Source organism: Ensifer adhaerens (assembly GCF_001270265.1).
Lineage (GTDB): Bacteria > Pseudomonadota > Alphaproteobacteria > Rhizobiales > Rhizobiaceae > Ensifer > Ensifer adhaerens_B.
In genome coordinates, this window is record NZ_LGAP01000040.1 from 1 (window position 1) to 53,013 (window position 53,013).

The following is a 53,013-nucleotide window of genomic DNA, read 5'->3' on the forward strand; positions in this document are numbered from 1 at the left end:
ATCGGATTTGCGTTACCGCGATAAACCGGATAGCGGTTTACGCTTGGCGCGGGGTGGAGCAGCCCGGTAGCTCGTCAGGCTCATAACCTGAAGGCCGCAGGTTCAAATCCTGCCCCCGCAACCAAATTAAAAAGCCCGCACGGTAAAACCGGCGGGCTTTTTTTGTTGTCCAGCCCTCAAACCCGCGCACCCCTAAGCTCACCCAAAGCAAAGTCCTGATGCTGAGCGTAGTGCCGCAAGTCCGGCGGGTCCAAGAAAGTCTTCACTGCGTGTGGAGCGGCGAAAGTTGTCGAAGTAGAGCGTCCATTCGCCTTGGGCTGCCGAGCGGTACGGGCCGAACTTGAAATACTGTCGAGAGCCAAGCCCATGTTCGTCATGCCCGATATGGCCTCGGACCGTCACAATCCAGCGGTCGTTGGCGAAGAGTTCGATATGCCCTGTGCCATCCGGTCCCGGCTGGGTCATCACTGCAAAGTCAATCCATCCACTATGCGGCGCCGGCAGCTCACTACCCCTGTGGACGACGGTGATGCGATCCGTGTGGGTCGTGAACAGGCGCCCGTCCTGTGGCTTCCAGCCAGGGTCGGTGGCAACCAGCGCACGCATCTGCCGCTTTTCCGGCCGCAGAAAAACCGGCGTGAGGGACGATGTGTCGGTCGACAAAGAAGAGCGCCGAGGGATCACCGGAAAAGTGGTCTCAACGGTCGCAAAGAGTCGGCCGCGAACGAGACGAAGCGCCAGGAACGGGCTGTAGTCACCCCTCGCCTCCGGACCGATCTCGCGCTTCCATTGGGCGATCAGATGGCGGTGGTCCCCTTGCGGGATGGGATCGGCAAACCTGACGGAAAAGCCGTACCAGACCGCCTTGTCATATGGTACGCGTAGAGTCGTGCGTTCCCACACCTCCGCTCGCTCGCTTCGATCGTCTTCGCCCTCCCAGAGCGGTCGGACGCTTAGCTTCAACGCGCCAGCACTACCAAAGGTGACGTCGCGCTGAAATTCGACCGAGCCTGCACGTTGCTCGACATTGTCGCGGTAATAGAGCCCACCCATAGGCGAGAAGCTGTCGTCTTCGAAGCCGTCAACAAGGTTGGCTTCCCAGGACAACGGCGTCGTAGCGTCGCCGTTCCCGTCAGGTGCGTTGCCAGCGGTATCCAATTCCGTCTCCTCCATATCATCCATACTCGCAACGTATTTTGTGCTTAAAGCGCCCTTCCTATCTTGCGGCAGTCCATTGCGAGCCTCCGGTCGGCGATGTGGTCGTTGCACCGGGTTAGGTAGCAGCCGTTGTTCGATTTCAATCGACCGGTCCCACCGCAGACGTCACAAGTGTGGTAGGATCGCTCCGCAATCTCGCGGTAGATCACACCAAGCGCGGCGGCTACTTCTGCCGACGGCCGATAGCCATTCGTCGGACTGAGATAGCAGCGGAGACCGCCCCATTTTTCCTCTATTTGCCGAATGTAGACCTTGGAAAGCAGCCCGTGGTTGGCGAGGAAGACTTCGACGCGCCGCAAATACTCTTCGATCAATTCGTTCCAGCCCGTGTTCGCTGTCAGGAAAAGGGACCAAGCCTCCTCGCTCGTGTTTGGATCGAAGAGGCCAGCATAAGTTTGGCGAATGTGCACGACGAACTCCGCATGTGTCATGCAGAGGCTCCTTTCGTATGAACCCGGGTTGGCAAGAACAGTCAGTTGCTGAGAGATGATAGCCCCGACGGCCGACCTGGCTGCCAGTGCGGTTATGTTTTAGCAAAGTGTCCTGCACGCCAGTGACATCAGACAAAATCAATCTGCTTGATCGTTGGATCGGGTAACTTCAGGCTGCTTCAAGTCATATTCTTGCGGACGACTGCTTTCCAAATAGCCTTCAAAAGAAGTTCTATACTTCTATAGTGTGGTAACTTAGTCTTGCCATTTCACGCCAAGCTCGCTCAAACGGGGACAAAATTCCGTTGGCCTCAGCACGCGGACATCTCCCGCGTCCGGGCGACGAACAACGGCCAGAACCGCGCACCCTAACGAAGACGGAAAAAACGTCGCCGGATCGTGCAATTTTGCCTTGCAGCTCTAGTCGCTAGAGGTGGTAGCTTGGTGTCAAGATATGCAAGGAGGAGATCATGCAGGCAATATTCGCGAAAACCGCTATCGGCTTGAGGGCATGGATTGTGCCTCCTGCGGCTCGAAGATCGACACCGCCGTTAGGCGCATGTCGGGCGTCGAGGATGTCTCGGTTTCCGTTGCCGCAGGCAACGATGTCGGTGCAGCCGAGACGAGCGAACCCCGTATTGTAGTCGTGTTCGACGGCGGCGGCCTTGCCGAGAGGCAGGCCGCCTATGACAAGCGGGTAGTGGGTTGTTTCCGGCGGTTGGTTTAACTCACGAACGGTTCCGATTCCGATAAGCCTTGCGAGGTCTGCTGATCGTATCGGTCCCACGGCCCGGCGAGTAAGGCCGGGGCGACAAGATAGAGGATGGTGGCGATCGTCACGACGCCAGTGAAGCCGACATGCATTGCAAGCAGTGCGGCGAGGATCGCGCTCAGCACCGACGCACAGCCATTGATCCCCCACGCCCAGGGAAGAAATTCCTCGGAGCGTGCGGCGGTGTGGCCGAGGCCGAGGGGGAACGGCATGCCCATGAAGACGGCGAGCGGCGCTATGAGGAGGAGTGCGATTGCGATCTTCGCAGCATCCGGGAGTGCCAGCAGGCGTTCGAATATCAAGGGCAGCGCAAGCAGGTAGGTACCAGCCAGGAATGCGATCACCACGACAGCGAGGGTGATGCCGCGCACGGCCGATCCGCGTCCGACCGTCGCCACCCAGCGTGCAGCCAGGGCGCTACCGAGACCTGCGAAGGCAAGGAAACCCGCAAGCACGACAGCGACAGCGTAGAGCGGATGGCCGAGGAACAGCACGAAGCGCTGGATGAAGGCGATCTCGATGAAGAGGAAGGCCAGGCCCAAGGCAAGGAAATAGAGCCCCAAGCGCAGCCGAGGTACGGCTCTCCCGAGCGCGCGCCGGCAAAGCCGGAGCGGCAGCAGGATCAGGACGACACTGAGGATCGCGGCCTGGATGAGCGTCGCCACCAGGATCAGGTAGCCCCAGTCGAGCATCGCTGCCCCACCTTGGGTGCGCAGCGTCAGGAGTTCGGGCAAGGCGCGCCAACGGAAAAAGTCGAAGAAATAGGGCCGATCGTCAGTGGCCGGTGCAATATCGAACTTGTAGCGCTCGATGAAGTCGGCTCGCTCAGGGCCGAGGAGAGCAAGGGCTCCCTCGTAGAGATATTCCTGGTCGAGTTGATTGTAGCGGTTCACATCGCTCGCAGAGATGCCCGGCACCCACGAGATGTCAAAGAAATTCTCGCCCGCGAAGCCGCGGATGGCTGCAATGTCTTCGCCCGTGAACGGCGACTTGGCGAGGAGCAAGGTTGCGGTATTCCAGCTCCGGATCAGCGCCAGGTGCCAGCCGGGCTGGGACACGCCATCCGCTTCAAGCGCTGCGGTTGCAGTGGCGAACAGCTTGAGGATGTCGCGCGGCGGCACCCGCAGCCATCGCGTGATGGCGACGACGCCATCTGGTTTCAGTACCGCCAGATAATCCCGCAGTGCCTCCACGGTGTAGGTGTAGTTCTCATGCATGCTTTGCACCCCGGCCGCGGCTGCGCTGAAGGAGTCAAGGAGCGGCATCTGGATCAGGTCGTAACGCTCGCCAGCGGTCGCAGCGAAGGCGCGCGCCTCGGCTAGATGCAGATGCACGTTCGGTCGGCTGAAGATGCCGCCGACGAAGTTCGCGAAGCGATTGCGAGCCAGGTCGATCATCTGCGGGTTGACCTCTACAGCGTCCACGATATCGGCTCCGGCACGCAGCGCCAGCAGGACCTGCTCGCCGCCACCAGCACCGAGGACCAGCATTCGCGGCCGCGCGAGCATGCGGTACGGGAGCGCCGCCGTCGTCCGGTCGAGATAAGCGACCGTCGCCGGATCGCCGCTATAGGCGGTCATCGCCGTAATACTATCGCCATCGCTGAAGACGGCGAGTTGCGCGGGCGGCTCTTGGGTGTTGGCGAGGCTGAGGCCCGGCGCGTGCCGGAAAGGGACGCTCGGGCTCTCCACGACTGTCAGTAGTCCGAGCGGGCTTGATCGCTCCTCGACCACCCGCGCATTCGGGACGTCGAGAGCCATGCTTAGGCCCTTGTACTGCGACATGTGCGGGCCGGTGGCCGTAAAGGACGGTGGCAGCCACACCGCGATGACCGCTGCTGCAAGCCCGAGGCTGCCCGCGGCGAGCCGCCGATGGCGAGCCATGCCCGTCGCGGCGAGGGCAGCCGCCGCAAATCCCAACGCCGCGATGAAGCGCAGTGCCGCAGAGGGAAAGACTAGGAACAGGAGTCCGACGGTGCCCAGTGCACCGACCCCAGCGCCGACCAGGTCGAAGGCATAGACGCGTCCGATCTGGCCAGGATGGCGGCTGAAGGCAAGGCCGATACAGGTTGCACCAAAGAAGAACGGCAGGACCAGGAGAGCATAGCTGGCCGCGAGCCAACCGAGCTGGCCCGGATTCCAGACGACCTCGAGCGCGTTGAACGGCAGGCGTTCGGCGCCGGCGAAGCTTGCAACCGCAGTGATGCCGAACAGCGCTGCCGACGCTGCGAAGGCGGCCGGGTACCGTTTCAGCAGAGGGCGGCGGGCCAAGGCAACGAACGTACCGCTCGCGCCGAAGCCCAGGAGTGCGATGCTTATGATCATATAGGCAAATTGATGCCACTGAATGATCGAAAAGAGCCGCATCAGCAGCACTTCGTGAGCAAGGGTTGCCGCCGATATGAGACCAACCGGCAGTAGGCGCCCCGCTCTCATTGGGCCCTACCTCCCCTCAGCGGCACAAAGGCCACCGGCAGCAGCTGCCGGGTCGTGATGCTTCCGTCCCGTCGCTTCTCGACCAGCATGAGAAACTGGGTCGCGAAGGGGCCTCCCACGGGGACGACCATCCGGCCCCCCTTGGCAAGCTGCTCGACCAGCGGCGGCGGGATGTGACTGGCAGCGGCAGTCACCACGATACCGTCGAAAGGCGCGTGCGCAGGCCAACCATAGTAACCGTCGCCCACCTTCACCTCGACATTGTCGAAGCGGAGCTCCGCCAATCGGGCGGCCGCCCTTTCGCCCAGTTCGGGTATGATCTCAATCGAGTAAACCTTCGCTGCGAGCGGCGACAAGACGGCTGCCTGATAACCCGAGCCAGTGCCGATCTCGAGGACAACGTCGCCAGGCCCGACGTTGATCAGGTCGGTCATCAGCGCGACGATGAAGGGCTGCGAGATGGTCTGGCCGTATCCGATCGGCAGTGGCCGATCTCGATAGGCCGCGCCGCGCTGCTCCTCGGGCACAAAAAAGTGGCGCGGCACCTTTCCCATCGTCTGCAGCACAGCCGGATCGATGCCCTGGCCCTCGACGGCTGACGGCGCCGAGCGGGCGTGCCATTTGATCGTCTCGATCATCGCTGCACGCTCGGCGAGACGATCCTGAGCGGGCGCGGATGTCGAAACCATGGCGGCAGCGCTCGCGAGAACCGCCGCCAGTAACGCTTTGCACAGGGCTAGTGGACGCATGAGCTCTCTCCCGGCTCTGACGCCGAGTATAGTGGCCGCGGAGGCAATTTTGAAGAAACCTCGCTCGGTTCTCTGCCACTCTCCAGCTTGAGACTTCACAACAAAGCGATGGCGCTGACGGAAGTGGTCGCGCCTACTATAACCGTTCACTCTCGATGATTGCAGAACCTTCAAGAGTTGCTGTACTTAACACGATTGGGGAGGGAGTTGGCAGGTGAGAAAGGAGCGCTGTTGAAAGGCTTACTGGCCGCTTCCTGCCGTTCTTGTGGCCGGTTCAGGGCATTCGTGGTGAATGCCCGGCCGTAGGATCATGCGCGCCCTAGATGCCCGCGTCCTTGTAGGTTCCGACAATCTTCCACTTCTCACGCGTCGCCTGTTCGCGGCAGATGCGGAACTGGTCCTCAATGGAAGCTTCGCGCTGATTGTCTGAGGAGTAGCGCGCATAAAGGGCAACACGAGTCATCGGGCCATTCTTCCTATGCAACCTTGTCGAGTCGGCTTGGCCGTATCAGAACCTCGGCCGAGATACCGAGACGGGCATGCAATTGGCGGATCGATGTCGATCGACAGGCTACGCTTGCGATTAAGCATCCGCCACCCGATTGCGCGGGCCGATCATCGGTTCGAGATCCTTGCGGTCGTCCCTTGCTGTTCCATGCGGAAGCGGATCGCCTCCACCGGATCGGGCGGGTCCATCGGATAGTGCTTCGCCTCATAGACGTCGATGAGCGTCGCCAGCACGTCAAGCCGATCGCCTTCCGGCGTTCCGCTCTTCGCGCCCCATAGCCGCTCGACTTCGGCCAGCGCTTCCTCGTAATCCGCTTCTGTGCGGATCGGGTTCAGGTCATTCGCCATGCTCGATCTCCTTTACGTCGATTTTGTCGCAAGTCTTGTGCGTGCCGACCCACTTGATCCAGACGATGCCCTGCTCAAAAATCCGTTTGCGGTCGAGGGCGGCAATACCTCGATGCTTATCCTGTCCCGTTTGAGTGCCATGGTCTCCAACAATCCCTTGCCGATAACTGGCTGAGACAATCGAAGAACCGTTTTGCGGAGAAAGAATAGTGCTTCGGCGGAAGTGTGCGGCAGTTAGGATGCTGTAGCGTACAAAAGGGATGGTCTGAAACTGCGGAAGATCGCCAATGAAGATCGAAACGAGGTAGTCGTTCGAATCTGTCACGCTCCGCCGCGCAGGAATATAGGTTTTGGTCGAGAACTTCCGAGCAGAAGTCCGCCGTGCCGTGCCAGGAAATCAACGACGGACATAATCCTTGAGGAAACGGAGCCAGGCCCGGATTTTCTGCGGGACCATCTGCATGGGCAGGTGCATAGCGTAAATCTGGTGATCGGGGAAGCGATAGGACGGCAGGGCGTCGGCCAACGTGCCCTTGGCGAGTTCTGGCGCCACGAACCAGTCAGGCAGAAGCGCAACGCCTGCGCCGGCAACCGCCAGCGCCTTGACTACCGATGCGTTGTTGGCAAGTAGCCGGGACTGACGAGGCACCTCGAACGCGCATTCGCGCCCTTCTTCGTCGAACATTGTCCAGCTTTTCACATGGTCGACGGTGGCATTGCTGATGTGCGGCAGCGCGCTCAGCATCTCGGGCGTACCAACGACAGTTCCCTCAACGCGGGCGATGATGTCCGGCGACGCGACTGGCCTGAGCTGATACGTCCCCAGGTGCACACCGGCATATGGCGAGGTCTGGAATTGCTCGTTACGCCCCAGCCGGATGGCGACGTCAAAGCGGTCGCGCAGGAGGTCGACATTCGTCGGATAGGCTTCGAACTGGACGTCGAGGTCTGGATGCAGCGCGGTGAATTTCTGAAGCGCCGGAGCGATCACCGCGACGCCATATTCAACAGTCGATGTCAGGCGTAAGCTGCCGCTCAGCACCGTTTGCTCCGTGCGCGCTTCGGCAATCGCCTCATCGGCTTCCGTGAGAATGCGTAGGCAGCGCGCATAGAACCGTTCGCCGGCATCGGTCAGAGCAAGGCTGCGCGTGGTGCGATGAAGGAGCGTGACGCCCAATTCGCTTTCGAGCTGCTTGACGTTGAAACTGACGGCGGCTCTGGCCTGATTGAGTTGCTTGGCAGCCGCTGTGAACGATCCTGTTTCGACGACTGCTCGGAAAACAGTCAGGCGATCAAGACTCACCGCCATGCACGCACTCCAATTGGTAAATAAATACGACAAGTGATGTAGAATTGTATCGTCTTATTCGACGATTTGAAAGGGAATATCCCTGCGGGCGTCATTCCTATCGAAGGTTTTCCCGTTGTCCGCCCGCTCCCGAATCGCCACCCTCTATCTTCTCGGCTTTGCCGTCGATCTCGCGAATATGTTCATCTTCAATGCCGCCCTGCCGGCGTTGCAGCGGGAGCTGAGCGCATCGGTGGTGCAGCTCGCCTGGGTCGGCACGATCTACATGCTCGGCCTGACTGTCGCCATTCCGCTGGGGAGCTGGCTTGCGCGCCGGATCGGCGAACGCCGCGTGTTCATTGCCTCCCTGCTCATTGTGGCGGTGGGCGGCATCGGCGGGGGCATGGCCACTGGGATTGCGACGCTTCTCGCCTGGCGGCTCGTTCAGGGTCTCGGCGGAGGACTGCTCGTGCCGGTCGGCCAGAGCATGGCCTATCGCGCCTATCCGCCGGAAGACCGCGCCCATCTGACGGCCGTGATCATGACGGTTGCGCTGCTGGTGCCGGCACTTTCACCCGCCATCGGCGGGATCGCGGCCGATTATGTGTCCTGGCGCTGGGTGTTTATCGGCGTTGCGCCACTGGCAGCGGCGATAGCAGCATTGGCCCTTGCCTGGGCGCCGGTCGATCGGTTGGCGGAAGCGAAGCCGGCGCTCGACATTCCCGGCTTCCTGCTGAGCGCCATCACCCTGTTTTGCCTTCCCCTTGGCCTGACGCTCATTAGTCAGACGGGAAGCGGCGTTCATGCCGCGATTGTCCTTGCCTTGGCGATTGTCGCGGGCGTTGCCTATGTCCGCCATGCGCTGCGTTCGCGCGAGCCGCTGCTTGATCTACGTCTGCTCTCCGATCCGATGCTCAAGACTGGCAGTATCATCTACCTGTGTGTGCCGGGCGTTTTCACGGGCGTAAACCTGATCGCCTCCCTGTACTTGCAGGACCGCCTTGGTCTGACGGCCACACAGACGGGAATGCTTATGCTCCCATGGGCAGCCGCATCCTTCGTCGCCATCATGTCCACGCGGCGGCTGTTCGCGTCCCGAGGCCCGCGCCCGCTCTTTCTTGTCGGCATGACCGTCACCTGCGCCGGCGTGCTGCTGTTGGCCACACCATTCGCCGGATTGTTCACCGTCAGGATCGCGTCCTTTGTTGCAATGGGCTTCGGAGCGAGCCTTTGCACTTCCACGGCCCAGACGGCAACCTTTACGTCGGTTCGGACGGAACGGATGGCAGAGGCAAGTGCGCTGTGGAACATCAACCGTCAGCTCAGTTTCTCGCTCGGTGCGAGTGTGCTGGGAGGCTTGCTGGGGCTTTTCCTCGCGACCAGCGGCGGCGCGGCCGATGTCCTGCCCTACCGCTACTGTTTTGTGATCGCTGCCGTTCTGATCGTGTTTCCGCTGCCCTTCGTTCTGCGTCTGCGGCGAGCCGATTAGCGCGCGTAGCCCATTCTTTCACAATGTCCGACAAGGAGCCGAACATGACCGATACTGAAAAATTCTTCCGTGAGATTGTCGATATCCACGTTGCGATCGAACGCTGGTTCACCGGGGCGGCCCGCCCCGCCGATCTGCCACAACTGCTCGAACGCTTCTCGCCTAAGTTTCGCATGATCTCCATGCAAGGGACCGCTCTCGGCAAACAGGGTGTGAGTGAATTGTTCGGCCGCCTGCATGGGAAACGCCCGGAGCTGCGGATCACGGTCGACGAGATGCAGATCAGTCATGAATGGACGGGCGGAGCCTGTGTCACCTATCGCGAGACGCACGCGGATGCGAGTGGGGTTCAAACCGCAAGGCGCTCGACCGTCGTGTTGGAAGTCTCCGCAGATGGTTCCCTCCAGTGGCGGCATCTGCATGAAACGCCGATTACGGCTTAGGCAATTCTGCGATGCCCCTTGCGCACTATCCTCTCCGTAGCTTTCCTTAATAAAAATCGAAAAACCATTAAATCGACCGTTCTGGACACTTTTTACAACGACTACACACCGCAACGAGAGCCTCTCCAAACTCGAACACGACGCACTTCGCCGCAGCGAGTTGTCAGCCAAAAGCAAACAGCGACTTGCAGAGAGTGTTGGTTTGGGTGGTTGCGTGCCCCCGCCACCAAACCAAAAAAGGCCGCCCCGAAAGGACGGCTTTTTGTTTGGCTTGCGAGCCGCATGGAGAGGGTCGCCCCTCTAGCCGCTTCCGGTGGAGTTTTGTGACTTTCGCGCCCGGCGTTTGCATAAAGCCCTCGAGAGCTGTCGCGCCACGATCGGACCAGCGCAGCCCGCTCAGCCACCGACAATAATCTTGTGAAAAATCCGATACTAGGGCACAATTTATGAACGCATCTGAAGTGCGGCGCTATTTCCAATCCGGCCGTCTCGCCGAGTGACAGTTCGCGCCGGAGGGGCGGCGTCGATGGATCAGGGGTTCTTTCTTCTGTTCGCTACGGTGGCCGTGGTCGCGGCCCTGATGGTCGTCGTGGCGCGGAATCCGGTTCACAGCGCATTGGCGTTGATGGCTTGTTTTCTGCAGATCTCCGCAATCTTCATCATGCTCGAGGCGCCGTTGCTCGCCGTCATCCAGATCTTCGTCTATGTCGGCGCGATCATGGTGCTGTTCCTATTCGTGATCATGATGATCGATGTGCGGGAAGCCGTCTTGCAGCGGTTCGTGCCGGGCGGTAGCCTTCCAACTCTCGTGCTGCTCGTCCTGCTTGGGATCGAGATGCTCGTGCTGGTGCTCCGGAGCGACCGTTTTTCCGTCACCGAGCCTGTCGCGACGCGCGGCGGCGATGCGATCAGACAGCTCAGCACGACGCTTTTTGCCGACTATCTCCTGCCGTTTGAAGCCGCCTCCGTGATCCTGCTGGCGGCCCTGGTCGGCGCCATCGTGCTGGCGCGGAAGGGGTCGGGGTGATGGTTCCGCTCTGGTGGTATATTTTGCTCGGAGTGGCCCTATTCGTGATTGGAGCGGCGGGGGTTTTTCTCTGACGCAAAATTTTTGTTTTGTTGTTGTCGCTGGAGGTGGTGCTCCACTCGGGCAACATCAACTTCATCGCTTTCGGCCGTCAGTACGACGATTTCCGCGGGCGATTTTTTTGATCTTCGTCATCGCAATCACTGCGGCGGAGGGTGCCGTCGCCCTCGGTATCTTGGTCGCCCTTGTGAGGAACAAATCCACCCTCAAGGTCGACGATGTGACCATGATGAAAGGATAGCGGCTTGGACCCGGAGTCAACGATCCGGCCGCTGCTTGCCGTCGCCGTTCCGGCTCTGGCGGCCCTGGCGGTTGTCCTTCTGAACAACCGCGAGGAACTCCGCGACGTCGTCTCGCCGTTGGCCGCGATCGCCCTGTTTGCGGTTGTCGCCTCGATGGCGCCCCCAGTGCTGGCGGGCGGGACCGTCGCTTTGCGCCTTTTCGAGATACTGCCGGGGATCGACTTCGCTTTCCGCGTTGATGCGCTCGGCATGGTCTTTGCCACAGTCTCGTCACTTCTATGGATCGTGGCCGCGATCTATTCCATCGGCTACATGCGGCACCTGAACGAGCATGCGCAGACCCGGTTCTTCGCCTGTTTCGCCACCAGCCTCGCAGCGGCCGTCGGGGGCGCCTTCGCGGCCAATCTGTTTACGCTGGTGATCTTCTACGAGGTGCTCAGCCTCGTTACCTATCCGCTCGTCTACCACCACGAGGACGAAGAGGGATGGACGGGCAGCCGCAAGTACCTCGTCTATCTGATGGGCGCGTCGAAAAGCGTGCTACTCGCCGCGCTGGCGCTGACCTACCACATTACGGGGTCGCTGGACTTTGTGGCGGGGGGGCTGCTGGCGGAGGTAGATGCCTCGGCGGCGCTGCTGACGGTCGTCTATTTCTGCTATCTTTTCGGCTTCGCCAAGGCTGCTGTGATGCCCATGCACGCATGGCTGCCTGCCGCGATGGTGGCGCCGACGCCAGTCAGCGCGCTCTTGCATGCGGTGGCCGTGGTCAAGATGGGCGTCTTCTGCGTCCTGCGCGTGGTGTTCCATGTTTTTGGCGTCGAGCTGGTCGGCAAGCTGGGCCTCGGCATAGCCACGGCCTATCTGGTCTCGTTCACCATCCTGATGGCGTCGGTCTACGCCCTGACCCGGGACGACCTGAAGGCCAGGCTCGCCTATTCGACGGTGAGCCAGCTCTCCTATATCGTGCTGGGTGTGGTTCTGTTGTCGCCGGCCGCAATGGTCGGCGGGATCATCCACATTGCAGCTCATGCCTTCTCAAAAATCACACTCTTTTTCTGCGCCGGGTCGATCTATTGCGCGTCCGGCAAACGGAACATCAGCGACATGGCCGGTATCGGCCGCAGGCTGCCCTGGACGATGGGGGCATTCTTTGTCGGCTCGCTCAGCATGATCGGGGTGCCGCCGACCGCGGGCTTCGTCAGCAAGTGGTATCTGGCGCTGGGCTCTGTGGAGGCGGGGGAGATGGCATTCCTGATCGTGCTCTTAGTGAGTTCGGTCCTGAACGCCGCCTACTTCCTGCCGGTCAGTTATGTCGCCTTTTTCGGGACGGAGGTGCAGGAAAGTCCGGCGACGATCCGCGAAATTCCGATGATGACGATCCCGCTGGTCGCAACCGCCATCTTGTCGATGCTGATGGGCATCTTCCCCGGCTATTTTCTCGCTCTGGCGGACGGAGTGGTCAAATGATCAAGCGCGTCGTCGACTTCTTTGGTGACGAAGAATATGCGAGGCAGCGCCGCCGACTGTTCTATCTGGTGCTCGTCCTCATCGCCATCGCCGACTTTCTGGTTTCTCGCGAACACGCCGAATACCTGTGGGACCGTCTGCCTGGCTGGTCTGCCGTCTACGGCTTCGGCTCCTGCGTGCTTTTGATTTTCGTTTCCAAGTTCCTCGGCCATCAGGGTGGGCTCATGCGGCGCGAGGACTATTATGACTGATCTCATCCATCCGGGCCTGATCTTCATTCTCGGCGCGCTGCCGATCCCGTTGCTCAGTGGGTCGATCCGCAAGGCCTATCTGCTGCTGATTCCGGCGCTGGCGATCCTCGCCGTGCTTGCGATGCAGCCGGGCAGCTATGGCGAGATGCAGTTCATCGGGCAGGAAGTGCTGATCGCGAAGGTCGACAAGCTGAGCATCGTCTTCGCCACCGTTTTCACCATCATGGCGCTGATCGGAACGGTCTACGCGCTGCACCTGCCTCACGCTGACCAGCATGTCGCCGCATTCGTCTACGTTGGCAGCGCGCTCGGTGTTGTGTTTGCCGGCGATTACCTGACCCTGTACCTGTTCTGGGAAGGCATGGCATTTGCCTCTGCCTATCTGGTCTTCGCCCAGGGCGGCCGGCAGGCGGTCGCCGCCGGTTTCCGCTATCTCATGGTCCACATCACCGGTGGGGTGGCCCTGCTCGGCGGCATCATTCTCCACGGGCTCGCCACCGGCTCGCTGCTCTTCGGCCCGATCGAGGGGGGAATGGGCGTGGGCGCCTATCTGATTCTTGCCGGATTCCTGCTCAACGCGGCGGTGCCGCCGCTCAACGCCTGGCTGACCGACGCCTATCCGGAGGCGACCGTCACTGGGGCGGTGTTCATGAGCGCTTTCACCACCAAGACCGCCGTCTACGTGCTGGCACGGGCGTTTCCGGGCACCGAGCTTCTGGTCTGGCTCGGCACCGCGATGGCGCTTTACGGCGTCATCTACGCGGTGCTGGAGAACGACTGCCGGCGACTGTTGGCCTATCACATCGTCAGTCAGGTGGGCTACATGGTGGCGGGCGTCGGCATCGGGACCGAGATGGCTGTGAACGGGGCGACCGGCCATGCCTTCGCGCATATCCTCTACAAGGCGCTTTTGTTCATGGGTGCCGGGGCGGTAATCTACGTCACCGGCCGTCGCAAGCTCACCGAGCTTGGTGGGCTCTACAAAACCATGCCGATGACCGTGGCGCTCTATATGGTCGGTGCCTTCGCGATTTCGGCATTCCCATTCTTCTCCGGCTTCGTCACCAAGTCGATGGTGGTGGCCGCCGCCGGGCAGGATCATCGGGCGCTGGTGGTGCTGGCGCTGACGATGGCGTCGTCGGGGACGTTCCTGCACACCGGACTGAAGCTCCCGTACTACATGTTCTTCGGCACGGACCAGAAGCTGGAGGCGCGGGAACCGCCCGGCAACATGCTGGTCGCGATGGGCATGGCAGCGGTGCTCTGCATCGCGATCGGGGTGTTCCCCCAGATGCTTTACGCGCTGCTGCCGTATCCGGTCGACTTCGAACCCTACACTGGCGTCCATGTCACCGAGAGCCTTGGCGTGCTGATGTTCACCGCGTTGGGGTTCGTGTTGTTCCTCAAGGCGCTCGATCCCGAGAACACGATCAGCCTCGACACTGACTGGTTCTACCGCAAGGGCGCGCGGGTCTTCATGTGGATCGCTGAAAAACCGCTGGCGCGCTACGAGAAGGCGGTGAGCGACGTGTCCGAGACCGCGGCGCTGCCCTTCCTGCATGGGGCCGCACGGGCGGGACTGCGAATCGATCTCACCGGCGTGGACGCCATCGTGAACGGCGTCGCCCGCTCGATCCTGCGCGGCGGCGGGGCGCTGCGTCGGCTTCAGACCGGCGTTGTGACGCACTATGTGCTGGCGATGATTGTCGGTGTGATCGCAGCCGTTGCCGTCTTCGCCGTGGCGTGGCGGTAGGAGGTGCGATGGGATTCCCGCTACTCAGTCTCATCGTATTCACGCCCGTCGCCGGGGCAGCGGTTCTGATGTTTTTGCGCCGTGACGATGCGGTGCGATGGACAGCACTGGGTGTCACCATCCTCGACCTCGCTCTCTGCTTAGCCATGCTGGCCAGCTTTGACACCACCACCCATGAGATGCAGTTCATCGAGAAGCGCCCGTGGGTGCCCGCGCTTGGGATCACATATGCTCTCGGCATCGACGGAATAAGTGCGCTCTTCGTGTTCCTGACTGCGCTTTTGGGCTGGATCTGTGTGCTTGCCTCGTGGGCCGCGATCGACCGCAAGGTGAAGGAGTTCATGGTCAGCCTACTGGTCATGCAGGCGTTGATGCTTGGCGTGTTCTGCGCGCTCGACCTGTTCTTGTTCTACGTCTTCTGGGAGGCGATGCTGATCCCGATGTACCTGATCATCGGCGTCTGGGGCGGCGAAGGCCGAGTCTATGCAGCATTCAAGTTCTTCCTCTACACGCTGGCGGGAAGCCTCCTATTCCTAATCGGTATCATCGTGCTCTATTTCCACGGCGGCGAGACCTTCGACATCCTCGCCCTGACAGCGCAGGATTTGCCGTTCCAGGTCCAGTCCTGGCTGTTTTTCGCCTTCCTAATCGCCTTCGCGGTCAAGGTCCCCATGGTCCCGGTCCATACCTGGCTGCCGGATGCCCATGTGCAGGCGCCGACGGCGGGCAGCATCATCCTGGCGGGAGTGCTCCTGAAAATGGGTGCGTACGGATTCCTGCGGTTCTCGCTGCCGATGCTGCCCGAGGCGTCAGTGCACTATTCGACGCTGATGCTGGCACTTTCGGCGCTTGCGATCGTCTATGGCGGGTTGCTTGCGCTGGCGCAGGACGACCTGAAGAAGCTGGTGGCCTATTCGAGCATCAGCCACATGGGCTTCGTGACGTTAGGGATTTTTGCGCTGAACCTGCGCGGGCTTGAGGGCGGCATCCTGCAAATGTTCAATCATGGCGTAACGACGGGCGCGTTGTTCCTGTTCGTCGGTCTGATCTACGAGCGGACACACACTCGCAGCATGGCGGAATATGGCGGGTTGATGAAGGCGGCGCCGGTTTATACCGCGTTTCTTGCGTTGTTCGTCCTGTCGGCGATGGCGCTGCCGGGAACGAATTCGTTCGTGGGCGAGTTGCTCGTGCTGTCGGGAGGCTTTGCGGCCGACCTGGCCGCCGGCGCGACCGCCGTTTTGGGCGCATTGCTAGGCGCGGCCTATCTGCTTGGCATGTATCGGAAAGTCGCGCTTGGTCCGGCCAGTGTCGGCGCCCGGTTCAGCATACGCGATGTGAATGCCCGCGAGATGGCCGCGATCCTGCCCCTGGCCGTCTTCGTGCTTTGGGTCGGGCTCTATCCGAAACCCTTTCTCGACATTATCGATGCCTCCGCGAAGCATCTGCTGATGCAGGTGCACGCTAAGGGGAGCGGCCAATGACCGCCGCCGCGCTCTTCCAGTCGGTGCTAGCGAGCCTGCCCGAGATCGTGGTGATCACTGGGGCCTGCATCCTGCTGATCTTGGGACAGTTTCTGCGGAAGGGGCAGGAACCTTTCCTTGTCTGGGCTTCCGTCGCGGTCGTGCTGATTGCCGCCTTTGTGACACTCATGCTGGCAGGCGAGGTGCAGCGGGCCTACACGGGCATGTTCATCGCTGACCGCTTCGCGGTCTTCTTCAAGTTTGTATTCTACCTAGCCACCGTTCTGACATTCCTGCTTTCGCGGCGATATGCCGAGATCGAAGGGATCGGGAGCAGCGAATACTATGTCCTGCTGCTTCTTGCGCTTTCGGGAATGATGATCATGGCCTCGGCGACCGACCTCCTGTCGGTCTATGTCGGCGTCGAACTGATGGCGATCTGCACCTATGTGCTGACCGGCTTCCTGCGGCGAGAGCAGCGGTCGAACGAAGCGGCGCTGAAATATGTGATCCTTGGCTCGGTCTCGACCGGGATTTTCCTGTACGGCGTTTCGCTGGTCTACGGGCTCACCGGCACCACACAACTGGACGCGATGGCTGCGGTGGTGACCGGCGATCCGCTCGATCCCGGATTGCTGCTGGCTGTGGTCTTCATCGTCGCGGGGTTGGTCTTCAAGGTCGGCGCGGTGCCGTTTCACATGTGGGTACCGGACGTCTATGAAGGCGCGCCGACAACGATCACCGCCTTCATGTCGGTGGGCCCCAAGGCGGCGGGGTTCGCGGTGATCCTGCGGGTGTTCCTCAACCCGCTGTTCGCGACCTCAAACGTTTGGATTATCGTCGCGGTCATTGCGGTGGTGACGATGGCGCTCGGCAGTTTCGTGGCGCTGGTGCAGGATAATTTCAAGCGCCTGCTGGCCTATTCCAGCATCGCCCATGCCGGGTTCGCCATTTTCGGCGTGGTGGCCGGCGGTACCGACGGGATCGCCAGCGTGATGCTCTACCTATTGATCTACTCTTTCATGAATCTCGGCATTTTCGGCATCGTCATCATGATGCGGAACGGCGATTTCTCGGGCGAGATTATCGAAGACTACGCGGGTTTCGCCAAGTCGCGTCCCGGATTGGCGCTTCTGATGCTGCTCTATCTGTTCTCGCTGGCCGGTATTCCGCCGACGGCCGGGTTCTTCGCCAAGTTCTACGTCCTGGTCGCGCTCGTCGAGCGCGGTTTCGTCATGCTGGCGGTGATCGCAGTGCTGCTGAGCGCCGTCGCCGCCTACTTTTACATCCGCATCGTCATGGTGATCTACATGCGGGAGCCGGAGAGGGCGTTCGACCCGGCACTGACGCCCTTGGTCCGCGCCACGCTCGCCTTCACCGCCGTCGGCACCATCGGCATCGGCCTATTCCCGGCGTGGTTTCTGAGGCTTGCCCAGCACTCGGTGTTTGGGGGCTAATCGATTGGATTTGCAATGATCCGCCCGGCAGAATAGACTGGGAGTTCAAGAAAGGACAGCCCAAGTCCCTTCCCTGGGCGACGCATGACCGGTCCGGAATTGGGTCGGTTGCGGCCTGAGGAAAGCCCTCGGCGGGTGAACGGGGCAACGCGATATGGTTGCGATGGAGTTCCTCCCGGTTCTTGTCATGGTCGCCGGAATTGTTCTGGTGGCGGGGGCGACGCTATTTGTCTCTTCGCTGCTGCGTCCGTCCAATCCCTATCCTGAGAAGAACATGCCCTATGAATGCGGCATGGACCCGGCAGGCGAGGCCGCCGGAGGCCGCTTCCGGGTGCAGTTCTTTGTTCTCGCAATCCTGTTGGTCGTCTTCGATGTCGAAACGATGTTCCTCTTTCCCTGGGCCGTCGTGCTGCAAGACATCGGGCTGGTCGGCTATGTCGAGATGTTCGTCTTCATATTGCTGCTTCTTGTGGGCTTCGCCTACGCCTGGCTGAAGGGAGCGCTGGAATGGGAGGCGTAAACAATGCGATCCGCGACAGCGTGCTGTTCACCACCGCCGAGAGCGTCATCAACTGGAGCCGAAAATCAGCGCTGTGGCCCGAGACCTTCGGTATTGCCTGCTGTGCCATCGAGATGATTTCGGCGGGGTGCGCCCGTTACGATCTCGATCGGTTCGGCGTGGTGTTCCGGCCATCACCGCGCCAGTCCGACGTGATGATTATCGCCGGTACCATAACCCGGAAATTCGCGCCCGTTGTACGCCGGCTCTATGATCAGATGCCGGAACCACGCTGGGTTATCGCAATGGGCACCTGCGCTATATCGGGCGGGGTCTACAACACCTACGCCGTGGTGCAGGGGGCGGAGACCTTTGTGCCGGTGGACGTGCATGTTCCCGGCTGCCCGCCACGGCCCGAGGCGCTGATGCATGGCATCCTCCTGCTTCAGGAGAAGATCAAGAAATCCCGAGCGCTGGCCGGGACGCCTCTGGACCGGATCGCGGTGCCATGAGCGTGGAGACACCCCTCAATCTCACCCTGATCACGGAGCACTTCGGCAACGCAATCGACGATCTTGGCTTCGCGCATGGTGTTCACGCCTTCGCCGCTCCGCCTCAGATGATCGTCGAGCTTTGCCGGTTTCTGAAGGAACACCCGGCGCTGCGGTTCAATTTCCTGTCGGACATCTGCGGGGTCGATCATTACCCTGAGGTGCCGCGCTACGAGGCCGTGTACCACCTCTACTCGCTGCCGAACAAATGGCGCGTTCGCATTAAATGCCGCCTCGACGATCCGCCACGGGTCCCATCGGTGACGGGCGTCTGGCGGACCGCCAATTGGCATGAGCGCGAAGCCTGGGACATGTACGGGATAAGGTTCGAGGGCCACCCCGACTTGCGGCGGATCTACATGTGGGAAGGCTTCGAGGGCTTCCCTCAGCGCAAGGACTTTCCGCTTCGCGGCTACAAGGACGAGCTGAACCCGTTTGGCGCCGAAGGCCCGCCGCCGACGCGGCCCGACCTCGCGACCAAGAACATTCCATAAGGGAGGCCGCTCCACGCCGGGAACTTGAGATGACCGAAGTCACGGAACTGAGCAGGCCGGAAGGCGAAGCGCTCGACACCAAGGAGGTGCTCCTTAATCTCGGCCCACAACATCCCAGCACACACGGGGTGCTGCGGCTGGTCCTTGAGCTCGACGGCGAATATGTCGCTCGCGTGGATCCGCATATCGGCTACCTCCACCGCGGCACAGAAAAACTGGCCGAGAGCTTCACCTACACCCAGATTTTTCCGCTGACCGATCGGCTCGATTACGTCTGCCCGCCGTCAAACAACCTGGCTTTCGCGCTCGCGGTGGAGAAGCTCCTGGGCATCAAAGCGCCGATCCGCGCGCAATATATCCGCGTGCTGATGGCCGAACTGGCGCGGATCTCCGGTCATCTCCTGATCACCGGCGCGCTGCCGCTGGATCTGGGCGCAATGACCGCGTTGCTCTACGCCATGCGCGAGCGCGAAATGATCATGGACCTCTTAGAGATGATCAGCGGCGCGCGGATGCACACCTCCTTCTGCCGGGTCGGCGGTGTACGCGAGGATCTGCCCGACGGTTTTTTCCCCAAGATCAGGGAGTTCTGCGACATCTTCCCAAACCGGATCCGCGACTATGAACGGCTGATCGAGAACAACCCGGTGTTCCTGAAGCGCACGCAGGGAATCGGCGTGATCACCGCCGAAGACGGCATTGATTTGGGCCTGAGCGGCCCGAACCTGCGCGCCTCCGGCGTCGACTGGGACATCCGCCGCGACGAGCCCTACGAGATCTACGACCGGCTCGACTTCAACGTCATCACCCGCAACGAGGGCGATTGCTACGCGCGCTGGCAATGCCGGGTCGAGGAGATGCGCGAGAGTGTGCGCATCATCGAACAATGCCTCGAGCAGATGCCCGAGGGGCCGTTCCAGATCGACATGCCGACGATCGCTTTCCCAGTGGACAAGGACAAGGTGCATTGTTCGATGGAGGCACTGATCCAGCACTTTGACCTGTCGGCGTATGGCTTCAAGGTGCCGAAGGGCGAAGTCTATTCGGCGATCGAGGCGCCAAAGGGCGAGCTCGGGTTCTACATCATCAGCGACGGGTCGGAAAAACCGTTCCGCATGAAGGTGCGGGCACCGTCGTTCGTCAACCTGCAGGGCCTGTTCGGGACGAGCAATGCCCACTACCTGGCCGACATGATCGCCGTGCTGGGCAGCCTCGACCCGGTGATGGCCGAGGTCGACAAGTAGCGGGAGATTTGGACGCGATGAACATGCGCGAAAAGATCGAAGTGGCGGCGGCGCGTTATCCGGACCAGCGCTCGGCGATCATGCCCGCGCTTCTGATCGCGCAGAAGGAACATGGCCATCTGCCCGGCCCCGTTCTGGAAGAGGTCGCCGACATCCTCGGCGTCGAGCGGATCTGGGTTTACGAGCTGGCGACGTTCTACACACTCTTCCGCATCGAGCCAGTGGGGGTGTTCCACTTGCAGCTCTGCGACAATGTATCCTGCATGCTGCGTGGATCGGAAGACTTGCTGAGGCATCTGGAGGCGGTGCTGGGGATCAAAAAGGACGGCACGACCCTGGATGGACTGTTCACGCTTTCGACCGTCGAATGCCTCGGCGCTTGCGAGATGGCCCCGGTGATGCAGGTCGGCGACGATTATCATGGCGGCCTCGACATCGCGCGGATCGACGCGCTGTTGGAAAGGCTGCGGGCGATGACGGGGCAGGCGATTGGCGCCGATCCCGCCACCACAACACCGCCGGGAGAGTAGCGCCATGACAGAACCCGTCCTTCTCAGGAACGTGGACATGCCGGATGGCCACCTGCTCGCGACCTACGAGGCCGGCGGCGGCTACCAGGCACTGGCGAAGGCGGTTCACGAGCACACGCCCGACGAGATCATCGATCTTGTCAAGAAATCCAACCTGCGCGGTCGCGGCGGGGCCGGATTCCCAACCGGAATGAAATGGAGCTTCGTGCCGAAGCGCGCCGGCAAGCCGAAATACCTGTGCTGCAACGCCGATGAGGGCGAGCCGGGCACATTCAAGGACCGGATCATCATGGAGCGTGACCCGCACCAGTTGATCGAGGGCATGGCTATCAGTGGCTACGCGATCGGGGCTGAAACCGCCTATGTCTACATCCGCGGGGAATACGCGCTGGCGATCCGGCGGCTCGAGCAGGCGCTCGCCGAGGCCCATGCGAAGGGGTATCTGGGAAAGCGGATTCTCGGCTCGGATTTCAATTTCACCGTGCATATCCATTGCGGCGCCGGTGCCTACATCTGCGGCGAGGAGACAGCGATGCTCGACGCGCTTGAAGGCAAGCGCGCGCAGCCGCGCTTGAAACCGCCGTTTCCGGCGGTCGAAGGGCTCTACGCCAGCCCGACCGTCATCAACAACGTCGAAACATTGGCCTGCGTTCCGCATATCGTGGCGCGGGGGCCAGACTGGTTCCGCGGCATCGGCCCGGACAAAAGCCCCGGTCCGAAGCTCTACTGCCTCAGCGGCCAGGTGCGCAAACCGGGCCTTTACGAGCTGCCGATGGGCATACCACTACGCGAACTGGTCGAGGACCACGCCGGCGGGCCGCTGCCGGGGCGCAAGATCAAGGCCGTGATCCCCGGCGGGGTCTCGGCACCGCTGATCCCGGAACGTGGGCTGGACGTTGGAATGGACTTCGACTCGCTGGCCGCCGCCGGTTCGATGCTCGGTTCGGCCGGGGTAATCGTAATCGACGACTCGACTTGCATGGTCAAGGTCGCCACCCGGATCATCGAATTCTTCCACCATGAGTCCTGCGGCAAGTGCACCCCGTGCCGCGAAGGGCTCAATTGGGTTGTAAAAGTGCTGCGCCGGGTCGAGGCGGGGCAGGGGGGGCCGGGCGATCTGGAACAGCTGGAGGCGCTCTGCAAGGGCATTTTCGGCAACACGTTCTGCGCTCTGGGCGATGGTGCAGCCATGGGGCTGCGGGCGGCACTCACGCATTTCGAGCATGAATTCGTCGCCCATATCGAGGAGCGGCGGTGCCCGTTTCACTGAGGAGCGCAAGGAGAAGGCCACAGGAAAGCAATGGTTAGCATCACGATAAACGAACAAACGCTGGAAGTGGAGGCGGGCTCTACCGTGCTGCAGGCTGCCGAGCGTTTGGGGATCGACATCCCGACCTTCTGCTATCTGAAGCGGCTGCCGGCGCTGGCCTCCTGCCGCATGTGCCTGGTGGAGATCGAGGGCCAGCGGCGACTGCAGCCCGCATGCGCGACCGCGGTCATTGACGGCATGGTGGTGCGGGCGAGCACGCCGCTGATCGAGGAAACACGCTCTTCCATGCTCGACATGCTGCTCGCCAACCATCCCCTCGACTGCCCGATCTGCGACAAGGGCGGCGAGTGCGAGCTGCAGGACCTGGTGATGGCGTACGGGCCCCGCGAAAGCCGGTTCCGTGATGCCAAACGTGTGTTCCACTCCAAGGACATCCGCCTCAGCCCGGTCATCATCATGAATGTCAACCGCTGTATCCAGTGCCAGCGCTGCGTCCGGATGTGCGAGGAAGTGGTCGGCGCTGTCGCCTTGGGCACTGTCGAAAAAGGCATGGATACCGCCGTGACCGGCTTTGAAGGCAGTCTCGCGAGTTGCGACCAATGCGGTAATTGCGTCGAGGTCTGTCCGGTCGGCGCGCTGATGAGCTTTCCTTATCGCTACAAGGCGCGGCCGTGGGATCTGGCCGAGACCGACACAGTCTGCCCGCATTGCGGCACTGGCTGCCAGCTGACCGTCGGCACGCGCAAAGGCGAGTTCATGCGGGTCCGTTCGAAACAGGAGCATGGGGTCAACCGGGAAACGCTCTGCGTGCGGGGACGCTTCGGCCTCGATTTCGTCGGGAGCCGGGACCGGATCAAACGGCCGATGGTCCGTCGTGATGGCGCCCTCGTTCCGGTTTCCTGGGAAGAAGCGGCGGACTATCTGCGGCGGCGGCTCTCGGCCGTCGAAGGAAAGGTTGCGGGCGGGCTGGCCTCGCCGCGCCTTCCCAACGAGGTTCTTTATCAGTTCCAGAAAGTGATGCGGACGGTGTTCCGCACCAACAACATAGACTGCGCGTCTCGCTGGTCCACACCTTTCGATGCGCTCGGCCCATTGGTGGCGAGCTTCTACACGCGCGCGCCGCTGGAAGACGTGATCGGCAACGACTGCGTGCTGGTCGTCGGTGGCAACGTGACCGAGGAAAACCCGGTCACCGAATATCTGCTGCGGGACTGCGCGCGGCGACGGCAGACCGGCTTGCTCATGCTCTCGGCGCGGCCATCCCGTCTGGACGCCGATGCCCGGACGGTCGTTCGCGTTCCGCCGGGTGGTGAGGCGGCGGGCCTTGCCGCAGTGGTCGCCTGTCTCGTTGCGCCGGCCAGTCAGGCCTTGCCGGGCGATGTTCCAGTGGATATCGGCACGCCAACCGGCAAGCTGGGAGCAACCGATGGTGACGGGCCGGACCGCGTAGCCGCTGCGCTCTTGGACAGCGGGAGCGTCACCGTTCTTGTCAGCGTCGATCTCCTGAGGTTGCCACTGGCCCGCGCGGCATTACAGCAGATCAACAAGCTGCTGCGGATTCTTCGTGCCCTCGGCAAGGATCTGGCGATGCAATTCCTCTTTGATCGTGCCAACCAGCTGGGCGCCTGGGACATGGGGGTTCTACCGACGGCGCTGCCGGGACTGCGTGCCGTCGCCGATGATGCTGCGCGCGCAACTTTCGAAAGGGCCTGGGGCGCCGGGATCCCGTCTGAACCGGGCGCAGACTTCGAGACCATGCTGGAGCTCTGCGACGGCGGGCGGATGGGGGCGCTCTATATCGTTGGAAGCGACCCTCTGATGAGCTATCCCGATCGAAAACTCGTGACGCGGGCGCTTGGCGCCGTCGATCTCCTGATCGTGCAGGACGCATTCCTCACGGATACGGTGGGGCTTGCCGATGTGGTGCTGCCCGCAGCCAGTTACGGCGAAGAATCCGGCACCTTCACCAACAATGAGGGCCGGACCCAGAAAGTCTGCAAGTTCCGCGAAGCCGTCTTCGAGGCACGGGGCAATCTGGCGATCCTCGACTTCGTCGCGGCGCTTCGAAACCAGCAGTTGCGGTCGTCAACGCAAGGCGAAATCTTCGACGAGATGACCCAATTGGTTCCGGCCTATCAGGGGCTGACGCTGGACGGGCTTGGTACTGACGGAGCATTTACCAGATCGGTCCCGACACCACCGGCTGATGAGTTTCTCGCGTCGCCGCCTGCCGTTCCGAATGCCGGCGACCGGCTCATGCTGATCACCGGCAACTGCCTGTTCCACAACGGATATCTTTCCGAACGCTCCGCGATCCTGAATACGGTTGCGGCCGACCCATATGTCGAGATGAGCGCGCGCGATGCCGCGCAGCTTGGTCTTTCGGATCGCGATCACGTGGTCGTGCGATCCACCCAGGGTGAACTGAGAGCGCAGCTCAAGGTCAACAGGCACTTTCCCAGGGGGCTCGTGTTCGTGCCGGAAAACTACAGAGACCTGCGTCTCAACAGCCTGATGCGGCAGGGCGAATACCCTTGTCCGGTGGAGGTTGAAAAGGTGCACGCTGCCTTCGATGCGGCTGCGGGAGCCGCGGCGGCACCTGAAAATCCCGGCCGAGGCATTGCCGAGCTTCCGGGCAGTCCACCCTAATTGACGCTGCCGGTTTGTGCCCTCAGTGATAGGCGGTCCCGGCGATGTATTCGTGCATCGCCTGTTCGTTGCGCAGCGCCTCTTCGAGGCGATGCTTGACCACGTCGCCGATGCTCACCACGCCGACAGGAGCGCCGCCATCCATGACCAGCACATGGCGTGTGCGCCAATTGGTCATGATTGCCATCACAAAGGGCAGAAAATCCTCTGTCGAGCACGTCGCCACATTGCGGTTCATGATGTCTGCGACCCGCATAGTGGGCGCGTCGAGTCCGTATTCGGCCACCGCATTGCAGCAGTCCCGCTCTGACAGCGTGCCCAGGCATTCCCCGGGCGAACGGCTGACAACCACGAAGCCGATGTTGTTCTCCCGAAACAGCCGCAGGACTTCTACCATCGTCTGATCCGGCGTAACCGAGATGAGTTCGGGAGACTTGGTTTTCAAGATTTGGCAGACATGCATCTGAGCCTCCTGTCGACGCGTTCCGGCTTGACGGTGGACGCGCGCTCACGTTTGCCGGATATTTCGCCACCAGTTGTACCCCTGCAGCTCGCTCGCCTCGACCAGAACGTCCTTTTCGGTGCTCAGGCGCGCCGCGACTACAGCGCCGCCGGTCGCAGCCTTGCCCGGCTTGCCGAGCAGGTCGTCGCGCCCGATGATCAGATCACGCGAGGAAAAACTCGAGAACTCATACTGCTGGCCAAGCGCGATCGCATCCGCCGGGCAAGCATCCTCGCACAGCCCGCAGAACAGGCACCGGGCCGTGTCGATTTCAAATTTTGCCGGGCGACGGTTGCCCTTCTCGTCCTCGTAGGGGATGACTTCGATGCAGTCGCAGGGACAGATCCGCGCGCAGAGTTCGCAGGCCACGCATTTGATCTCGCCCTCCTCGTCGCGCTTTAAGAAGTGGTGCCCGCGGTAACGCGGATAAGGCAACCATTTTTCCTTGTCCGGATATTGCATGGTCACGGATCTGGAGAACATGTAGCCGAACGTCAGAGCCAAAGCTTTCCCCAGATCGGCGAAGAACGCCCAACCGATCCATGTTCCAACTCTGTCTCCTGCGTGCGACATCGCCGCCCCGCTACGGAGCCGCTGTGGCCCCTAAAAGAACACCTGTAATAATTATGTTCGCCATCGACAGAGGAAGCAAGACTTTCCATCCGATCGCCATCAGCTGGTCGTAGCGATAGCGGGGGAAAGTGAAGCGGAACCATATGAATACATAGATGAAGAACGCGACCTTGAGCGCAAACCAGAGAAGCGGCGGCAAGGGAAGCAGCACGCCGTTCCAGCCGCCGAAGAACAGGATCACCACCAGGACCGACACCAGCAGCATAATGGCATATTCGCTGACCATGAAGAACGCAAAGCGGATACCGCTGTACTCGGTGTGGAACCCTGCCCCCAGATCGCCTTCCGCTTCCGCCAGGTCAAAGGGAATGCGTTGCGCTTCGGCCAATCCCGCGACGAAGAACACGAAGAAGCCGACCGGTTGGTAAACGATGTTCCAGACATCGGCTTGCGCCCGCACGATCTCGAGCAGGCTCATGGACTGCGCCAGCATGACCACGCCGATGACCGCGAACCCCATCGGGATCTCGTAACTGATCATCTGCGCGCAGGTTCTGAGGCTGCCCAGGACTGCGTATTTGCTGTTGGCGGCCCAGCCGCCGAAGATGACGCCATAGACCTCGATCCCGATCACCGCGAAGACGAAAAGGAGCGCCACATTCATGTTGGAGACGTAGAGCGTAATTTCGGCGCCGAGGACCGAGACGGTTTCGCCGAAGGGGACCGCGACAAACACCACGAAGGGTGGGGCAAGCGCCAGGATCGGCGCCAGTTTGAAGAGGAAGCGATCGGCGTCGGCCGGGATATGGTCCTCTTTGGTTAACAGCTTGATCCCGTCCGCTACCGGCTGCAGCAGCCCGTGCCAACCCACACGCATTGGCCCCATACGCTGCTGGATGTGGCCGGCGATCTTGCGTTCCAGCCAGGTCAGCGGCAAGGGCAGCAGTAGCAGGATCGCAATCAGAAACGCGACCTTGAAGACGATCAGGCCAAGAGCGACGATAAGTTCCATGATCAGCGGCTACTTATTCATCGGGTTGAAACGACGCCCGGACTTTGGCTCCGGCTATACGTCGAACACTACGCTTATCTTCACGGTACAGCGACGATGCGTCACTTGCAAAGCGGAAATCATTTCCATCCCTGTTGGCGCTTAGTGCAAACGACTTCAACCAACACAAACGTCGGCAGACCATCGATCCGATCCCAGATTGAACGGCTCGAACATTTCACATTCGGGTACAGTGGCGAGACACAAGTCATCCCGCGGCAACTCGCGATTTTTGCCCAGACGTTGATGCATCCGCCGAATGACAGACACACTGCCGTCTCATGTCAGGCGGCTGTTCATACCCAACCGCACCAATTGAGAACGGCGCCAGCGCGGCCGAGAGGTGCAGGTGCAGCGGCAACGGCCGCAGTCATTCCCTGCCGGTGCGGCCGTGCCAGGGGTCTGGCCCCGGATCACGCCCGGCGGCCACCTCGGCCAACCGGCCGAGGTAATGGGCCCAGCCTTCCGCATGACCGGCGCACTGCTCGGCATTGGGCAGGCCAGTATGGGTCAGGCGGAGCAGCGTTCCGTCCGGTTGTTCGACGAGGTCGATCTCAACAAGGCTTGATGCCGGCGGTACCACTTCGCTGTCGTCCCAGCCGAAGCTGTATACCAGGCGGTGCACCGGCACCACCTCGCGGAAGGAGCCGCGGGCGAAGCGGGCACCGGTTACATTGACGAGATAGAGCCCACCGCGCTGCGGCTCGATCTGCGCCTCCGTTCCCATCCAGCGCAGGATCTTCTCAGGATCGGTCAAGAGGGCGAATACCGCGGCGGGGGGCGCCGGGGTGAGCGCTTCGCGGCGCACGATGAGGGCGTCTTGCATCGGCTTCCCCCTTTGTTGCGATGGCCTGCCCCGACTTCGGCACAGGATGGACGGACATCGGGTCAGGTCCTTTTACGATGATAGACCTAGGGGGCTACCTGCGCTACCACACGCGTGGATGACAGGTTAGGGGACCTGACGGTATGATCGTGCATGGATCTGCCCACACATCTCGCCTGGCTGGTGGACGAGGCCAGCGCCTCGCGTGGCCCCGACCGGTTCCTTTCCGACCTCGGTGGCCGGCTGCTGGCCGACGGCTTTCCGTTGGTCGGTGGTGCCCTGACACTGGCGGTGCCGCATCCGATCGTCGCCCGCCGCACCTGGCTTTGGCAAGCGGAGACCGGAGAAGTGATTGAGGCGCTGGGCTTTGCCGCCGGCCCGCCCAACCAGGCTGGCGGCGGCTGGCTGAGCACACTTGGTCCGGTGCAGGAGGATAAGGTCGGCCAAGCACCGGACAGGCCGGTGCTGGGTTGGGCCGGCGCGCGGTCATTCGGTCCTGCCGAGATCGGCCGACTGCAGCAGGCGGCGCGCTTCGCTGCCGCGCCCTTGGCTGCCTTGGCTGAGCGGGCTGCACTGGCGACGCTGCTCGAGGCCTATCTCGGGCGACGTAGTGCCGCCCGGGTGCAGGCAGGCGCGCTGCGCCGCGGCACCGGCGAGACCATCCGCGCTGTGCTGCTTTGTGCCGATCTGCGGAACTTCACAGCGCTGTCCGAGGTGACGGAGCCTTCGGCGATGATCGCTGTCCTCGACGCCTGGTTCGACCGCGTTGCCGGTGCGATACACGCCTTCGGAGGCGAGGTGCTGAAGTTCATTGGCGATGGCGTGCTGGCGATCTTCCCCGTTGCCAGCTCACCGGCCGACGCCTGCGAGGCGGCGTTGCGCGCGATCGTCGCTGCCCGTGCGGGCATGGCCCATCTCGATGCTGTGCGGCAGGCGCAGGGACTGCCGCCGCTGCCCTTCGGTGCGGCGCTGCATCTCGGAGAAATACTGTGGGGCAATATCGGAGCGGCCGACCGGCTGGACTTCACCGCCATCGGTCCTGCGGTCAACTTGGTCAGCCGACTTGAGGGGCTGTGCCGGCCGCTTGGCCGGTCGGTGCTGATCTCGGGCGCGGTCGCCGCCGAGACCATCATGCCGTTGGTGCCGCTGGGCGAACACACGCTGCGCGGCATTGCAGCGCCCTGCGCAGTCTTCACCTTGCCGGATGCTTGAGCTGTTCGTGGCCGAAGCAGATCGTCGGCAGGATTGCCCCGGTGGACCCAACGCTAACCCAAGTCAACGTCGGGCGCTTTCGCAGCTATTCAAAGTGCTACGGCGACCTTTGCACGTCTGATAAGAAGCGCGGCGCTGTAAGAGACCCATGTGCGGGCAGTGCGTCGCCAAAGGAACCGTCACACCGGCCTTGTCCGCAAGGCGGAAGCGGCCATCCATGAAGCGAAGACATCTTCCGCTCGCCGCTTTGATGTTTTGCCAGCCCAGTGGCCGTCCAGCGGCAAAATCAGCGTAGCATCTCTGCGAGGCTCTCCGGCTTGCCTGCCGGCCGAGCGAGCTCCAGGCCCGACAGGAGGTCAAGCAGATGTTCCTTCATCAGGTCGGCAGCCTTAGCGGACTCGCCTGCCTCGATGGCGTCGACGAGTGCATGATGCGCGTGGCTTTCGCAGGTTGTGTCGCGCCGCTTCCAGTAAAGAGCAATAATTAGCGAGGAGTGGGAGACGAGATCACGGACGAAGCCGGTCAGAACGCAGTGGCCGGCAATTTCCGCGATACCCACATGAAATCGCGCCGATAACATGATCGCGTCGCTGTCGCGGCCGGCATGCAGCGCCTCATGCTCCTTGTCGAGATGGCGGCGCAGCAGCAATATGTCCTCCGGTTTAGCCACTTCTGCGGCAAGTGCGGCGACTTTGGGTTCGATCAATGCGCGCGCTTCGAAAACCTCGCGCGCCTCTCTGGTTGACGGCTGAGCGACAAAGGCACCGCGATTAGGTTCCAGTCGTACGAGACGGTCGTGGGCCAGCGCCTGAAGGGCGGCCCGGATGACCGTGCGGCTGACCGAATAGATCGATGCAAGCTCGTCTTCCGGCAGCTTCGTGCCCGGAGCGAGCCGATGTGCGACGATTGCGTCCCGCAGCCCGTGATAGATCGGCGACCAACGCGTGGCCGGCATCCGACTATGGATTTCCGGATCAAGTATCGGCGACATATTCATCGTTTCTGGCGGGCTCGCCTTTTGTCTCGCTCGCCGACGGACAACGTCCTTGGGCATCCCGATGCATCCTTATTGAAGCTTGCTCAACCCCGGCGACAATGGCGCGTAGTGACCGGCAAATTGCTTAACGAGTGGCGTGGCATAACCGCCGACCTTCGAGGTTCTCAGACCCAAAGCGCAGATGGTTTCGGCAAGCTTGACCGCACAGGCCACACCGTCAAGCACCGGCACCCCATATTCGCTCGAAAGCTGGTGGGCCAAATCGGCCATCCCGGCACAACCGAGTACGATCGCCTCTGCTTTGTCTTCGGCGATCGCACGGGCAATTTCAACCGAGATCTTTTGACGGGCTTCAGAACCCGGCTCTTCGAGGTCAAGTACGGCGACATCCGACGCCCTCACCTTGGCGCAGCGAGAGGACAGGCCGTATTTCGATAGATTGTGCTCGATCGCCGGCACTGAGCGCGCGAGCGTGGTGACGACGCTGAACTTACCGGCAATCAACGTTGCAAGGTGAAACGCCGCTTCGCCTATTCCAATCACCGGTGCGCTTGTAGCGCAGCGCGCCGCATCGAGACCCGTATCGTCGAAACATGCGATCACGTAGGCGTCCATATCGCCTGCCTTAAACATTTCGGCGAGAATGCCAGGCACCACGAAGGCCTCATCGAAGTAGCCCTCGATGCTTGGTGGGCCGTCCTCGGGATTGACTGCGATGATCCTGGTTCTGGCCGACGCCGCGATCTTTGCTGCCTTGCCGATCTTGCCGGTCATCGAGGCCGTCGTGTTGGGATTTATGACAAGGATGCGCATGTCTGGTCCTACCTACACTTCGCCGCCGAGATAGAGATGCCTGACACGGTCGTCATTCAGCAACTCGACCGAATTTCCGCTGAGCGCCACCTTGCCGGTCGTCAACGCGTAGGCACGCTGGGAGATCCGCAGCGCCATGCGCGAGTTCTGTTCGACAAGCAGCACGCTGACCTTTTCGTCGCGATTGATCGCCACGATTGACCGCGCGATGTCCTGGACCAGCTTCGGCGCGACGCCGAGCGACGGTTCGTCGAGCAGCAGCAAACGGGGGCGTGCCATCAGCGCTCGGCCGATCACCAGCATCTGCTGCTCGCCGCCGCTCATCGTCCCCGCCTGCTGCGAGTAACGCTCCTTGAGCCGCGGGAAGCGCGTCAACACCATATCCATACTTTGCTGTATCTCGGCCTTGTCGGAGCGCGTGAAGGCACCCATCAGAAGGTTGTCGCGCACCGTCATGAAAGGGAAGACACGACGCGCTTCCGGCACCATGGAGATGCCCATGCGGACGATCTCATCCGGCGCGATGCCGTCAATACGGTTGCCGCGATAGCGGATCTCACCCTTACGGATCTTTCTAAGCCCGGTGATGGCACGCAGGATCGACGACTTGCCCGCCCCATTGGCGCCGATCAGCGCGACGGTCTCACCTTCCTTAACCTCGATCGACACGCCTTTCAGGGCATAGACGTGGTCGTAATAGAGCTCGACGTCATCGAATTTGAGAAGCGGTTCCATGGCCTACAATCCGATCGATTCGTCTTCGGCACCGAGATAGGCTTCGATGACCTTTGGGTTCTGCTGGATTTCCGCCGGGGTACCCTCGGCGATCTTCTGACCGAAGTTGAGCACGACGATGCGGTCGGAAATGTTCATGACGGCCGGCATATCGTGTTCAACCAGAAGCACGGTAATGCCGCGTTCGCGCAGCTTGCGCACGATTTCGACCGCGCGCCTGGTCTCGTCGTGGTTCATACCGGCGAAGGGCTCATCGAGCAGGATGACGGAAGGATCTGTGGCAAGCGCGATGGCGATGCCGAGCGCCCGCAGATGCCCGTGGGGCAGGTTGCTGGCGATCTCGGCCTGCATCGCCTCCAGTCCAAGGAAGGCGAGAATCTCGTCGGCGGATCTGCCGAAGGCGTCCAGATCGCTGCGCGCCGAGGCACTGCCGAAGTAAAAGCCGACGAGGCTGGCGCGGGACCGCAGATGGTGAGCCGTCACGACGTTGTCGCGCACGGTCATGTCCTTGAAGATTGTGGTCTCCTGGAATGTCCGCACCACACCCTTTCGAGCGGTGATGTGCGGCGACAGCCCGGAGATCCGCTCGCCCTTGAACTTCACTTCTCCTTCGGTCGGCCGCAGGAAGGAGGCGATCAGCTTGAACAGGGTCGACTTGCCGGCGCCGTTCGGCCCGATGACTGAAAGGATCTCGCGCTCGCGCACCGAAAAGGAGACGTCGTTGACCGCGACGAGCCCGCCGAAACGTTTGGTAAGGCCGATGACTTCGAGAATGTCGGTCATGGTGCTAGCCGCTCCTCTTGCCGGGCAGAGCTAGGCTCAGCAGGCCGTTGGGTAGGACCAGAATCAGCACGATCAGCACTGTCGAGAAGATCAGGAGCTGGAATTCTCCCGCCTGGAACAGCACGTCCCAGCCGAAATAGAGAACAAAGGTTCCAAGCATCGGTCCGAGCACATAACCAAGCCCGCCGAGGAAGCAATTGAGCATGAAATTGACCGAGTCGGCGACCGTGAAGCTCGACGGATAAATCGACTGGGAGATCGATGCGAACATCGCCCCGCCGACGCCGCCGAGGAAAGACGAGAGCGCATAGGCGACCACGCGGAGGTAGGCGATATTGACGCCGATCGACGAGGCGAGCTCCTCGTTCTGCTGCAGCGATTGACAGAGCTGGCCGATGCGCGAATGGGCGAGCCGATAGAGACCGAGGAAGCAAAGCGCCATCAACAATACAGCGACGATGTAAAAGGCAAGCCGGGGATTGGCGAGGCTCGCGAAATCCGGAACGAGGGTGATGCCGAAAAGGCTTATGCCGGCCGGCAGGGGGATGCTGACGATGCCTTTGGCGCCGTTGGTGATCGGCATGGCAAGCGCAAGCAGGCGCGCGACTTCCGTCAGCACCAGCGACACCATGGCAAAATAAACGCCGCGCAGGCGCAGAATCGGCAGACCGATGAGAACGCTGGCAACAGCGCAGAACAGGCCCGCCAGAGGCAGGGTCAGCCAGAACGACACACCATAATTCGTCACCAGGATGGCGGAGACATAGCCGCCCATCAGCGCGTAGGCGCCCTGGCCGATATTGATGCGACCGATATAGAAGGTGATCCACACGCCTGCGCTGATGATGCTGAGAAGGGCGACCGAGGTCAGCGTGTAATAGAGGTCGCTGCGGCCGGTGATGCTGATCAGCAGCGGGACAGCCACAAGCAGCGCCAACAAGAACAGGGCGGCGGAGACGATCCTGACGGTCGACGATTTACGCATGATATCAGCCCCACGGTTTGCCCATCAGCCCGTGCGGGCGGATGCTCAGGAAGGCCATGAGCAGCGCGAAGATGACGAGATAGGTGACGTCGCCATATTCGCGCAGCACGGTGAGGCCGACCGATTCCATCATCCCGAGGATGAAACCACCGGCAATTGCGCCGCCAACCACGCCGGCGCCGCCGATCATCACCATCAGAAACGCCTTGATCGAAATCGGTCCGCCGATGCCGGAGTTGACGCCGGTGATGCTGACCAGCAAACCGCCGACGACACCGGCGAGCATTGCCCCGAGTGCGAAGCCGATCATGGAATAGCGCTCGACCTTGACACCCATCAGCTGCGCGGCAATGCGGTCTTGCGCCAGCGCCCGCATGGCGCGGCCCGGTTTGCTGTATTGCATATAGAGCATGAAGGCGGCGATCATCAGTATCGCGATCAGGCCGACGACGATGCGATCGTAAGGCAAGATCACACTGTCGGAGATGAAAACGCCGCTGACGATCTTCGGCACGCCGCGCTGTTTCTCGCCGAATAGCAGCAATATGAGGGCATCGAGGAAAAATGCGGTGGCAGCGGCGAGCAGCATCGTGCTTTCCTCGCGCTTGCTGCGTCGGATCACCGGCCGGAAAAGGAATTTCTCCATCAGCGCGCCGACGATCGCCAGCGATACCCCCGAACAGATCAGCGCAACCAGGAAGGGCAGCTTGAGCTGACCGTAGATCGAGTATGTCACGAAGCCACCCAGCACGTACATCTGCCCGTGCGCGAAGTTGAGAACGTTCATGAGCGCGAAGATCAGTGTCAGCCCGAGCGCGATCAGCGCATATTGGGCACCCAGATACAGTCCGTTGGCAATGACCTGTTCCATGGCGGAAAATCCGATCGCCGGGGAGGTTCGGGACCGGTCCCGAACCTCGATTGACTTAATCAGGCAACGTCAGTCCACTTCGCCGACGAACAACGTCTCGAACTTGCCGTCCTTGAACTCGGTCACCACCATCGGCACGGAGACCTGGCGCTTCTGGCCGAACGAGGTCGTGCCGACATATTTCAGCATGCCGTCCTTGGCGTAGGGATTGGGCGCGGAGAAGCTGTCGATGGTCTTCTTGAACTCGGCCACGTCGTCTATCGCCTTGGGGTTCGCCTTGAGCGTTTCGATGATGTATTCGAGCGCGTAGACCTTGGTGTTGGACTCATCATTATATTCGCCGAACTTCTTGGTGTAGCGTTCGATGAACTCCTCCATCAGTGGCGTACGGATCTCCGGGGTCGAAGCGCCGCCGACGGAGATGAAGCCGTTGGCGAGTTCACCAGCGCCTTCCTGCAGCACGGTCGCGTCCTGCGCCGTTTCTGCCGAGATCAAGCCCTCATAGCCGAGTTCGCGTGCCGCGCGGATCAACAGCGGCGCATTGGCGGGGGCCACACCGGACAGGACGAGCAGATCCGGTTTCAGTTGGACGATCGGCGTCAGCACCGGTGTAAAGTCGCGTGTGTCGTTCTGGTAGGTATCGGTCTCGGCGACCACTTCCAGCCCGAGTTCCTTGGCTGCAGCGACGCCGCTGTCACGCTGGCTGATCGGGTCGGATTCGTTGGCGGCGATGAAAGCCACCTTCTTCACACTCTTGTTTTCCTTCAGATATTTGTAGATTGCCGGTCCGGACTGATAATTGGCGACCATGCCGAGGACCGCATTCGAGGCCGGTGCGACATAAAGCGATTTCGGGAAGGCGTAGGGGAAATAGATGATCCCCTTGGATTCCGCCACAGGACGAACGGCCGCCGCGCCGTCATCGACATTCGGTCCGACGACATAATGGATGCCTTCCTGTGCCATCTTCTCCATGCCGGCGATGGCCCGCTTGGGATCCTTCTGGTCGTCGAAGGTCACGATAGTGATGTTGTAGGTGTCGTCGCCGATCTTCACGCCGCCGGCCTCGTTGAGCCAATCTGCGCGCGTCTGCATCGAGCGGACGTTGGATGTACCCCAGGCCGCGGCGGGACCGCTGGTCACGCCGACGAAGCCAATCTTGAGTTCCTTGTTCTCGGCTTGTGCGGGAAAGGTGCTTGCGACTGCAATTGCCAGGATCGAAACGGCGCCGAGCGCCAACGATTTCAATGTCGAGCGTCTGTTGATCATCTCACTCCCCATTTTTGGCATCCGGCACGAAATGGCGCGGCGGATCACAATAAGGAAACGCTAAAATAGTTTATTGTCAACATAATACGCAAGCATTGTATACGATGTGTGCGTGATGGACGGGCGTCGGCCGAGATGCCATCGGGCATGTGCTCGCGCGCTGCCCTGAGACGCACGCAGCACGTGTCCCATCCACAAAGCCGTAGGCTGGCTCTTCAAGAGCCTTCAGAGGTCGAGTGCCGCGCCGCTCCGTAAATCGCATTGTGCGATATGTCATGATCTGAGCGAGATGCCGCGAAATTGGTGTATGCAAAGCGGCCGTCCCGTCCGATAGGGGCCGCAATTGCAAGGTTTGCGGCTCGTTCCGCGCAAGGCAGCTGAATAGAACGGTGGAAGGCAGTTGGGCATCGCCACCGGTCACCAACAACATGTAGGCGGAGGTCCACGCAACGATGAAGGGAGCCGATCCAGCGCATCGCGCGGATTGAACCGAGGAATAGCCGCGATCTCTTGCCCCGTCGAGAAGTTACGAGCTTTTTGGGGCTGGACCCTGGTGTCGACGCGCTGGCCGAAACAGCTGCAGGGTCAGCCGTAAAAGCCGCCGTCCTTAGCCGATGTCATGTCGTCGGGCACCAGGTCGCCGCCGATGTCGTCGCGCTCATTGACTGCTACTCCGGCGGATCCGTTGGGATCAAGCATCCTTGTCGAGCTCGGTTGCATTTCGAAGAGCGTCCTGCATCCTTGCGCGCCAACCGGTGCCGGATGCTTTGAACCAATCGACTACGTCGGTATCGACATTGAGGGTGAGTTTCGTCGTGGAACCGTCGGAGGGCAGAGTTTTCTTCTTAAGTGCTCGCGGACGTTCCAGAACCTGCTGCACCAAGTCGCCGGTAGCTCGTGTGGAAACTACTTTAGCCATATGCCAGCCTTATGCTGTTCTGCATGGTCATGCCTCCGCCTAACTGGCTTATCATTTCTTGCCTCGTGCGACCACACGTTATTCGACCATCACCTGCTGGACGTAGTCATCCTGCCAAGCTGTTGTGTTCCAAGCGCGTAAAGCGCGTCCTGGGCGGACCCACGATAGCCTCCTACTTGTGTTCGCGATCGATGACAGCTTTCGAAGCATTGCGTTTCTGTTGTTAGATCGGGTCCGGTACGTCAGCCGGCGGGGACGTATTTTCTCCAGCCATGCTCGCTGCGAAAGCCCAACACTTCACGGGCCTTCCGGTTCGACAGCAGCGTCTCGAATTCGCCGAGTTCCCGCTTGAGCGGCACGCCCGGATAGAAACGGTCGATTAGTTCGCGGGTCGGCAGATCGGAAGAGGTGTCATCGCTGGCTGCGTTGAAGATCTGGAACCCCAGCCCATCCTTCTCCACCGCGCGAAGCGTGATCTGACCGAGGTCGCGCGCATCGATGTAGCTCCACGCGATGCGCTTGCGGAAGCCCGGATTTGCGAACCATCTGGGAAACAATTCGTACTCATGCGGTTCAATGACGTTGCCGATGCGCAAGGCGTAGATGTCGATGCCGCTGCGCAGGGCGAAGGCGCGTGCCGTCTGTTCGTTGACGACCTTCGACAAGGCATAGCTGTCCATCGGGTCGACATCGTATTCCTCATCGAGCGGAAAGTATGCGGGGCTGCGGGGCTCGTTGGCGAAGACGAGACCGTAGGTCGTCTCGCTGGATGCGATGACGACCTTGCGGATACCCAGTTTCGCGGCCGCTTCAATGACGTTGTAGGTGCCGAGTGCGTTGACGCGGAAAAGTTCGTTGTCGGGAGCGATCATGATGCGCGGAATGGCGGCAAAGTGTACGACGGCGTCGATCGGCTGCGGCCTCAAGGATGGGTCGAACTCGTGCAGCCCGGTGTAGCTCGACAAGGCGTTGAAGACTTGCCCGCTATCGGTGATATCGGTGATGAGCGTCCTGACGTTCGGGTTGTCAAGCGGTCGGGTGTCGAGATTGAGCACCTGGTGACCTCGTTCGACGAGATATTGCACGACATGGCGGCCGGCTTTGCCGCTGCCCCCGGTGAAGATGATCCTCTTTGTCATTCTGCTCTCCACATTTTGCGAGATCGGTAGATAGTGTCTGTCGGCAGGCCGAAGAGAATTGGCCCGCCCATTGGCAAAGGCCACCCGAGCGGCCGGCCGGCGGAAGCGACCCGGTGTAGCTGTCGAAAGGCCACGGAACGAGGGGCGAATGATGAGCAGCAAAATGGATGCGGGCGAACGGATCGGATTTATCGGCATCGGCCTCATGGGGCACGGCATCGCCAAGAACATCGTCGAGAACGGCTATCCGCTTACCTTTCTCGGACGCAGCAAGCGGGCGCCGGCGGAGGATCTCGTCGCCCGGGGCGCCGTCGAGGTTTCGACGCCGCGCGACGTTGCGGTCCGCTCGACGGTCGTCTTCCTCTGCGTAACGGGCTCGCGTGAAGTCGAAGCGATCATCCGCGGCGGCGAGGGCCTGAAGTCGGCTATGCGCCCCGGTTCCGTGATCGTCGACTGCTCGACATCCGACCCAGGCTCGACGCTTGTGCTCGCCCAAGAACTCGGCGAATGCGATGTCGGCTACGTCGATGCGCCCCTGAGCCGGACCCCGAAGGAAGCCTGGGCCGGAACGCTCGACACGATGGTGGGCGCTTCCGACGAACTCTTCGCGCGCGTCAAGCCGATACTCGATACCTGGGCCGGGCGCATCGTTCATGTCGGAGAGACTGGCGACGGGCACCGCGTGAAGTTGCTCAACAATTTCATCTCGCTCGGCTACGCGGCGCTTTATTCCGAAGCGTTGGCGCTGGCAAAGAAGGTGGGCATCTCGCCAGCGTGCTTCGACAGCATCATCCGCGACGGCCGCATGGATTGCGGCTTCTACCAGACCTTCATGCGTTGGACGCTGGAGGGGGATCGTGATGCGCATAAGTTCTCCCTCGCCAATGCGCTCAAGGACCTGACCTACCTCGAGTCGATGGCTCACGCGGTCGGCATGGCAAACCCGCTCGGCAACGCCGCGAAGAATGCTTTCGCCGGCGCCGTCGCCGCCGGTGCCGCTGATCAATACGTTCCGATGCTGGCGACGCATGTCGCTCGCGTCAACGGGGTCGACCTGACACCGCCCGCGCCAGCGCCATAAAGTCGCTGCGCGGGCTCTGCCGAATATGAAGACTTTGTCCGGGCGCCCGCGACCGGGGCCCTGACGAGACCGTCACTTCTGGATGCACGTGTCGACTGTGTCCTTGGTGCATTCATCAAGACCGGTGAACACCGGATCTTCCACCGGCTTGCCGGCGATCAGGTCCAGCATGACAGACGGCGCCTTGTAGCCCATTTCGAACGGGCGCTGCCCGACGAGAGCCGTCACCAGCCCTTCACGCGCGATGGCCACCTCGTCACCGATCGTGTCGGCGGCGCCGATGACGAATTCGTTCTTGGCAATCTTTTCCGCGATCGGTTTGAACAGATCGCGATAGGGTTGCGGTGCGCCGAACAGCGGCCAGCCACCCATGATGCCGAAGGCATCGAGGTCCGGATTGGCGGCGAGAATATCCGTCATCGCCTGCACGCCCTTGGCGCCGTCGTCATTGGTGAAGACCGGGCAGCCTGCAACTTCCGTCCAGCCTCCCTCGCCCTTCAGTTCCGCCAGTCCCTCCTGACCGGTCAACGTGTCGCGCATGCCCTGGGCTCGGCGCAGAATGTTGTCTGCCCCGGGATTGCCTTCGATCGTGCAGATCTTTCCGCCACTCGGCTTGGCCTTCTTGATGTATTCACCGATCCGTGCGCCCATCAGGTAGTTGTCGGTTCCCAGATAGGTCTTGCGCAGGGCCGAGTCCTCCTTGGCGAGGTCTGCGTCGAGCGTCATGACCGGGATCGTCGGGTTTGCGGTCTTCAGCGTCTGAGCGATGAGTTTGGCATTGGAGGGCGAAATGGCGATTGCAGCCGTGTCGGCCTTGCCGAGCATGTCCTGAACGATCTGCGCTTCGCCCGCCTCGTCGGACGTCGAGGCCGGGCCGGTATAGAAGCACTCATACTCGGAATCCGGATTTTCCTTGTTCCATTTCTGGCAACCCTGGTTGATCGCTTCGAAGAATGGGTTGTCGAGGCCTTTCACGACGATGACGAGCTGCTTCTTGGCCAGTGCCTGACCGGCACAGAGCGCCAGGACGGCAACGGCGGCCAGCAATATTGTCTTTCTCATTCTTTCCTCCCGTTGAACAAGCGGACAGCATCTGTCCGCGGCACAAATCAACCCGGATACCAGACAACACGAGGATCGTTCGGCGGACGCTCGTATTGCCAGGCCGAGTCGATAAGCTTTTCGAGATCGTAGTCAGGGCGCCAGTCCAGAAGGTACTTCGCCTTGCTGTTGTCCATCCAATTGGAGTGGAAGGCGCTCGGAACGTCGACCGAGCCGAGGCCGCGCGTGCGTGCGAGGTAGCTTGCGACCTCGCCATAGTCGACCGGGCGGTCCATCGATATGTTGAAGAGTTGCCGTTCGGCGTGCGGGTTGTCGATCGCCTTGAGGATCGCCGAGACCAGGTCGCCGACATGCACGAAATTGCGTTTGAGCGGCCGGCCATCGGCATCACGCAGGAGCGGCACGGTGCCGGCCTCGGCGTATCGTCGCGCTTCTGCGGGCGCAAAAAAGGTCTTCCAGTCGGGGGCGCCGAAAACATCGTCGCCGAACGACAATGTCTGTTTGAAGTCGTCCTTCTCCATGATCCACGGCGCACGCAGGCAGCAACCGTTCGTGCCATATTGAACCACGTACTGCTCGAGCATCACTTCCTCGAGGACCTTCGACAGCGCGTAGCAACCGGGATAGGCGCGGTGCGGCGTCTTCTCCGTCACGGGACCATCGTGGCGGTAGAAGAAATGGCCGATCGCCGCGTCCCCACCGATGAGGATGAACTGGCGTGCGGAAGGACTGGTCCGGAACGCCTCGAGCAGCCAGAACAATCCCTTGATCGTGATGTCCATGACAGCGTCGGGCGTTTCCTTGCAGGTGGCGAGGTGCACGACATGGGTGACGCCCTTCATTGCCGCTTCGGCGACTTCGCGGTCGGCGATCGTCCCGCAGACCACGTCCAGCCGCTCTGACGGATCGAGCAAGCGATTGTGGCAGAGCGCACGGATCTGCGCCTGCGAAAAAAGCGGATGGTCAAGCAGCCCCGCGATGAGGTTCCGCCCGACCTTGCCCGTTGCACCGGTGACAAGGATCAGCATGCTCGCCTCCAACCGATAGCTAATATACAGGGCAACGTCTATTTGTCATACAAAACAGTTGCTCGGCAAAGGACGTCATTGACGCCTTCATAAGGATTTGCGTAAATAAGATGTCGACCGCTGGGTGAAGACCGAGGAACGATCGCGCCCCTTGGCGTACCGGCGCGCTTCGGGAGGCGAGACGGCTGGTGGCGATACTCGAGCTTACCAACATTTCCAAACACTTCGGCGCCATCCAGGCGGTCAACGACGTTTCGATTTCACTGGAAGCGGGGCAGGTGGTTGGCCTCATGGGAGACAATGGCGCCGGCAAGTCGACGCTGGTCAAAATGATTGCCGGGAACTACCGCCCAAGCCAGGGCACGATACGGCTCGACGGCAGCGAAATCGTGCTGCATCGGCCGATAGAGGCGCGACAGCACGGCATTGAAATCGTTCACCAGGACCTGGCGCTCTGCAATAATCTTACGGCGGCGGCGAACGTTTTCCTTGGGCGCGAGCTGAGGCGCGGCTTCGGCCCTTTGCGTGTGCTGGACTACAAGGCGATGTACAGACGCGCAGGAGAAATCTTCAGGGAGCTCCGATCCGAAACCCGCCCCCGCGATCTCGTCAGGCAAATGTCCGGCGGGCAGAGGCAGGCGGTCGCGATCGCGCGAACGATGATCTCCGAGGCAAAGATCGTGCTCATGGACGAACCGACGGCCGCCATTTCGGTGCGCCAGGTTGCCGAGGTGCTGCATCTGATCCGAGAACTGCGCGACCGCGGCATTGCGGTCGTGCTCATCAGCCATCGCATGCCGGACGTTTTTGATGTCGCCGATCGCGTCGTCGTCATGCGGCGCGGCCGAAAGGTCGCCGACAAGCCTATCGCGCAGACGTCGCCCGAAGAAGTGACGGGATTGATTACCGGCGCCATCGAAAGAGGATGAGCGCAGGTTATGCCGCCTTGGAGGAATGCGAGGGACAATGGCAACGACGCTCGACCAGACAATCGCTCAGAAACAACGCACGCTGGGCGCTGCAATCCTCGCCAACCAGACCTTCTGGGTGTTGCTCGCAGTCGTGCTGGCATGCATCTTCCTCTCTTTCGCGACAGATTCGTTCGCGACGGCGAAGAACCTTTACAACATCACCCGCAACACCACCTTCGTCGCAATCATTGCCCTCGGCATGACCTTGGTTATCATCACCGGGGGCATCGACCTGTCGGTAGGGTCGGTGTTGTGCCTATGCAGCATGGTCCTCGCGGTGGTCATGCATTCCGGCTACAGCATCGAGGTCGGGATTGCCGCTTCGGTGGCAACGGCGCTCCTCATCGGTGCTTTCAACGGTGTGCTCATCGCCTATGTCGGCTTTCCCCCTTTCGTGGTCACGCTCGGTATGCTTTCGATCGCGCGAAGTCTGGCGATGGTCGCGTCCAACAACACGGTCGTTTTTCAGTTCGGTCCGGACCACGATAAACTGCTCGCTCTTGGCGGCGGGGCCTGGCTGTTCGGCATCGCCAACCCGGTGATCTACATGATCGTGCTGGCCCTGCTGACCGGTTTCGTCCTTCGGTGGACGAGGCTCGGCCGTTACATCTACGCCATCGGCGGCAACGAACAGGCGGCAACTGCCACCGGTATTCCCGTGCGCTTGATAAAAGTCGGCGTCTATATGATTTCGGCCCTTTCAGCCGGCGTTGCCGGCATCATCCAGACCGGCTGGCTCGGAGCGGTGACGACCAATATCGGCGCGGGCATGGAACTGCAGGTCATCGCAGCGGCGGTGATCGGCGGCGCCAACCTTGCCGGCGGCGTCGGCACGGCCTTTGGTGCACTGGTCGGCGCGGCGCTCATCGAGGTGATCCGCAATAGCCTCGGGCTGCTCGGCATCAACGCCTTCTGGCAGGGAGCGTTCATTGGTGGAGCGACTATCCTTGCGGTCCTGTTCGACCGCATCCGCAATTTCCGGCAGACCGAGTAGCTCCCCGATTTCACGGAGCCTAATGGCGCAGCCCAACGCGTGAAATTCGGAGATCAGGTGCAGCAGATACTTCACCTTGTTCGTCTAACGCAGACAGTCAGAAGCCGAAGCAACCTTCTTGCTCGAGCGCGTCCTACGCCTATTGAAATTTCTCAGAGTGCTCGGTTGGGCTGCCGATCAAGCCATGGCCGGGGACAAGGTTGTATTCCGGGTCCAGCCAGGGCGGGTTTTCCGCGTACATTTCGGCAATCAGCCGTTTCACGAGGTCTATATACCGCGAATTGTCCCCGATCCGGTGGCTGAGGATGACCGGTGAGGTTGCGCCCTTTCCCTCAAGCAGTCGATAGTGCACGTCCGAACGCATCTGGCGCGCGGATGAGGGGATGATGCACACGCCGGCTTCGGCGGCGACCAGTCCGAGGGCGGTCTGGATTTCCCGCACTTCCTGAACCTCGGCCGGGCGCGCGTCATGACTTTGCAGTAGGCTCAGTACGTGGTCGGCATAGCCGGGTCGAGGCTCCTTGGGGTAGACGATGACCTTCTGACCGGCAAGGGCGGCGACCGGAAGCGGCGATGGTTCCTCGGCCAGCGGCGTGTCTTTCGGTATTGCCACGACAAGGCGTTCCTCGCGCAACACGATACCGACCACGTTCGGGTCGCTGTGCCGCAGGCGACCAAAACCCATGTCGATGCGGCCCTCCTTGAGCGCGGGGATTTGCTGGACGGAGACCATTTCCAACAGCTGGATATCCACTTCCGGGGCGTGCTGGCGCAGTTTTCGCACCAGCGAGGGCAGCCCGCCGTACAGTGTCGAGGCAACGAAGCCGATGGACAGGACGCTGTTCTGGTTCAAGCCGACCCGGCGGGTTGCCGCTTGCATCTGTTCGACCCGACCGAGGACCTGAAGCGCCTGTTCATAGAACAGACGCCCTGCTTCCGTCAGCCTGACGGGGCGGCTCTTGCGGATGATGAGCGGTACGCCCAGGTCCTCCTCAAGCAACTGGATCTGCCGGCTCAAGGGCGGTTGGGCGATGTGCAGCATCTGGGCTGCGCGGGTAAAGTTTCGCTCACGTGCGACGGCTACGAAATAGCGAAGCTGGCGAAGATCCATCATTTTGCTCTCATCCCTTATCCCGGAGTCCCAGCTGTCGACGATATGCTGCACTGCGGGAAGTGCAGATAAGGTGGCATTTTTTGGGCTATTATACCAGAAAGGTATCATAGCAGATGCAATTGATGTTGGACGAGACTGCGTGCCCGGCGCAAAGTCGCCTCATGAACACGACCTTGACATCCGTTGTCCCGACCGCAGCAGCGTTCCCCCTCGTAGAACGGGTCGAGACGCTGCTCGTCGATCTGCCGACCATCCGGCCGCACAAGCTCTCGGTGGCGACCATGAACGGCCAGACCTTGATGCTGGTCAAAGTCCATTGCAGCGACGGCATCGTCGGTATCGGCGAAGGCACCACGATCGCGGGGCTGGCCTATGGCGGCGAAAGCCCGGAAAGCATGAAGCTCGCCGTCGATACCTATTTCAGGCCCGTCATGGTCGGTCAGGACGCGACCACCGTGAGGGCGCTGATGGCGCGCATCGGCAAGATGGTCAAGGAAAACCGCTTCGCCAAATGTGCGGTTGAAACCGCGCTGCTCGACGCACATGGCAAGCGGCTCGGCCTGCCTGTCAGTGAGTTGCTGGGCGGTCGCATGCGAAGCCGCCTGCCTGTCGCATGGACGCTGGCGTCTGGGGATACGAAGACGGACATTGCCGAGGCCGAGAAGATGCTCGACCTGCGCCGGCACAGGATTTTCAAGCTGAAGATCGGAGCAAGGCCCCTGCGCCAGGACATCGCCCATGTTGCGGCCATCAAGCGGGCGCTGGGCGAGCGTGCCTCGGTGCGGGTCGATGTGAACATGGCGTGGAGCGAGACGGATGCCGCCTACGGCATGGCCGCCTTGGCGGACGCCGGTTGCGACCTGGTCGAACAGCCGGTCGCCTCGGCTGCGGCACTGGCGCGGCTCGTGCGTCGCTTTCCCGTCGCGCTGATGGCCGATGAATCGCTGCACGGCCCCGAAAGCGCCTTCGAACTCGCGAAAGTCAGCGGTGCGGACGTGTTCGCCGTCAAGATCGAGCAAAGCGGCGGGCTCTTCAATGCCCAGCGGGTCGCGACCATCGCGGACGCAGCCGGCATCGGCCTTTATGGAGGCACCATGCTCGAAGGGGCCTTCGGCACGGTGGCGTCGGCGCAGGTGTTCTCGACCTTCGCCAACCTTCAATGGGGGACCGAGCTGTTCGGACCGCTACTGCTGACCGAAGAGATCCTGACGACACCGCTTAACTACAGCGAGTTTGAGCTGACCGTGCCCTCAGGACCTGGGCTCGGTATCGAACTGGACGAAGAGCGTCTGGCCTTCTTCACGCGCGATGGGCTGCGCAAGACGGTCAGCATTGCCGGGCAGGGAGGCTGAACATGCTCTTTCATGTGCTCATGGATGTGAACATTCCCGACGATCTGCCGCAGGCCGAGGCGGCCGACATCATCGCCCGGGAAAAGGCCTATTCGCAGGACCTGCAGACGAGCGGCAAGTGGCGACACATCTGGCGAATTGTCGGCCAGTACGCGAACTACAGCGTCTTTGACGTCAAGGACAACGCGGAACTGCACGAGATACTCTCTGGCCTTCCGCTGTTTAAATTCATGGACATCGAGGTGACGCCGCTCGTGCGGCATCCCTCGGCGGTCCGCGAGGACGATAGCTAAAACCGTCTTTGGCGGTGGCCCGGGAGGACGCGAACCGCGCCAGTTTTCTGAGCAATCCAAGAGGAGGATGAAAAATGAACGTGCAGATCTTCGACAGGCCGGAGATACAGGACTTTCTTAAGGTCCTGAGCGGCCTCGACAACAACGGCGGCAATCCGCGTGTCAAGCAGATCGTCCATCGGATCATGTCCGACCTGTTCAAGGCCATCGACGATCTCGACATCACCCCCGATGAATACTGGACCGGCATCGCCTGGCTCAACGAGATCGGCGCCACCAGCCAGGCCGGCCTGATCTCGCCCGGTCTTGGTCTCGACCATTTCCTCGACGAGCGCCTTGACGCGATCGATGAGGCTCTCGGCATCGAAAACCCGACTCCGCGCACCATCGAAGGCCCGCTTTATGTGGCAGGTGCGCCCGTATCGCACGGATTTGCCCGTCTCGACGACGGCACCGACGAAGACGGCCACACCCTGATCATGCATGGCACCGTCTTTGGCGTCGACGGCAAGCCGTTGCCGGGGGCCACCGTCGAAGTCTGGCACTGCGACACCCGCGGCTTCTATTCGCACTTCGACCCGACGGGAAAGCAGGCGCCGTTCAACATGCGCCGCACGATCGTCGCCGACGAAAAGGGCTGTTACAAGTTCCGCAGCATCGTGCCGCACGGCTATGGCGTGCCGCCGGGCAGCCCGACCGAGCGGTTGTTGTCGGCACTCGGCCGCCATGGCCAGCGCCCGGCGCATATCCACCTGTTCATCAGCGCCGACGACCATCGCAAGCTGACGACCCAGATCAACATTGAAGGCGATCCGCTGGTCGACGACGATTTCGCCTATGCGACGCGAGACGGCCTGGTTCCGGCCGTCATCGAGCGGACCGACGAGGCCAGCATCAAGGCCAATGGCCTGACCGGCCCCTTTGCGGAGATCACGTTCGACATTCACCTCACGGCCCTGGTGAACGGTGTCGACAACCAGATCAACGAACAGCGCAAGCGCGCGGCCGCCTGAGCGGCAAAACCGGCGGCCCGGAGGGGCCGCCACTCTGACAATCATCGTCATAAACGACTGCGTTGCAAAGGCTGCGCCCGAAGGTGCGCGCTTTGCGGGAGATAGATCATGTCTGCGATCATCGACAAAGCCCGGGACCTCAATCATCTGCTCGCCACCGCCGTGCAGGACGACAAGGAAGCCGGCATATTCCGTTGCCGCCGGGATATCTTCACCAACGAAGACCTGTTCGAGCTGGAGATGAAGCACATCTTCGAAAGCAACTGGGTCTATCTGGCCCATGAGAGCCAGATTCCGGAAAACAACGACTACTACACGACCTATATCGGCCGTCAGCCGGTGGTCGTCACTCGCGACAAGCAAGGCCAATTGCATGCCGTCATCAATGCCTGCGCGCATCGAGGCGCGATGCTGTGCCGCCGCAAGCATGGCAACAAGGGCAGCTTTACCTGTCCCTTCCACGGCTGGACTTTTTCCAACAGCGGCAAGCTGCTCAAGGTCAAGGACGAGAAATCCACGCAGTACCCGCCGCAGTTTGCCAAGGATGGCTCGCACGATCTGAAGCGCGTCCCGCGGTTCGAAAGTTATCGCGGCTTCCTGTTCGGCAGCCTCAAGGAGGACGTGCCGGCGCTCAAAGACTACCTCGGCGAGACGAAAGTCATCATCGATCAGATTGTCGACCAGGCGTCAGAGGGGCTCGAAGTGCTGCGGGGCAACTCGTCCTACATCTATGACGGCAACTGGAAGCTGCAGATGGAGAACGGCTGCGACGGCTATCACGTCAGCTCCGTGCACTGGAATTACGCCGCCACCATGGGCCGGCGCAACGAGGAGGGCACGAAGGCGGTCGATGCCAACAGTTGGAGCCGCTCGGTCGCAGGGGTCTACGGGTTCGAAAACGGTCATATCCTGTTGTGGACCAACACCATGAACCCGGAGGTCCGGCCGGTCTACAACCGCCGGGAAGAGATCATCGCGCGCGTCGGTGAGGACAAGGCGGATTTCATCGTCAACCAGACCCGCAATCTCTGCCTCTATCCGAACGTCTTCCTGATGGACCAGTTCAGCACGCAGATCCGCGTGACGCGGCCGATCAGCGTCGACAAGACCGAGATCAGCATCTTCTGCTTCGCGCCGAAAGGCGAAAGCGCCGCAGACCGTGCGCTGCGCATCCGTCAGTACGAGGATTTCTTCAACGTGTCCGGCATGGGCACGTCCGACGACCTGGAAGAATTTCGTGCCTGCCAACAAGGCTATGCCGGAACCGCAGCGCTCTGGAATGACCTGTCGCGTGGCGCGCCGTTGTGGATCGACGGCCCCGACGAAAACGCCAAACGCATGGGCATCGAGCCGCTCCTGTCTGGAGAGCGCAGCGAGGACGAAGGTCTTTTCGTCCGCCAGCACGAATACTGGGCCAAGGTGATGCGCGATGCGCTCGTGGCCGAGAAGCAAGGAGTGGTCGCATGAGCATCTCCTACGACGCCATCCGCGCCTTCCTCTACCGGGAAGCGCGCCTTCTGGACGATCGCCAATGGGACGAATGGCTGACCTGCTATGCCCCTGACGTGACCTATTGGATGCCGGCCTGGGACGACGATGATCAACTCACCGAAGACCCGCACTCTGAGATCTCACTGATCTACTACCCAAGCCGCGACGGGCTGGAGGACCGGGTGTTTCGCATCAAGACCGAGCGCTCCGGCGCCTCCACGCCAGAACCGCGCACCAGTCACAACGTGACCAATGTCGAGGTGCTGGAGGACCGGGGCGATGAGGTCGACGTGCGCTACAACTTCCAAACCTTGAACCATCGCTACAAGGTCACCGACCAGTTCTTCGGAACCATGTTCGTCACGCTGCAAAAGAGCGGCGACAGGCTTCTGATCGCGAACAAGAAGATCGTGCTGAAGAACGATTACATCCGCCAGGTCGTCGACGTCTATCACCTCTGACGAGCGTCGTCGGCCGGCACAAGGACTGAAGAGGAGGGTTCCATGAGCTGCCACAAGATCGCATTGAACTTCGAAGACGGGGTGACCCGTTTCATCGAATGCAAGGACGGCGAGAAAGTGCTCGATGCCGCCTTCCGCAACAAGATCAACCTGCCGATGGACTGTTCCGACGGCGTGTGCGGCACCTGCAAGTGCCGGGCCGAGAGCGGCAGCTACGACCTCGGCGAAGACTTCATCGACGATGCGCTGACGGCGGATGAGGCGGAGAGCGGTCTCGTTCTGACCTGCCAGATGAAGCCGACTTCGGATTGCGTGGTCGCAGTTCCCACGACATCGGCGGCCTGCAAGACCGGGCAGCAGAAATTCTCCGCGACAGTTACACGGGTGAGCCCGCACAATGACGCGGCGATCGTGCTCGAGCTCGACGTGGACGCAGCACCCGCCTTCCTGCCTGGCCAATACGCCAACATCGACGTGCCGGGCAGCGGCCAGAGCCGCTCCTATTCGTTCAGCACGGCGCCAGGGGAAGGGGGCATCGGCTTTCTCATCAAGAAGATACCCGGCGGGCTGATGAGCAACTGGCTGGAGCGCGCCGAGGTCGGAACGACGCTGCAAGTGACCGGGCCGCTCGGCAGTTTCTACCTCCGCGACGTCCAAAGGCCGCTGCTGTTCCTTGCCGGCGGTACCGGGCTCGCCCCGTTCCTGTCGATGCTGGAAGTGCTCGCCCGCGAAAACTCAAAGCAACGCATCCACCTGATCTATGGCGTCACGCGCGACCTCGATCTGGTTCTCGTCGATGAGATAGAGACCTATACCAAGCGGCTTGCCAACTTCAGCTTTGTCACTGTCGTGACCGAGGAAGCCTCCAACCATCCACGCAAGGGCTGGGTCACGCAGCACATGCCGGCCGACGTGCTGAATGGCGGTGACGTTGACGTCTATCTCTGCGGTCCGCCGCCGATGGTCGATGCTGTCCGCAGGTATTTCGACGACAGCGGCGTGAGGCCGAACAGCTTCCACTACGAGAAGTTTACGCCCAATGCGGTCGTGAAGGAGGCCGCATGAGCGCGCCGTGCTTTAAAGATCGTTTTGCCGGCAAGGTGCTGATTGTGACCGGCGCCGCACAGGGCATCGGTCGGGCGGTGGCGATCCGCGCAGCGCGTGAGGGCGGACGGGTTGTTTTCGTCGACCGCTCCGACCTCGTCGCCGATGCTGCGGCCGAGGTTCCGGATGCGGAAACCGCGGCTTTCAACGCCGACCTGGAAACCTATGAGGGCGCCGCCGCCGCCATGCGCTTTGGCGCGGACACCTTCGGCGGCATCGATGTCCTGATCAATACTGTCGGTGGGGCGATCCGCATGCGCCCCTACGGCGAATTCGAGCCGCAGCAGATCGATGCGGAGATCCGCCGGTCACTGATGCCGACGCTCTATTGCTGCCATGCGGTGCTGCCACATCTGTTCGCGCGCGGTGGCGGCACCATCGTCAACGTCTCGTCGAATGCGACGCGCGGAATCCATCGCGTGCCCTATTCGGCGGCAAAGGGCGGCGTGAACGCCATCACCCAGTCGCTTGCCATGGAGCTGGCCGATCGTAACATCCGCGTTGTCGCCACGGCGCCGGGCGGAACCGAGGCGCCGCCGCGCCGTATTCCGCGCAATGTCAACGGCGATAGCGAAGCCGAAAAGGGCTGGATGGGCGAGGTGGTGCAGCAGGTGAAGCAATCCAGCTTCATGAGGCGGTACGGGACCATCGAGGAACAGGTGGCGCCCATCCTGTTCCTCGCCTCGGACGAGGCGTCCTACATCACCGGAAGCGTGCTGCCGGTTGCCGGGGGAGATCTCGGCTGAAGACTTGAGACATGAATGCGTAACGGACTCGGGGAGGAGTGATCATGCGCACCATCGATGTGAATGAAGCGATAGACAACAATCCGTTCGGAGGCTTTCAGTGGCTGGTGGTCGCGCTCTGCGCACTGCTGCTGATCGTCGACGGCTACGACGTCTTTGTCGCCGGCACCGTGCTGCCGACGCTGATTGCCGAGTGGGGTTTGACCAAGCCGCAGGCCGGCGCACTCCAGGCCTGGGCGTTGTTCGGCATGATGTTCGGCGCCCTCTTCTTCGGGTCGCTTGCCGACAGGATCGGCCGCAAGAAGGGCATAGCGATCAGCTTCCTGCTGTTCACTGTGTCCACACTGCTCACCGGCTTTGCCAACTCGCCGGGTGAGTTCAAGATCTTCCGGTTCGTCGCCGGTCTCGGTTGCGGCGGACTGATGCCGAACGCGGTGGCGCTGATGAACGAATATGCACCCAAGCGCCTTCGCGGCACCATGGTGGCCATCATGTTTTCCGGCTACTCGGTCGGCGGGATGGTCGCGGCAGGTCTCGGCATTGGCCTCATTCCGCAATTCGGTTGGAAGCCGATGTTCTTCGTCGCAGCGCTGCCATTGCTGCTCTTGCCGGTCATTCTGTGGAAGCTGCCAGAATCGCTCGGTTTCCTCATCCGCCAGGGCGAACAGGAAAGGGCGAAACAGATCTATGCGAAGCTCGCCCCCGCAGCAGCCCTTGGCCGCGACGACAGGCTGGTCTTCTCCGAAACCAAGGGCGCGTCTGCATCGATCGCGGAACTGTTCCGTCACCAGCGCACGTTGCGTACACTCATGCTTTGGACCGCCTTCTTCTGCTGCCTGCTGCTCGTTTATCTCCTGTCGTCCTGGTTGCCGAAGGTGCTGCAGGAAGCCGGTTATGCGGAGAAGGCAAGCCTGCTCAGCCTCTTCTCGCTCAATTTCGGAGGCATGGCCGGCGCGATCGTCGGAGGCTGGCTGGGCGACCGCTTCGGCCTGCCGAAGGTGGTGGTGGGCTTCTTCGTCGCCGCCACCGCATCCATTGCATTGATCGGCCTCAACCCGCCGGCGGGGATCCTGTTCCTGATGGTCTTCGTTGCCGGCGCCACCACCATCGGCACGCAGATCCTGCTCTATGCCAGCGTGGCGCAACTCTACAACCTCTCGGTCCGTTCCACCGGGCTCGGTTGGGCTTCGGGCGTAGGCCGTATCGGCGCCATCGTCGGCCCGACGCTCGGCGGCGTGCTGCTGGCGCAGGAATTTCCGCTTCAACAGAACTTCCTGATCTTCTCGATCCCGGCGGCGATCGCCGCCTTGGCCATGCTGGTGTTCGCGGTCAGTAATGCCCGTCGGTCCGCCGCTGTTCGGTTAGCCGCAGCATGAGGTGCAGAACGATGACCGGGAGACGCTGACAACTCATCGCGGATGGGCCCGCGGCCACTCTGGCCGGTGCGGAGCGGGCGGGACCATCCGCAATCGGAGCGCCAATCCCTAGCCTCCGACAACAGGAGTATTTGAAGCGTGGCTTTTCTTGAACTTCCTAATCACCGTCTCCACTATCGTATCGACGGAGCCGCGATTGGCGGCTCTGACAAGCCCTGGCTGATGTTCTGCAACTCGCTCGGCACCGACATGCACATGTGGGATGCTCAGGTGGATGCGATGTCGCGGCATTACCGCGTATTGCGTTACGATCGTCGCGGTCACGGCCAGTCGTCTGCACCGCCTCCCCCCTACAGTCTCTCCGACCTCGGTGGCGATGTCATTGCGCTGCTCGACGCGTTGGATATCGAGCGGACGCATTTCTGCGGCTTGTCGATCGGCGGTCTCACCGGGCAGTGGCTGGGCATTCATGCCCGGGAGCGCTTGGGCAAGGTCGTCATATGCGCGACCGCTGCGAAGATCGGCACTGCGGAAAGCTGGGCAGCGCGCATCGAGGCTGTGCGAACAGAAGGGCTTGGCGCGCTGGTGCCAGCTACGGCCGAACGCTGGTTCACACCGCAGTTCAACGTTTCTGGGGCCTGTGATGTCGCCAAGGTGCTCGACAGTTTCGTCGCCACATCGCCCGATGGATATGTGGGTTGCTGCGCCGCCCTGGCCACGGCGGACCTGCGAAAAGACCTTGTGCGGATCGAAAATCCCTTGCTTGCCATCTCCGGCGAGGACGATCCGGCTTGTCCGCCGTCCGATCTGGAAGGCATCGCCGCTTGCGTGCGGCGAGGCCTTCACCTGTCGCTGCCCGGACGGCATATCGTCAACATCGAGTCCGCCTCCTTGTTCAACGCAGTGCTTCTAGAGTTCCTCGGGAGTGACGTGCAGCTTGTTCGTGTACAGGATTTTCGACCACAGCCAGTTCTCGCTGAGCATACCGAAACCTGATCCACGGAAGGCTGCTTTCTATTCCGACGATAGTTGCACTTCGCCCGGCAGCCTCATGGCGTCTGTTCGCACGAAAATAGATAGTGAGGAGGAAAGCGTGCGCCATCGTTTCGGTGGACGCAGCGGAACTCGGTCTTACCTGAAAGGGAGCCTGGCGCGCCACAGCGGGGCGTCGGTACCCGGGGCGCTTGCTCCCAGTCGCCTCGTCACGGAAGATCTCACGGCACCCCGTGGCGAGGTCAGCGCCAGTAAGCTCCGTCGACCGCGGGACTTGAGGGAAGGGTAACGGAGATGGCTATAACCACCTCTTGCACAAACTGAGCGGCTTGAAATGGTCGTGGCGATGGGTTGGCACTGTCTCGTCGGGTGGTGATTTCGGTCCTGTTGCGGCAAGAATCCCGGAAGGCGGGCATTTTTGGTCGGGTGCTTTTGCGCGTTTCCCCCTGTTGATAACTTCCGTCTGTATTTGGTGTTTGTTTTCAGATGGTTGTTCGATCTTGGTTGTTTTTTGAAATTGGCTGTTGACGTGTGTGAGGGGGTGGGTCTATAAGCCCGATCACTGAACGAGGGCGGCGGCGCTGCTGGCGACGACGATCTTCGCTCTAGAGTTTCCTTGATT

52 protein-coding genes, 1 tRNA gene and 2 pseudogenes are annotated in these 53,013 nt (G+C 61.5%); 31 read left to right on the top strand and 24 right to left on the bottom strand.

Going from position 1 to position 53,013, the window contains the following annotated elements; all coding sequences use genetic code 11:
* Positions 1 to 47 precede the first annotated feature (47 nt).
* A tRNA-Met gene (locus AC244_RS31705) sits at positions 48 to 124 on the top strand.
* Positions 125 to 198: 74 nt separating this feature from the next.
* On the opposite strand, the gene AC244_RS31710 is transcribed toward AC244_RS31705, so the two are convergent.
* Complete coding sequence (locus tag AC244_RS31710) at positions 199 to 1,158, bottom strand: polysaccharide lyase (RefSeq protein ID WP_414735978.1); 960 nt, start codon at positions 1,156 to 1,158, stop codon at positions 199 to 201.
* A gap of 44 nt (positions 1,159 to 1,202) precedes the next feature.
* Positions 1,203 to 1,649: a hypothetical protein gene (locus AC244_RS31715; protein WP_053252812.1), complete on the bottom strand. Its 447-nt coding sequence runs from the start codon at positions 1,647 to 1,649 to the stop codon at positions 1,203 to 1,205.
* 454 nt (positions 1,650 to 2,103) lie between these two features.
* Between AC244_RS31715 and AC244_RS35935 the strand changes: the two are divergent.
* A pseudogene (locus AC244_RS35935) lies at positions 2,104 to 2,250 on the top strand (cation transporter); the annotation flags it as partial.
* Between the two features lie 122 nt (positions 2,251 to 2,372).
* Here AC244_RS35935 and AC244_RS31725 read toward each other — a convergent pair.
* The 6 genes from AC244_RS31725 to AC244_RS31740 all read right to left on the bottom strand — a co-directional run bounded on the left by AC244_RS31725 (position 2,373) and on the right by AC244_RS31740 (position 7,769).
* Complete coding sequence (locus AC244_RS31725) at positions 2,373 to 4,856, bottom strand: SAM-dependent methyltransferase (protein WP_202596145.1); 2,484 nt, start codon at positions 4,854 to 4,856, stop codon at positions 2,373 to 2,375.
* A complete protein-coding gene (locus AC244_RS31730; RefSeq protein WP_053252814.1) occupies positions 4,853 to 5,605 on the bottom strand; it encodes a protein-L-isoaspartate(D-aspartate) O-methyltransferase in 753 nt (250 codons plus the stop codon). The genes AC244_RS31725 and AC244_RS31730 overlap by 4 nt, the downstream gene beginning before the upstream one ends.
* 319 nt (positions 5,606 to 5,924) lie before the next feature.
* Positions 5,925 to 6,068 carry a recombinase family protein gene (locus tag AC244_RS35940; protein WP_414735979.1) on the bottom strand — a complete coding sequence of 48 codons (144 nt, stop codon included), beginning with the start codon at positions 6,066 to 6,068 and terminating at the stop codon, positions 5,925 to 5,927.
* A 152-nt stretch (positions 6,069 to 6,220) separates the two neighbouring features.
* Positions 6,221 to 6,460 carry a helix-turn-helix domain-containing protein gene (locus tag AC244_RS38415; protein WP_234717091.1) on the bottom strand — a complete coding sequence of 80 codons (240 nt, stop codon included), beginning with the start codon at positions 6,458 to 6,460 and terminating at the stop codon, positions 6,221 to 6,223.
* The gene (locus tag AC244_RS36950) at positions 6,450 to 6,785 is read right to left on the bottom strand and encodes a hypothetical protein (RefSeq protein WP_152976196.1); all 336 of its coding nucleotides are present in this window, start codon (positions 6,783 to 6,785) and stop codon (positions 6,450 to 6,452) included. Before AC244_RS36950 ends, AC244_RS38415 begins: the two co-directional genes overlap by 11 nt.
* A gap of 72 nt (positions 6,786 to 6,857) precedes the next feature.
* Entirely contained in the window at positions 6,858 to 7,769 is a 912-nt protein-coding gene (locus AC244_RS31740; protein ID WP_053252815.1) for a LysR family transcriptional regulator, read from the bottom strand.
* A 115-nt stretch (positions 7,770 to 7,884) separates the two neighbouring features.
* Here AC244_RS31740 and AC244_RS31745 point away from each other — a divergent pair, with 115 nt between their 5' ends.
* The 16 genes and pseudogenes from AC244_RS31745 to nuoG all read left to right on the top strand — a co-directional run bounded on the left by AC244_RS31745 (position 7,885) and on the right by nuoG (position 24,637).
* Positions 7,885 to 9,237, top strand: a complete 1,353-nt coding sequence (locus tag AC244_RS31745; protein WP_053252816.1) for an MFS transporter — start codon at positions 7,885 to 7,887, stop codon at positions 9,235 to 9,237.
* Between the two features lie 44 nt (positions 9,238 to 9,281).
* Positions 9,282 to 9,680, top strand: coding sequence for a DUF4440 domain-containing protein (locus AC244_RS31750; protein ID WP_053252855.1), 399 nt, complete (start codon positions 9,282 to 9,284; stop codon positions 9,678 to 9,680).
* 526 nt (positions 9,681 to 10,206) lie between these two features.
* Complete coding sequence (locus AC244_RS31755; RefSeq protein ID WP_053252817.1) at positions 10,207 to 10,707, top strand: NADH-quinone oxidoreductase subunit J; 501 nt, start codon at positions 10,207 to 10,209, stop codon at positions 10,705 to 10,707.
* Positions 10,707 to 11,008 (top strand): annotated as a pseudogene (gene nuoK / locus AC244_RS31760) (NADH-quinone oxidoreductase subunit NuoK). Before AC244_RS31755 ends, nuoK begins: the two are co-directional and overlap by 1 nt.
* 4 nt (positions 11,009 to 11,012) lie before the next feature.
* Entirely contained in the window at positions 11,013 to 12,476 is a 1,464-nt protein-coding gene (locus tag AC244_RS31765) for a monovalent cation/H+ antiporter subunit D family protein (protein WP_053252818.1), read from the top strand.
* Positions 12,473 to 12,727: a hypothetical protein gene (locus AC244_RS31770; RefSeq protein ID WP_053252819.1), complete on the top strand. Its 255-nt coding sequence runs from the start codon at positions 12,473 to 12,475 to the stop codon at positions 12,725 to 12,727. The genes AC244_RS31765 and AC244_RS31770 overlap by 4 nt, the downstream gene beginning before the upstream one ends.
* Positions 12,720 to 14,480: a Na(+)/H(+) antiporter subunit D gene (locus AC244_RS31775; protein WP_053252820.1), complete on the top strand. Its 1,761-nt coding sequence runs from the start codon at positions 12,720 to 12,722 to the stop codon at positions 14,478 to 14,480. The genes AC244_RS31770 and AC244_RS31775 overlap by 8 nt, the downstream gene beginning before the upstream one ends.
* A gap of 8 nt (positions 14,481 to 14,488) precedes the next feature.
* Positions 14,489 to 15,964, top strand: a complete 1,476-nt coding sequence (locus AC244_RS31780) for an NADH-quinone oxidoreductase subunit M (RefSeq protein ID WP_053252821.1) — start codon at positions 14,489 to 14,491, stop codon at positions 15,962 to 15,964.
* Positions 15,961 to 17,400, top strand: coding sequence for an NADH-quinone oxidoreductase subunit N (locus AC244_RS31785; protein WP_053252822.1), 1,440 nt, complete (start codon positions 15,961 to 15,963; stop codon positions 17,398 to 17,400). Before AC244_RS31780 ends, AC244_RS31785 begins: the two co-directional genes overlap by 4 nt.
* A gap of 154 nt (positions 17,401 to 17,554) precedes the next feature.
* Complete coding sequence (locus tag AC244_RS31790; RefSeq protein ID WP_053252823.1) at positions 17,555 to 17,920, top strand: NADH-quinone oxidoreductase subunit A; 366 nt, start codon at positions 17,555 to 17,557, stop codon at positions 17,918 to 17,920.
* Positions 17,908 to 18,411, top strand: a complete 504-nt coding sequence (locus AC244_RS31795) for a NuoB/complex I 20 kDa subunit family protein (RefSeq protein WP_025431448.1) — start codon at positions 17,908 to 17,910, stop codon at positions 18,409 to 18,411. Before AC244_RS31790 ends, AC244_RS31795 begins: the two co-directional genes overlap by 13 nt.
* A complete protein-coding gene (locus AC244_RS31800; RefSeq protein WP_053252824.1) occupies positions 18,408 to 18,944 on the top strand; it encodes an NADH-quinone oxidoreductase subunit C in 537 nt (178 codons plus the stop codon). The genes AC244_RS31795 and AC244_RS31800 overlap by 4 nt, the downstream gene beginning before the upstream one ends.
* Positions 18,945 to 18,973: 29 nt before the next feature.
* A complete protein-coding gene (nuoD, locus tag AC244_RS31805) occupies positions 18,974 to 20,188 on the top strand; it encodes an NADH dehydrogenase (quinone) subunit D (RefSeq protein ID WP_053252825.1) in 1,215 nt (404 codons plus the stop codon).
* Positions 20,189 to 20,205: 17 nt separating this feature from the next.
* Complete coding sequence (gene nuoE, locus AC244_RS31810) at positions 20,206 to 20,718, top strand: NADH-quinone oxidoreductase subunit NuoE (RefSeq protein WP_053252826.1); 513 nt, start codon at positions 20,206 to 20,208, stop codon at positions 20,716 to 20,718.
* A 4-nt stretch (positions 20,719 to 20,722) separates the two neighbouring features.
* Positions 20,723 to 21,988 carry an NADH-quinone oxidoreductase subunit NuoF gene (gene nuoF, locus AC244_RS31815; protein ID WP_053252827.1) on the top strand — a complete coding sequence of 422 codons (1,266 nt, stop codon included), beginning with the start codon at positions 20,723 to 20,725 and terminating at the stop codon, positions 21,986 to 21,988.
* A 30-nt stretch (positions 21,989 to 22,018) separates the two neighbouring features.
* Complete coding sequence (gene nuoG / locus AC244_RS31820) at positions 22,019 to 24,637, top strand: NADH-quinone oxidoreductase subunit NuoG (RefSeq protein WP_053252828.1); 2,619 nt, start codon at positions 22,019 to 22,021, stop codon at positions 24,635 to 24,637.
* A gap of 22 nt (positions 24,638 to 24,659) precedes the next feature.
* On the opposite strand, the gene AC244_RS31825 is transcribed toward nuoG, so the two are convergent.
* The 4 genes from AC244_RS31825 to AC244_RS31840 form a co-directional block, all read right to left on the bottom strand.
* On the bottom strand, positions 24,660 to 25,100 hold the full coding sequence (locus tag AC244_RS31825) for a CBS domain-containing protein (protein ID WP_053252829.1): 441 nt from the start codon (positions 25,098 to 25,100) through the stop codon (positions 24,660 to 24,662).
* 45 nt (positions 25,101 to 25,145) lie between these two features.
* Positions 25,146 to 25,712, bottom strand: coding sequence for an NADH-quinone oxidoreductase subunit I (locus AC244_RS31830; RefSeq protein ID WP_053252830.1), 567 nt, complete (start codon positions 25,710 to 25,712; stop codon positions 25,146 to 25,148).
* Positions 25,713 to 25,722: 10 nt separating this feature from the next.
* Entirely contained in the window at positions 25,723 to 26,724 is a 1,002-nt protein-coding gene (gene nuoH, locus AC244_RS31835) for an NADH-quinone oxidoreductase subunit NuoH (protein ID WP_053252831.1), read from the bottom strand.
* A gap of 409 nt (positions 26,725 to 27,133) precedes the next feature.
* On the bottom strand, positions 27,134 to 27,589 hold the full coding sequence (locus AC244_RS31840; RefSeq protein WP_053252832.1) for an SRPBCC family protein: 456 nt from the start codon (positions 27,587 to 27,589) through the stop codon (positions 27,134 to 27,136).
* A gap of 153 nt (positions 27,590 to 27,742) precedes the next feature.
* Between AC244_RS31840 and AC244_RS31845 the strand changes: the two genes are divergently transcribed.
* On the top strand, positions 27,743 to 28,801 hold the full coding sequence (locus tag AC244_RS31845; RefSeq protein WP_053252833.1) for an adenylate/guanylate cyclase domain-containing protein: 1,059 nt from the start codon (positions 27,743 to 27,745) through the stop codon (positions 28,799 to 28,801).
* Positions 28,802 to 29,087: 286 nt separating this feature from the next.
* Here the strand turns inward: AC244_RS31845 and AC244_RS31850 are convergent, their stop codons facing one another.
* The 9 genes from AC244_RS31850 to AC244_RS31890 form a co-directional block, all read right to left on the bottom strand.
* On the bottom strand, positions 29,088 to 29,792 hold the full coding sequence (locus tag AC244_RS31850; RefSeq protein ID WP_053252856.1) for a GntR family transcriptional regulator: 705 nt from the start codon (positions 29,790 to 29,792) through the stop codon (positions 29,088 to 29,090).
* A 75-nt stretch (positions 29,793 to 29,867) separates the two neighbouring features.
* Positions 29,868 to 30,611 carry an aspartate/glutamate racemase family protein gene (locus AC244_RS31855; protein WP_053252834.1) on the bottom strand — a complete coding sequence of 248 codons (744 nt, stop codon included), beginning with the start codon at positions 30,609 to 30,611 and terminating at the stop codon, positions 29,868 to 29,870.
* A gap of 12 nt (positions 30,612 to 30,623) precedes the next feature.
* Positions 30,624 to 31,346: an ABC transporter ATP-binding protein gene (locus tag AC244_RS31860; RefSeq protein ID WP_053252835.1), complete on the bottom strand. Its 723-nt coding sequence runs from the start codon at positions 31,344 to 31,346 to the stop codon at positions 30,624 to 30,626.
* A 3-nt stretch (positions 31,347 to 31,349) separates the two neighbouring features.
* Positions 31,350 to 32,129 carry an ABC transporter ATP-binding protein gene (locus AC244_RS31865; protein WP_053252836.1) on the bottom strand — a complete coding sequence of 260 codons (780 nt, stop codon included), beginning with the start codon at positions 32,127 to 32,129 and terminating at the stop codon, positions 31,350 to 31,352.
* A gap of 4 nt (positions 32,130 to 32,133) precedes the next feature.
* Positions 32,134 to 33,114, bottom strand: coding sequence for a branched-chain amino acid ABC transporter permease (locus tag AC244_RS31870; RefSeq protein WP_053252837.1), 981 nt, complete (start codon positions 33,112 to 33,114; stop codon positions 32,134 to 32,136).
* Between the two features lie 4 nt (positions 33,115 to 33,118).
* On the bottom strand, positions 33,119 to 33,985 hold the full coding sequence (locus AC244_RS31875) for a branched-chain amino acid ABC transporter permease (RefSeq protein ID WP_053252838.1): 867 nt from the start codon (positions 33,983 to 33,985) through the stop codon (positions 33,119 to 33,121).
* Positions 33,986 to 34,054: 69 nt separating this feature from the next.
* On the bottom strand, positions 34,055 to 35,254 hold the full coding sequence (locus AC244_RS31880) for an ABC transporter substrate-binding protein (RefSeq protein ID WP_053252839.1): 1,200 nt from the start codon (positions 35,252 to 35,254) through the stop codon (positions 34,055 to 34,057).
* A gap of 691 nt (positions 35,255 to 35,945) precedes the next feature.
* Positions 35,946 to 36,173, bottom strand: a complete 228-nt coding sequence (locus AC244_RS31885) for a BrnA antitoxin family protein (RefSeq protein ID WP_082367295.1) — start codon at positions 36,171 to 36,173, stop codon at positions 35,946 to 35,948.
* Positions 36,174 to 36,415: 242 nt separating this feature from the next.
* Positions 36,416 to 37,312: an NAD-dependent epimerase/dehydratase family protein gene (locus tag AC244_RS31890; protein ID WP_053252841.1), complete on the bottom strand. Its 897-nt coding sequence runs from the start codon at positions 37,310 to 37,312 to the stop codon at positions 36,416 to 36,418.
* A 151-nt stretch (positions 37,313 to 37,463) separates the two neighbouring features.
* Here AC244_RS31890 and AC244_RS31895 point away from each other — a divergent pair, with 151 nt between their 5' ends.
* Entirely contained in the window at positions 37,464 to 38,393 is a 930-nt protein-coding gene (locus AC244_RS31895; protein ID WP_082367297.1) for an NAD(P)-dependent oxidoreductase, read from the top strand.
* 72 nt (positions 38,394 to 38,465) lie between these two features.
* Here the strand turns inward: AC244_RS31895 and AC244_RS31900 are convergent, their stop codons facing one another.
* Positions 38,466 to 39,455, bottom strand: coding sequence for a sugar-binding protein (locus AC244_RS31900; RefSeq protein ID WP_053252842.1), 990 nt, complete (start codon positions 39,453 to 39,455; stop codon positions 38,466 to 38,468).
* Between the two features lie 47 nt (positions 39,456 to 39,502).
* Complete coding sequence (locus AC244_RS31905; RefSeq protein ID WP_053252843.1) at positions 39,503 to 40,483, bottom strand: NAD-dependent epimerase/dehydratase family protein; 981 nt, start codon at positions 40,481 to 40,483, stop codon at positions 39,503 to 39,505.
* Positions 40,484 to 40,668: 185 nt separating this feature from the next.
* Here AC244_RS31905 and AC244_RS31910 point away from each other — a divergent pair, with 185 nt between their 5' ends.
* Positions 40,669 to 41,412, top strand: a complete 744-nt coding sequence (locus tag AC244_RS31910; RefSeq protein ID WP_053252844.1) for an ATP-binding cassette domain-containing protein — start codon at positions 40,669 to 40,671, stop codon at positions 41,410 to 41,412.
* A gap of 37 nt (positions 41,413 to 41,449) precedes the next feature.
* Positions 41,450 to 42,448: an ABC transporter permease gene (locus AC244_RS31915; RefSeq protein WP_053252845.1), complete on the top strand. Its 999-nt coding sequence runs from the start codon at positions 41,450 to 41,452 to the stop codon at positions 42,446 to 42,448.
* A gap of 139 nt (positions 42,449 to 42,587) precedes the next feature.
* Here the strand turns inward: AC244_RS31915 and AC244_RS31920 are convergent, their stop codons facing one another.
* Positions 42,588 to 43,559, bottom strand: a complete 972-nt coding sequence (locus tag AC244_RS31920; RefSeq protein WP_053252858.1) for a LysR family transcriptional regulator — start codon at positions 43,557 to 43,559, stop codon at positions 42,588 to 42,590.
* A gap of 164 nt (positions 43,560 to 43,723) precedes the next feature.
* Here AC244_RS31920 and AC244_RS31925 point away from each other — a divergent pair, with 164 nt between their 5' ends.
* The 9 genes from AC244_RS31925 (at position 43,724) to pcaD (ending at position 52,394) form a co-directional block, all read left to right on the top strand.
* On the top strand, positions 43,724 to 44,914 hold the full coding sequence (locus AC244_RS31925) for a muconate/chloromuconate family cycloisomerase (RefSeq protein WP_053252846.1): 1,191 nt from the start codon (positions 43,724 to 43,726) through the stop codon (positions 44,912 to 44,914).
* A gap of 2 nt (positions 44,915 to 44,916) precedes the next feature.
* Positions 44,917 to 45,207, top strand: coding sequence for a muconolactone Delta-isomerase (gene catC / locus AC244_RS31930; protein ID WP_053252847.1), 291 nt, complete (start codon positions 44,917 to 44,919; stop codon positions 45,205 to 45,207).
* Positions 45,208 to 45,281: 74 nt separating this feature from the next.
* Complete coding sequence (catA, locus tag AC244_RS31935; RefSeq protein ID WP_053252848.1) at positions 45,282 to 46,220, top strand: catechol 1,2-dioxygenase; 939 nt, start codon at positions 45,282 to 45,284, stop codon at positions 46,218 to 46,220.
* A 108-nt stretch (positions 46,221 to 46,328) separates the two neighbouring features.
* Positions 46,329 to 47,687: a Rieske 2Fe-2S domain-containing protein gene (locus AC244_RS31940; protein WP_053252849.1), complete on the top strand. Its 1,359-nt coding sequence runs from the start codon at positions 46,329 to 46,331 to the stop codon at positions 47,685 to 47,687.
* A complete protein-coding gene (benB, locus tag AC244_RS31945; protein ID WP_053252850.1) occupies positions 47,684 to 48,172 on the top strand; it encodes a benzoate 1,2-dioxygenase small subunit in 489 nt (162 codons plus the stop codon). The genes AC244_RS31940 and benB overlap by 4 nt, the downstream gene beginning before the upstream one ends.
* A 42-nt stretch (positions 48,173 to 48,214) precedes the next feature.
* Entirely contained in the window at positions 48,215 to 49,237 is a 1,023-nt protein-coding gene (gene benC / locus AC244_RS31950) for a benzoate 1,2-dioxygenase electron transfer component BenC (protein ID WP_053252851.1), read from the top strand.
* A complete protein-coding gene (gene benD, locus AC244_RS31955) occupies positions 49,234 to 50,022 on the top strand; it encodes a benzoate diol dehydrogenase BenD (protein ID WP_053252852.1) in 789 nt (262 codons plus the stop codon). Before benC ends, benD begins: the two co-directional genes overlap by 4 nt.
* A gap of 44 nt (positions 50,023 to 50,066) precedes the next feature.
* On the top strand, positions 50,067 to 51,398 hold the full coding sequence (locus AC244_RS31960; RefSeq protein WP_053252853.1) for an MFS transporter: 1,332 nt from the start codon (positions 50,067 to 50,069) through the stop codon (positions 51,396 to 51,398).
* A 138-nt stretch (positions 51,399 to 51,536) separates the two neighbouring features.
* The gene (gene pcaD / locus AC244_RS31965; protein WP_082367296.1) at positions 51,537 to 52,394 is read left to right on the top strand and encodes a 3-oxoadipate enol-lactonase; all 858 of its coding nucleotides are present in this window, start codon (positions 51,537 to 51,539) and stop codon (positions 52,392 to 52,394) included.
* Positions 52,395 to 53,013: the final 619 nt, after the last annotated feature.

What these genes read in the sequence shown, in the direction of transcription:
- AC244_RS31725 (WP_202596145.1), bottom strand. Translation starts at nt 4,856, where the DNA reads ATGAGAGCGGGGCGCCTACTGCCGGTTGGTCTCATATCGGCGGCAACC.
- AC244_RS31740 (WP_053252815.1), bottom strand. Translation starts at nt 7,769, where the DNA reads ATGGCGGTGAGTCTTGATCGCCTGACTGTTTTCCGAGCAGTCGTCGAA.
- AC244_RS31890 (WP_053252841.1), bottom strand. Translation starts at nt 37,312, where the DNA reads ATGACAAAGAGGATCATCTTCACCGGGGGCAGCGGCAAAGCCGGCCGC.
- AC244_RS31775 (WP_053252820.1), top strand. Translation starts at nt 12,720, where the DNA reads ATGACTGATCTCATCCATCCGGGCCTGATCTTCATTCTCGGCGCGCTG.
- AC244_RS31845 (WP_053252833.1), top strand. Translation starts at nt 27,743, where the DNA reads ATGGATCTGCCCACACATCTCGCCTGGCTGGTGGACGAGGCCAGCGCC.
- benB (WP_053252850.1), top strand. Translation starts at nt 47,684, where the DNA reads ATGAGCATCTCCTACGACGCCATCCGCGCCTTCCTCTACCGGGAAGCG.
- AC244_RS31800 (WP_053252824.1), top strand. Translation starts at nt 18,408, where the DNA reads ATGAGCGTGGAGACACCCCTCAATCTCACCCTGATCACGGAGCACTTC.
- AC244_RS31895 (WP_082367297.1), top strand. Translation starts at nt 37,464, where the DNA reads ATGAGCAGCAAAATGGATGCGGGCGAACGGATCGGATTTATCGGCATC.
- AC244_RS31730 (WP_053252814.1), bottom strand. Translation starts at nt 5,605, where the DNA reads ATGCGTCCACTAGCCCTGTGCAAAGCGTTACTGGCGGCGGTTCTCGCG.
- AC244_RS31860 (WP_053252835.1), bottom strand. Translation starts at nt 31,346, where the DNA reads ATGGAACCGCTTCTCAAATTCGATGACGTCGAGCTCTATTACGACCAC.
- AC244_RS31920 (WP_053252858.1), bottom strand. Translation starts at nt 43,559, where the DNA reads ATGGATCTTCGCCAGCTTCGCTATTTCGTAGCCGTCGCACGTGAGCGA.
- AC244_RS31755 (WP_053252817.1), top strand. Translation starts at nt 10,207, where the DNA reads ATGGATCAGGGGTTCTTTCTTCTGTTCGCTACGGTGGCCGTGGTCGCG.
- AC244_RS31940 (WP_053252849.1), top strand. Translation starts at nt 46,329, where the DNA reads ATGTCTGCGATCATCGACAAAGCCCGGGACCTCAATCATCTGCTCGCC.
- nuoH (WP_053252831.1), bottom strand. Translation starts at nt 26,724, where the DNA reads ATGGAACTTATCGTCGCTCTTGGCCTGATCGTCTTCAAGGTCGCGTTT.
- AC244_RS31795 (WP_025431448.1), top strand. Translation starts at nt 17,908, where the DNA reads ATGGGAGGCGTAAACAATGCGATCCGCGACAGCGTGCTGTTCACCACC.
- AC244_RS31855 (WP_053252834.1), bottom strand. Translation starts at nt 30,611, where the DNA reads ATGCGCATCCTTGTCATAAATCCCAACACGACGGCCTCGATGACCGGC.
- AC244_RS31770 (WP_053252819.1), top strand. Translation starts at nt 12,473, where the DNA reads ATGATCAAGCGCGTCGTCGACTTCTTTGGTGACGAAGAATATGCGAGG.
- benD (WP_053252852.1), top strand. Translation starts at nt 49,234, where the DNA reads ATGAGCGCGCCGTGCTTTAAAGATCGTTTTGCCGGCAAGGTGCTGATT.
- AC244_RS31865 (WP_053252836.1), bottom strand. Translation starts at nt 32,129, where the DNA reads ATGACCGACATTCTCGAAGTCATCGGCCTTACCAAACGTTTCGGCGGG.
- AC244_RS31900 (WP_053252842.1), bottom strand. Translation starts at nt 39,455, where the DNA reads ATGAGAAAGACAATATTGCTGGCCGCCGTTGCCGTCCTGGCGCTCTGT.
- AC244_RS31915 (WP_053252845.1), top strand. Translation starts at nt 41,450, where the DNA reads ATGGCAACGACGCTCGACCAGACAATCGCTCAGAAACAACGCACGCTG.
- AC244_RS31750 (WP_053252855.1), top strand. Translation starts at nt 9,282, where the DNA reads ATGACCGATACTGAAAAATTCTTCCGTGAGATTGTCGATATCCACGTT.
- AC244_RS31780 (WP_053252821.1), top strand. Translation starts at nt 14,489, where the DNA reads ATGGGATTCCCGCTACTCAGTCTCATCGTATTCACGCCCGTCGCCGGG.
- AC244_RS31790 (WP_053252823.1), top strand. Translation starts at nt 17,555, where the DNA reads ATGGTTGCGATGGAGTTCCTCCCGGTTCTTGTCATGGTCGCCGGAATT.
- AC244_RS31960 (WP_053252853.1), top strand. Translation starts at nt 50,067, where the DNA reads ATGCGCACCATCGATGTGAATGAAGCGATAGACAACAATCCGTTCGGA.
- AC244_RS31925 (WP_053252846.1), top strand. Translation starts at nt 43,724, where the DNA reads ATGAACACGACCTTGACATCCGTTGTCCCGACCGCAGCAGCGTTCCCC.
- nuoE (WP_053252826.1), top strand. Translation starts at nt 20,206, where the DNA reads ATGAACATGCGCGAAAAGATCGAAGTGGCGGCGGCGCGTTATCCGGAC.
- nuoG (WP_053252828.1), top strand. Translation starts at nt 22,019, where the DNA reads ATGGTTAGCATCACGATAAACGAACAAACGCTGGAAGTGGAGGCGGGC.
- catC (WP_053252847.1), top strand. Translation starts at nt 44,917, where the DNA reads ATGCTCTTTCATGTGCTCATGGATGTGAACATTCCCGACGATCTGCCG.
- AC244_RS31875 (WP_053252838.1), bottom strand. Translation starts at nt 33,985, where the DNA reads ATGGAACAGGTCATTGCCAACGGACTGTATCTGGGTGCCCAATATGCG.
- AC244_RS31785 (WP_053252822.1), top strand. Translation starts at nt 15,961, where the DNA reads ATGACCGCCGCCGCGCTCTTCCAGTCGGTGCTAGCGAGCCTGCCCGAG.
- AC244_RS31840 (WP_053252832.1), bottom strand. Translation starts at nt 27,589, where the DNA reads ATGCAAGACGCCCTCATCGTGCGCCGCGAAGCGCTCACCCCGGCGCCC.
- catA (WP_053252848.1), top strand. Translation starts at nt 45,282, where the DNA reads ATGAACGTGCAGATCTTCGACAGGCCGGAGATACAGGACTTTCTTAAG.
- benC (WP_053252851.1), top strand. Translation starts at nt 48,215, where the DNA reads ATGAGCTGCCACAAGATCGCATTGAACTTCGAAGACGGGGTGACCCGT.
- AC244_RS35940 (WP_414735979.1), bottom strand. Translation starts at nt 6,068, where the DNA reads ATGACTCGTGTTGCCCTTTATGCGCGCTACTCCTCAGACAATCAGCGC.
- AC244_RS31880 (WP_053252839.1), bottom strand. Translation starts at nt 35,254, where the DNA reads ATGATCAACAGACGCTCGACATTGAAATCGTTGGCGCTCGGCGCCGTT.
- AC244_RS31850 (WP_053252856.1), bottom strand. Translation starts at nt 29,792, where the DNA reads ATGTCGCCGATACTTGATCCGGAAATCCATAGTCGGATGCCGGCCACG.
- nuoD (WP_053252825.1), top strand. Translation starts at nt 18,974, where the DNA reads ATGACCGAAGTCACGGAACTGAGCAGGCCGGAAGGCGAAGCGCTCGAC.
- AC244_RS31885 (WP_082367295.1), bottom strand. Translation starts at nt 36,173, where the DNA reads ATGGCTAAAGTAGTTTCCACACGAGCTACCGGCGACTTGGTGCAGCAG.
- AC244_RS31825 (WP_053252829.1), bottom strand. Translation starts at nt 25,100, where the DNA reads ATGCATGTCTGCCAAATCTTGAAAACCAAGTCTCCCGAACTCATCTCG.
- AC244_RS31905 (WP_053252843.1), bottom strand. Translation starts at nt 40,483, where the DNA reads ATGCTGATCCTTGTCACCGGTGCAACGGGCAAGGTCGGGCGGAACCTC.
- AC244_RS31870 (WP_053252837.1), bottom strand. Translation starts at nt 33,114, where the DNA reads ATGCGTAAATCGTCGACCGTCAGGATCGTCTCCGCCGCCCTGTTCTTG.
- AC244_RS31715 (WP_053252812.1), bottom strand. Translation starts at nt 1,649, where the DNA reads ATGACACATGCGGAGTTCGTCGTGCACATTCGCCAAACTTATGCTGGC.
- AC244_RS31830 (WP_053252830.1), bottom strand. Translation starts at nt 25,712, where the DNA reads ATGTCGCACGCAGGAGACAGAGTTGGAACATGGATCGGTTGGGCGTTC.
- nuoF (WP_053252827.1), top strand. Translation starts at nt 20,723, where the DNA reads ATGACAGAACCCGTCCTTCTCAGGAACGTGGACATGCCGGATGGCCAC.
- AC244_RS38415 (WP_234717091.1), bottom strand. Translation starts at nt 6,460, where the DNA reads ATGGCGAATGACCTGAACCCGATCCGCACAGAAGCGGATTACGAGGAA.